Origin of the sequence: Stenotrophomonas sp. GD04054 (genome assembly GCF_029836955.1) — a bacterium.
GTDB classification, from domain to species: domain Bacteria; phylum Pseudomonadota; class Gammaproteobacteria; order Xanthomonadales; family Xanthomonadaceae; genus Stenotrophomonas; species Stenotrophomonas maltophilia_A.
Map to the genome: position 1 here is coordinate 57,672 of NZ_JAOECR010000008.1, position 41,992 is coordinate 99,663.

49 protein-coding genes are annotated in these 41,992 nt (G+C 56.8%); 11 read left to right on the forward strand and 38 right to left on the reverse strand.

Annotation, left to right across the window (positions count from 1 at the left end):
• Nucleotides 1–326: 326 nt before the first annotated feature.
• The gene (locus tag N7573_RS06400; RefSeq protein WP_279912039.1) at nucleotides 327–1,442 is read left to right on the forward strand and encodes a hypothetical protein; all 1,116 of its coding nucleotides are present in this window, start codon (nucleotides 327–329) and stop codon (nucleotides 1,440–1,442) included.
• A gap of 28 nt (nucleotides 1,443–1,470) precedes the next feature.
• On the opposite strand, the gene N7573_RS06405 is transcribed toward N7573_RS06400, so the two are convergent.
• The 6 genes from N7573_RS06405 to N7573_RS06430 all read right to left on the reverse strand — a co-directional run bounded on the left by N7573_RS06405 (nucleotide 1,471) and on the right by N7573_RS06430 (nucleotide 4,948).
• Nucleotides 1,471–2,022, reverse strand: a complete 552-nt coding sequence (locus N7573_RS06405) for a hypothetical protein (RefSeq protein ID WP_279912038.1) — start codon at nucleotides 2,020–2,022, stop codon at nucleotides 1,471–1,473.
• Nucleotides 2,019–2,606 (reverse strand): ParA family protein, encoded by a 588-nt coding sequence (locus N7573_RS06410; protein WP_279912037.1) that lies wholly within the window; start codon nucleotides 2,604–2,606, stop codon nucleotides 2,019–2,021. The genes N7573_RS06405 and N7573_RS06410 overlap by 4 nt, the downstream gene beginning before the upstream one ends.
• A gap of 147 nt (nucleotides 2,607–2,753) precedes the next feature.
• Nucleotides 2,754–3,281 (reverse strand): hypothetical protein, encoded by a 528-nt coding sequence (locus N7573_RS06415; protein ID WP_279912036.1) that lies wholly within the window; start codon nucleotides 3,279–3,281, stop codon nucleotides 2,754–2,756.
• A gap of 441 nt (nucleotides 3,282–3,722) precedes the next feature.
• On the reverse strand, nucleotides 3,723–3,935 hold the full coding sequence (locus N7573_RS06420) for a hypothetical protein (protein ID WP_279912035.1): 213 nt from the start codon (nucleotides 3,933–3,935) through the stop codon (nucleotides 3,723–3,725).
• 10 nt (nucleotides 3,936–3,945) lie between these two features.
• On the reverse strand, nucleotides 3,946–4,119 hold the full coding sequence (locus N7573_RS06425) for a hypothetical protein (protein ID WP_279912034.1): 174 nt from the start codon (nucleotides 4,117–4,119) through the stop codon (nucleotides 3,946–3,948).
• Between the two features lie 178 nt (nucleotides 4,120–4,297).
• On the reverse strand, nucleotides 4,298–4,948 hold the full coding sequence (locus N7573_RS06430) for a hypothetical protein (protein WP_279912033.1): 651 nt from the start codon (nucleotides 4,946–4,948) through the stop codon (nucleotides 4,298–4,300).
• A 176-nt stretch (nucleotides 4,949–5,124) separates the two neighbouring features.
• Between N7573_RS06430 and N7573_RS06435 the strand changes: the two genes are divergently transcribed.
• Nucleotides 5,125–5,403, forward strand: coding sequence for a hypothetical protein (locus N7573_RS06435; protein WP_279912032.1), 279 nt, complete (start codon nucleotides 5,125–5,127; stop codon nucleotides 5,401–5,403).
• A 256-nt stretch (nucleotides 5,404–5,659) separates the two neighbouring features.
• Here N7573_RS06435 and N7573_RS06440 read toward each other — a convergent pair whose 3' ends face one another.
• From N7573_RS06440 to N7573_RS06485, 10 genes are all read right to left on the reverse strand, one after another.
• A complete protein-coding gene (locus N7573_RS06440; protein WP_279912031.1) occupies nucleotides 5,660–6,013 on the reverse strand; it encodes a hypothetical protein in 354 nt (117 codons plus the stop codon).
• A 169-nt stretch (nucleotides 6,014–6,182) separates the two neighbouring features.
• Nucleotides 6,183–6,377, reverse strand: a complete 195-nt coding sequence (locus N7573_RS06445) for a hypothetical protein (protein WP_279912030.1) — start codon at nucleotides 6,375–6,377, stop codon at nucleotides 6,183–6,185.
• Nucleotides 6,378–6,555: 178 nt separating this feature from the next.
• On the reverse strand, nucleotides 6,556–7,065 hold the full coding sequence (locus N7573_RS06450; RefSeq protein WP_279912029.1) for a hypothetical protein: 510 nt from the start codon (nucleotides 7,063–7,065) through the stop codon (nucleotides 6,556–6,558).
• Between the two features lie 60 nt (nucleotides 7,066–7,125).
• Nucleotides 7,126–7,356, reverse strand: a complete 231-nt coding sequence (locus N7573_RS06455) for a hypothetical protein (RefSeq protein ID WP_279912028.1) — start codon at nucleotides 7,354–7,356, stop codon at nucleotides 7,126–7,128.
• A gap of 10 nt (nucleotides 7,357–7,366) precedes the next feature.
• A complete protein-coding gene (locus N7573_RS06460; RefSeq protein WP_279912027.1) occupies nucleotides 7,367–7,504 on the reverse strand; it encodes a hypothetical protein in 138 nt (45 codons plus the stop codon).
• A 151-nt stretch (nucleotides 7,505–7,655) separates the two neighbouring features.
• Entirely contained in the window at nucleotides 7,656–8,171 is a 516-nt protein-coding gene (locus N7573_RS06465) for a hypothetical protein (protein WP_279912026.1), read from the reverse strand.
• Nucleotides 8,172–8,262: 91 nt separating this feature from the next.
• The gene (locus tag N7573_RS06470; RefSeq protein ID WP_279912025.1) at nucleotides 8,263–10,503 is read right to left on the reverse strand and encodes a fimbria/pilus outer membrane usher protein; all 2,241 of its coding nucleotides are present in this window, start codon (nucleotides 10,501–10,503) and stop codon (nucleotides 8,263–8,265) included.
• Between the two features lie 11 nt (nucleotides 10,504–10,514).
• Nucleotides 10,515–11,156, reverse strand: a complete 642-nt coding sequence (locus N7573_RS06475; RefSeq protein ID WP_279912024.1) for a fimbria/pilus periplasmic chaperone — start codon at nucleotides 11,154–11,156, stop codon at nucleotides 10,515–10,517.
• A gap of 112 nt (nucleotides 11,157–11,268) precedes the next feature.
• Nucleotides 11,269–11,610, reverse strand: coding sequence for a hypothetical protein (locus N7573_RS06480; protein WP_143048216.1), 342 nt, complete (start codon nucleotides 11,608–11,610; stop codon nucleotides 11,269–11,271).
• A 129-nt stretch (nucleotides 11,611–11,739) separates the two neighbouring features.
• Nucleotides 11,740–12,420 carry an SPOR domain-containing protein gene (locus N7573_RS06485; protein ID WP_279912023.1) on the reverse strand — a complete coding sequence of 227 codons (681 nt, stop codon included), beginning with the start codon at nucleotides 12,418–12,420 and terminating at the stop codon, nucleotides 11,740–11,742.
• Between the two features lie 181 nt (nucleotides 12,421–12,601).
• On the opposite strand from N7573_RS06485, the gene N7573_RS06490 reads away from it, so the two are divergent.
• Both N7573_RS06490 and N7573_RS06495 read left to right on the forward strand, forming a co-directional pair.
• Entirely contained in the window at nucleotides 12,602–13,018 is a 417-nt protein-coding gene (locus tag N7573_RS06490) for a hypothetical protein (protein ID WP_279943106.1), read from the forward strand.
• 83 nt (nucleotides 13,019–13,101) lie between these two features.
• Nucleotides 13,102–13,431, forward strand: a complete 330-nt coding sequence (locus N7573_RS06495; RefSeq protein ID WP_279912021.1) for a hypothetical protein — start codon at nucleotides 13,102–13,104, stop codon at nucleotides 13,429–13,431.
• A 215-nt stretch (nucleotides 13,432–13,646) separates the two neighbouring features.
• Here N7573_RS06495 and N7573_RS06500 read toward each other — a convergent pair whose 3' ends face one another.
• From N7573_RS06500 to N7573_RS06515, 4 genes are all read right to left on the reverse strand, one after another.
• Nucleotides 13,647–14,999 (reverse strand): hypothetical protein, encoded by a 1,353-nt coding sequence (locus N7573_RS06500; RefSeq protein ID WP_279912020.1) that lies wholly within the window; start codon nucleotides 14,997–14,999, stop codon nucleotides 13,647–13,649.
• Nucleotides 15,000–15,077: 78 nt separating this feature from the next.
• Complete coding sequence (locus tag N7573_RS06505; protein ID WP_279912019.1) at nucleotides 15,078–15,803, reverse strand: hypothetical protein; 726 nt, start codon at nucleotides 15,801–15,803, stop codon at nucleotides 15,078–15,080.
• 72 nt (nucleotides 15,804–15,875) lie between these two features.
• Nucleotides 15,876–16,823, reverse strand: a complete 948-nt coding sequence (locus N7573_RS06510) for an SOS response-associated peptidase family protein (protein WP_279912018.1) — start codon at nucleotides 16,821–16,823, stop codon at nucleotides 15,876–15,878.
• A complete protein-coding gene (locus N7573_RS06515) occupies nucleotides 16,823–17,035 on the reverse strand; it encodes a hypothetical protein (protein WP_279912017.1) in 213 nt (70 codons plus the stop codon). The genes N7573_RS06510 and N7573_RS06515 overlap by 1 nt, the downstream gene beginning before the upstream one ends.
• Nucleotides 17,036–17,229: 194 nt before the next feature.
• Here N7573_RS06515 and umuD point away from each other — a divergent pair, with 194 nt between their 5' ends.
• Nucleotides 17,230–17,616, forward strand: a complete 387-nt coding sequence (umuD, locus tag N7573_RS06520) for a translesion error-prone DNA polymerase V autoproteolytic subunit (protein ID WP_279912016.1) — start codon at nucleotides 17,230–17,232, stop codon at nucleotides 17,614–17,616.
• 1 nt (nucleotide 17,617) lies between these two features.
• Nucleotides 17,618–18,880: a Y-family DNA polymerase gene (locus N7573_RS06525; RefSeq protein ID WP_279912015.1), complete on the forward strand. Its 1,263-nt coding sequence runs from the start codon at nucleotides 17,618–17,620 to the stop codon at nucleotides 18,878–18,880.
• A gap of 51 nt (nucleotides 18,881–18,931) precedes the next feature.
• Here the strand turns inward: N7573_RS06525 and N7573_RS06530 are convergent, their stop codons facing one another.
• The 3 genes from N7573_RS06530 to N7573_RS06540 all read right to left on the reverse strand — a co-directional run bounded on the left by N7573_RS06530 (nucleotide 18,932) and on the right by N7573_RS06540 (nucleotide 20,913).
• Nucleotides 18,932–19,357, reverse strand: coding sequence for an H-NS family nucleoid-associated regulatory protein (locus N7573_RS06530; protein WP_279912014.1), 426 nt, complete (start codon nucleotides 19,355–19,357; stop codon nucleotides 18,932–18,934).
• A 117-nt stretch (nucleotides 19,358–19,474) separates the two neighbouring features.
• Nucleotides 19,475–19,831, reverse strand: coding sequence for a hypothetical protein (locus tag N7573_RS06535; protein ID WP_143048221.1), 357 nt, complete (start codon nucleotides 19,829–19,831; stop codon nucleotides 19,475–19,477).
• A 71-nt stretch (nucleotides 19,832–19,902) separates the two neighbouring features.
• On the reverse strand, nucleotides 19,903–20,913 hold the full coding sequence (locus N7573_RS06540) for a zincin-like metallopeptidase domain-containing protein (protein WP_279912013.1): 1,011 nt from the start codon (nucleotides 20,911–20,913) through the stop codon (nucleotides 19,903–19,905).
• Between the two features lie 782 nt (nucleotides 20,914–21,695).
• On the opposite strand from N7573_RS06540, the gene N7573_RS06545 reads away from it, so the two are divergent.
• A complete protein-coding gene (locus N7573_RS06545) occupies nucleotides 21,696–22,229 on the forward strand; it encodes a type 4 pilus major pilin (RefSeq protein ID WP_279912012.1) in 534 nt (177 codons plus the stop codon).
• On the opposite strand, the gene N7573_RS06550 is transcribed toward N7573_RS06545, so the two are convergent.
• The 3 genes from N7573_RS06550 to N7573_RS06560 form a co-directional block, all read right to left on the reverse strand.
• Entirely contained in the window at nucleotides 22,226–24,085 is a 1,860-nt protein-coding gene (locus tag N7573_RS06550) for a DUF5906 domain-containing protein (protein WP_279912011.1), read from the reverse strand. The genes N7573_RS06545 and N7573_RS06550 overlap by 4 nt on opposite strands.
• 683 nt (nucleotides 24,086–24,768) lie before the next feature.
• The gene (locus N7573_RS06555; protein ID WP_279912010.1) at nucleotides 24,769–25,536 is read right to left on the reverse strand and encodes a hypothetical protein; all 768 of its coding nucleotides are present in this window, start codon (nucleotides 25,534–25,536) and stop codon (nucleotides 24,769–24,771) included.
• On the reverse strand, nucleotides 25,529–27,259 hold the full coding sequence (locus N7573_RS06560; protein ID WP_279912009.1) for a tyrosine-type recombinase/integrase: 1,731 nt from the start codon (nucleotides 27,257–27,259) through the stop codon (nucleotides 25,529–25,531). Before N7573_RS06560 ends, N7573_RS06555 begins: the two co-directional genes overlap by 8 nt.
• A 177-nt stretch (nucleotides 27,260–27,436) precedes the next feature.
• Between N7573_RS06560 and mutS the strand changes: the two genes are divergently transcribed.
• From mutS to N7573_RS06575, 3 genes are all read left to right on the forward strand, one after another.
• The gene (gene mutS, locus N7573_RS06565; protein ID WP_279912008.1) at nucleotides 27,437–30,052 is read left to right on the forward strand and encodes a DNA mismatch repair protein MutS; all 2,616 of its coding nucleotides are present in this window, start codon (nucleotides 27,437–27,439) and stop codon (nucleotides 30,050–30,052) included.
• Between the two features lie 327 nt (nucleotides 30,053–30,379).
• Nucleotides 30,380–31,891, forward strand: a complete 1,512-nt coding sequence (locus tag N7573_RS06570) for a catalase (RefSeq protein WP_182474429.1) — start codon at nucleotides 30,380–30,382, stop codon at nucleotides 31,889–31,891.
• Nucleotides 31,892–31,999: 108 nt separating this feature from the next.
• Complete coding sequence (locus N7573_RS06575; RefSeq protein WP_279912007.1) at nucleotides 32,000–32,608, forward strand: DUF937 domain-containing protein; 609 nt, start codon at nucleotides 32,000–32,002, stop codon at nucleotides 32,606–32,608.
• A 72-nt stretch (nucleotides 32,609–32,680) separates the two neighbouring features.
• Here N7573_RS06575 and N7573_RS06580 read toward each other — a convergent pair whose 3' ends face one another.
• The 3 genes from N7573_RS06580 to N7573_RS06590 all read right to left on the reverse strand — a co-directional run bounded on the left by N7573_RS06580 (nucleotide 32,681) and on the right by N7573_RS06590 (nucleotide 34,638).
• Nucleotides 32,681–33,868 carry a cellulase family glycosylhydrolase gene (locus tag N7573_RS06580; RefSeq protein WP_279912006.1) on the reverse strand — a complete coding sequence of 396 codons (1,188 nt, stop codon included), beginning with the start codon at nucleotides 33,866–33,868 and terminating at the stop codon, nucleotides 32,681–32,683.
• A 113-nt stretch (nucleotides 33,869–33,981) separates the two neighbouring features.
• A complete protein-coding gene (locus N7573_RS06585; RefSeq protein ID WP_004149153.1) occupies nucleotides 33,982–34,389 on the reverse strand; it encodes an RNA-binding S4 domain-containing protein in 408 nt (135 codons plus the stop codon).
• Between the two features lie 9 nt (nucleotides 34,390–34,398).
• Entirely contained in the window at nucleotides 34,399–34,638 is a 240-nt protein-coding gene (locus N7573_RS06590; protein WP_032127550.1) for a hypothetical protein, read from the reverse strand.
• A gap of 62 nt (nucleotides 34,639–34,700) precedes the next feature.
• Between N7573_RS06590 and N7573_RS06595 the strand changes: the two genes are divergently transcribed.
• On the forward strand, nucleotides 34,701–36,161 hold the full coding sequence (locus tag N7573_RS06595) for an MATE family efflux transporter (RefSeq protein WP_279912005.1): 1,461 nt from the start codon (nucleotides 34,701–34,703) through the stop codon (nucleotides 36,159–36,161).
• A gap of 177 nt (nucleotides 36,162–36,338) precedes the next feature.
• On the opposite strand, the gene N7573_RS06600 is transcribed toward N7573_RS06595, so the two are convergent.
• The 9 genes from N7573_RS06600 to N7573_RS06640 form a co-directional block, all read right to left on the reverse strand.
• Complete coding sequence (locus tag N7573_RS06600; protein WP_032127552.1) at nucleotides 36,339–36,749, reverse strand: DUF1801 domain-containing protein; 411 nt, start codon at nucleotides 36,747–36,749, stop codon at nucleotides 36,339–36,341.
• A gap of 38 nt (nucleotides 36,750–36,787) precedes the next feature.
• Entirely contained in the window at nucleotides 36,788–37,222 is a 435-nt protein-coding gene (locus tag N7573_RS06605) for a DUF1801 domain-containing protein (RefSeq protein WP_279913866.1), read from the reverse strand.
• Nucleotides 37,223–37,301: 79 nt separating this feature from the next.
• On the reverse strand, nucleotides 37,302–37,682 hold the full coding sequence (locus N7573_RS06610) for a DUF6404 family protein (RefSeq protein ID WP_121503895.1): 381 nt from the start codon (nucleotides 37,680–37,682) through the stop codon (nucleotides 37,302–37,304).
• A gap of 82 nt (nucleotides 37,683–37,764) precedes the next feature.
• A complete protein-coding gene (gene rplS, locus N7573_RS06615) occupies nucleotides 37,765–38,166 on the reverse strand; it encodes a 50S ribosomal protein L19 (protein WP_005408597.1) in 402 nt (133 codons plus the stop codon).
• Nucleotides 38,167–38,320: 154 nt separating this feature from the next.
• Nucleotides 38,321–39,079 carry a tRNA (guanosine(37)-N1)-methyltransferase TrmD gene (trmD, locus tag N7573_RS06620; protein ID WP_279913865.1) on the reverse strand — a complete coding sequence of 253 codons (759 nt, stop codon included), beginning with the start codon at nucleotides 39,077–39,079 and terminating at the stop codon, nucleotides 38,321–38,323.
• An 8-nt stretch (nucleotides 39,080–39,087) separates the two neighbouring features.
• Nucleotides 39,088–39,600: a ribosome maturation factor RimM gene (gene rimM / locus N7573_RS06625; protein WP_071227727.1), complete on the reverse strand. Its 513-nt coding sequence runs from the start codon at nucleotides 39,598–39,600 to the stop codon at nucleotides 39,088–39,090.
• A 44-nt stretch (nucleotides 39,601–39,644) separates the two neighbouring features.
• Nucleotides 39,645–39,905: a 30S ribosomal protein S16 gene (rpsP, locus tag N7573_RS06630; RefSeq protein ID WP_005415733.1), complete on the reverse strand. Its 261-nt coding sequence runs from the start codon at nucleotides 39,903–39,905 to the stop codon at nucleotides 39,645–39,647.
• 131 nt (nucleotides 39,906–40,036) lie between these two features.
• Nucleotides 40,037–40,819 carry an aminotransferase class IV family protein gene (locus N7573_RS06635; protein WP_279913863.1) on the reverse strand — a complete coding sequence of 261 codons (783 nt, stop codon included), beginning with the start codon at nucleotides 40,817–40,819 and terminating at the stop codon, nucleotides 40,037–40,039.
• Nucleotides 40,816–41,892: a nitronate monooxygenase gene (locus N7573_RS06640; RefSeq protein WP_279913862.1), complete on the reverse strand. Its 1,077-nt coding sequence runs from the start codon at nucleotides 41,890–41,892 to the stop codon at nucleotides 40,816–40,818. The genes N7573_RS06635 and N7573_RS06640 overlap by 4 nt, the downstream gene beginning before the upstream one ends.
• Nucleotides 41,893–41,992 lie beyond the last annotated feature (100 nt).

Here is a 41,992-nt window from a genome sequence, read left to right on the forward strand (position 1 = left end):
GTATTATCAGTTTGCTCTTGGCGACGATTCATCAGACAAGAACACAGGCAAACCAAACGACAACCTCCGGTGGCCCCAAGAAAAACTAAAAGCCATCCTCTTGCGCACATGGGAACCCCTGCTATCAATGAATGTGTAACTCAATTGATAGCTCAGGAGGAACCAAATATGTGCCATGCCATTGCTTACGCCTTCCCCCTTGAGGATGGCTTTCTAAAATCATCATGGGGCGCTTGCAGTTATTTTGTTTGCCATTCAGCGCTCAATGATGAACGCGGCAGAGGATGTTTGGATTCAGCTCATCCTGGAAAGCAGGCGGCTCTTCCATGACCTCCGCAACATCGCTTCAGTCGTCAGTAGCTGAAAATATTTTGAAAGCCGCCGCTCCTTCAAACGTTCAAACCGCTCCTTGGAAGCGCAAACTGGTCAACAGGGATGACGGCCGCGCCTGTCGCTTCTGCCTAGCCGATGGGAAAGCTGAGGGTGTGCGCCTGGTCAACTCGTTCTTGCTCGCCCCGGCTCTCGGCGGGCAAGCTGTTGATGAGAACCGGATCGTCACTTGCCTGAGCTGTGCGAAGTCACGTAGCAACAGAGATGTGCTGTCCTGGGACTCATTCCTCAGGCGAGGAACTGAGGAGTCCAGGGCCTCTGTGCTTCTACAGAGAGACGCTGTGCTCACTGTTGCCCGCAACCATCTGACTGCTACAAGAGCCGGTGCGAGCAAGGCTCAGGTTCTCGCCTGCCTGCGGCAAAGGTGGCAACAACCGCGTGTGAAGCTCTTCGCTCATCACAGCGCAGGTCGTGGCTATGTGGGCTGGACTGTGAGCGGCGGCGAAGATCAGGCCTATGGCGAAGCTGCGGCGATACTTCGCTTTGGCTTCCATGCTCAGCCTGTGGCCAGCAACACAGCCGTAGTTGTGATGGAGCTGTCGGAGCCAATGATCCTTGATGCTGTGTGGGCACTAATCGAGAACGGCGCTCTAGTTGAGCCGCTACCTCTTGATGACGCAGTCCCAGTAGACCCACACAACTGGCAGCATTGGTGGCGCTACAGTTTTCATAATATTGATGACCTCGTGCGCCGAAGGCCCCGCCTCAGCGGCAACAACTCGCGCACCAAGGGAACGCTGGCACACTCACTCGCGCATTTCCGGGATCGTCTCCCTGATGACCTCAAACACCTAAGCGCACGGCGCACGGCCATTGCCGCACCCTCTCCTCCTCGCAAGCTCTCTAACAAGCCTTCTGCGATCAGTGAAAGGCAGGCGTATCGCAAACGTGTTGAACAGGAAAGAGAGCGCCTATGGCGCACTGCACGCGATGATCTTGAGGCTTACAAAGAGAGTGTGGCCATGGGAAACGCGCACCCAGCGACAGCATTAGAGCTACTAGAGATGGAGTTCCACGTCCTAGATCTATTTGATGCGATCAAGCAGTGGTGACATGAAAAGGCCCCGCAAGGGGCCTTCATCATTGCTTCAAGCCTACGCGCCGGATCAGCGTTCTAACTAGCTTTCGCTCTTCAGCCTGTGGATCCTCTGCAGGACTCACAACAAGCATCTTGTCATCTCTCTTGAGTGCCATTGCGCCGTAGTCTGCCAAGGCAATGAGAGCAGTGGTGAATGGGAAGTCTTCGCCATCAGCTGCACCAAAAATTTCTTGAATGCTCTGCCTAAGCATTGGCGGCAGAGTGACCATGCTCCGATGATTTCGCTTTCCTTGACGTGTTCTGTAGTCCGGCAGCGCCGCCCCCCTCTCAAGCACTAGGTGGACCTTCCTTCCAGCTTTCAATCGCGGGGCACTGGAGTCATCAAGACCAAAGAATGTAGATCGTCCAGGCTGATCCCCTGCTGCAAGCAGGAGACTGTCCTCGGCGGCTTCAAGTCTGCTTTGTGTTTCTTCAAGGCTTGTAAGCTCTTGCTGCTTGATGCGTGGCTGGCGCGGAGCGTGAACCTGCTGAGCAACGATGCTCAAGTCACGTGTCCCAGGCCGTGAGCCGGTCTTCTTCAAATAGTTGGTCATGCGGCCACCTTCCATAATTTCAGCCGGTTCTGGACCGCTAGGGCAATGGTCTCTATCTCGCTTCTAGCACCGCCGATGTGACGACCGCTCATATCGAACACCGTTCTTCCCTCGGCATAGTAAGCGGCGAAAGCCGCCCTCTCTCTCATGACAAACGCGCCGCACATGGCGGGGCTGGACAACCGCTCTCTGTGCTCTGCGCGCAGCGGGTTGAACCTATTCGCGATGACCAGGTAAGGCTTCTGGTGCTTCTGTAGCAGAGCAATGGTCCGTAAAAAGACTACGAATGACACGCCATCCAGGAGCGTAGGAACTAGATAGATATCGGCTTCTGGGAGGTGTTCGTTGTCAGGGATTTTGGGGGGCAAGTCCAAAATCTCTACGTCAAATCCCCTACTGCGGCTCCTGCCGACAGTGAACGGCGTTTCATCTGCCAGGGCGGCCCAGGCCAAGGCAGAGCCTTGTGGGTCACAGTCAGACACCAGCACGCGCAGCGCTGGATCTTGAGCGAAGAAACCAGCGAGATTGAGCGTAGTCGTAGTTCTGCCCACGCCTCCCTTCGCATTGAAAACACAAATTCTCATGAAATACTCCTTATATCTGGATAGGTAACTAACAATCCAGATTTAGCATAAGTCTTTATTTGCGCAAGCCTTAAATGAAAAAGCCCCGCATCTGCGGGGCTTTCTCGGTTAGATCTTTCATGATGCCTCGCGCGTCAATGCAAGCAATTAAATATCCTGCTCAATACCGTCAACGAACTTAAACAACCTATCAAGCCTTGATCCTGCGCGAGAAGCGTAAATATCGTGATCTCTATTTAATCGAACATCGCACTTGAGCGCAGCAAACCACGCTGCAAGCGAGGGAGGCAACCTCTTATCGCAGACCTCAGCTACAGTTTTGCCGGGATCATCAGTGACGATGATCCGATTGGGCCCCAGTGTTCCCTTTCGATATTTCTTCCCCATAGCCAAGGCGGGACTCGCTCCATTTGTCAAAAGAATCTGGACCATTTCATTAAACTTTTCAGATCGCACTGGATCTTTGAAATTGATTGAATAGAGCCTTGCAGCAACATGTAAGGCACTGATTCCAGATCCAGGGAGCTGGCCGTTTAGCCAGAGTCCTGGGTATGCTCCGGCAGCGAGGCCAGCCGCCGTGATGCTCTGCACTAGGGTTCTGAATGCGTCCACATCTTCTACTTGAATTGCTGAAATAAGCTTCTCAGTCGTCTGTAAAAGAATATTTTGTGTCATTTTGTTCTCCTTTGTTATTGAATGATAGAAAAGCGCCGGAATTAAAAGCCCCAACGGTCCTGCTGCTTGCGTGCCCTTGCTTCAGCACGCGCTTGCATCTCATCGTGCTTTGCCTGCCTCATCGCCTGCCGCTCCAGGCGGGCTCTACGCTTTGCCTTGGTCGCAAGACAGAGTGACGGATCAAATGATTTAGACGAACCTCTATCTGAATTCTTAAAATTCATAAGCAAGGCGGAATGATCAAATGATTCTGAAATTGAATTTACACGCATATTATTCTCCTGTTTGTTTAAGTTAAAAGGTATTCACTTGTATACCTTTTAATACATGCAAACAGAACGGCAAAACTTGTCAATAGGCAATCAACAATTTATTCGACAATTTATTTCAGACAATAAAAAGCCCCCAATTGCTGGGGGCCTGATATTGTTGAAATACACATTATCTCTGTGCCAACCTCTCTGCCTGCTCACGCCTTTCAGCATCAAGCGCATCTAGGTTCTGAAGCATTGGCGCTTGGCTTGTTACTGACATTTGATTTACGAGCGCCATTTGCTGATCAATGCTCTTTGAGGCTCCCGCAGCAAAGAACACAATTACGCAAACAAATACAAAGACAATTGCTCCATACAAAAACTTTTCAGAAGTATACATAGATAGCTCCTTAGCGCTTACCAATAATCTGCCTTGACTTAGCGGCAAAGGCTTGCGCGTCAAGAATGAATTCCTCCCTGCTCTCTGAATACTGCTTATCAGTGCGGCGCTGATGTAGCCTCGCAAGCTTTGCCGCAACAATGAGAGCAGCCCCAGCCACAATTAGAAAAAGTTCAAATGTCATACGATTCTCCTGTTAGTTAAGTGGGTAGGCTATTACCTATCCATATATTCAAATTAGTCCAATACCCCATATTGTCAAGCCCTTAACATGCAAGTTTTTTAATTTAATTAGATTAGTTTATACCAAGCAACAAAAAAAGGCCCTCATTATAGAGGGCCCCGGCATCACAAATCATTTGTCAATTTATCCGTAGTGAACTGCGCTTTTGCTGATTTTCTTTCAAAGCGAAACTCTCATCATCAGAGCTTTTGGGCACTTGGGCAATTAGTTTACGCTCCCTGCCCATGATCTCCTCATACTCGCCAGGCTGTAGCTTTGCCGATACGCCTGGGAACTCATCTCTATAAATTTCGCCTTCCTCCTCTCTCTCCTCTCTCAACCGCAGATGCGCTTTATCAATAAAACTGTCGTCATAATCACGAACGACGACCCAATCCTCCTCATACCAATTCTTCAACTCCCGCAAGTCACCAACACTTGCCTCGGTGTAGTCCGCTCCATACCCAATTTCAACGTCATACCCAAGCTTTCCTGAATCAAACGCAATTACATTGACTCCTATCTCAACATCCTTAAATGAACCTTCCATATCCTCGTAGTCTTCAATATTCTTATGTTGATCTATGATTGCTGAAATCAGCCCAGCCTCAACTGTGTTGGCGTAACTTACATACCAGTCGTTATCAACATTCACAGCATCCAAGCCCCCCGTCTCGACCAACTGCCCCATAATTGCATCTTTATTACTCCACACGTATTCAAAAACATCACGCGCAGGGTCGTCCATCCTTTCGGTCAAATTCAATACTTTATCTTGTAAATTTTTCATACTTTTCTCCTGATTGGTTGTTTGTGGGTAGCAAATCAGCTATCCATACATTTAAATTAACCCCAAGGCATTAGTTGTCAAGTGTTTCCGTATTATATTTATCATTATTTTCAGCCTATTGATTTATTTCCATAAAAAAGCAATAATGCAGATCCAACACGGACAAGGAGCGTTTTATGCCAGACTTTAAACATGTTGATGCGACTGACTTCTCTGATGTAGAGCGCATTACAAACTCACAGCTCGTTGATAGAGAACTTAAAGAACTCGGAGGAGGCGGATATGCAGGGGCTGGTTTTTTAAATGCAGTTCGTCGCCACTTGGGCTTTAGCAATCATGTTGAAAAAATGGACACAGCAAAAAGCATCAGGGTCTACAATGAAATCGTTGATGCGTTGAATTCAATCTCAAAGCCACGCACTAAAGAAAAGCTGATGAAAAGGCTTGGTATGTGACCGTTCCCAGAGAACAAAAAGGCCCCCTCTCGGGGGCTTTCTTTTTTGGATTTATCCAAAATCTGCTTTTGATCTATCGCTTTAAAGCTTTTGCTTCTCTTCTTCAAGCTGATCTGCAAGCACACTCTCACGCAGCACTTGCCGCACGTAGTGTGAAAGGGGAATGCCTCTAAGCTCGGCCACTCTCTTAAGATCTATGAGGAACCAGTTCTCTACGCGGATCGGCGGAACCTGGCTTGAGAGCACGCGTTGCGGGTCAGAGGGACGCGACATGCTGAAATTCGCTCATGAGATTGAACGCTGCTGAGCTCGCGACAAACACTGTTGCTAATCCGCAGGCAAAGGCCAACGGCGGGCGTCCCGGCATGATCCCTACCATCATCACAACGTGCTTAGCGAGACAGAGTGCGAATGCACATACAGCGAAAGCACAGAACACGTTAAACACATCTCGGCTAGCGAAGTAGATCACCGCTACGGCTAGTGATGCGCTTACTAAAATGTATCGATTTCCGGCATCCAGAACACTTGGATAAAGCTTTACAAGAAGCCAGGCCATGCAGATGCCTGCTAAAACGTAATATGACGCGACTAAGATGCCTTCAAACATATGCCCTCCCCTGGATTGATTGCGATGTATCCAGTAAAAGGCATTTGTTAGTTTACGCAAGGATTCTATTGAAACCACATCACACCCAGTGTGATCAGAACGCCTAACCACCCTATACCCACCCAAGGGTTGTGGGTCGATGCGGCTCTTTCATAGGGGTTTCTTTCCATCACAACCGCGCTGGCGGCGTTGCCCGCCCCATTGCGGGGCCGGTGTTCTTCTCTAACTCTCGTCTTTCTTTGCGCTCATCCCAGCGTCTCTGGATCCATTTTCCCTGCTCCTTGGTCCGCTTTCTATCGTCTTGATAGACGACCCGGGAAGCACCTGGATCCCAAATGTATTGCGGCAGGTCATCCTCATCCATCAGAGCCTCCCAGGACGCCTAGGCGAGCCTTTAGCAGGCGCTGTGTTTTGGCTCAAACGCTGAAGAAGTCGAGCATCCCAACGCTGTTGTATCCGCTCTCTGCGCCCCAATACCTTCATCATGTAGCCGCCGCCATCAAGCGGCACGGTCGTTAAGCGATATTCCTCCCTGGAAGACATTACCCTCTCCTTATCATAAGATTGATTAGGCTTTCATCTAATTGCGCTGGAAGTGTCCCCATGCGGTCAAGCACGAAAGACCCAAGCATTGGCGCGAACCCAAACAAGTCATTTTTAATGATGTAACTACTAAAGAATGGGAAGAGATAGGCACGCAACTCTTCAACGTTTTTGTAGCCCGACCGCTCTGCGCAGCGCTTTTCGGTGCTCATGTGGGGGAATTGAACAAACTCCCACTTGCCCACGTCTTCCACAAAGATATAGTGAGCGCAGGATCCAGGAAGATTCACAAAAGCCATAATTGCCCTACTGCCCCTGTTGTAGCACTGTCCCCTGTCGTAGGGGTAGAACGTAATTTGGCCCTTTGACTTTAAACTCTCATGTTCAGCAAGAGCTGCAGCTTCAATCTCCTCCTTAGTTTTGGGTCGTTCCAATTTGGCTGGAGGCGTAGCAATTGGTTCAATCCAATTTTTACCCACCCATCTCTCTGCTAATTTTTTCATTGACATGGTTTATTTCTCCTATTTTGATTGTGGTTGATTGCACCCCCGTGCTTGATTTTTTTTTAATTAGCCTACTGCCAGCAGCATGCTTCCTGAGATAAAAGCCAGGACAGTAGTTGCCACCATCGCTACTAGTGCAATCAGCCCGCCAATGGCGAAGAAGAAGGCACCAGCAGGGCTACCAGCGTGGGTCCTGCTGAAGCCAGCCTTGCGATAGCAGAAGCGGGCAAACAGGAACAGCAGGGTCAGCTGGGTGAGATAGACTGCGATGAAGACTGCGAGATTGATAACGCTCATGATGAATTCCTCATTTGCCTGTGATTTCGCTGATTGAGTGAGACATGCTTTCTAACGTCACCTGGGCAACTGGAATGAAGCGATTGGCCATTGCCATACCTGCTACCAGGATCGCGACGTTGAAAAATGCTTTAATTGGTCGTGTCATTTAACCCTCCTTTTTTGATGTTTGATAGCAACTTTTAATTGCTATACATCATATTTAGCATGAATCCATCAAGAGTCAATAACCCCACATATGGCATTTGCAAATAAGAAAGGGCCCCAGTTGGGGCCCTTATTACTATCAAACATACATATCAGTAGTTAAAGGTGATTTCCACGTTAGCGCGATAAGCATCTGCTTTAGGAAGGTTCAGGGCTCTACCGTTTGCGTCGACGTTAGGAACAAACACAAACTTGTGCTGATCGAGGCCTCCTGTAGCCACCCCGCTCATAGCTTCGCTATTTGAAAGGGTGGACCATGGCACGCCCCCTTCGAATCGAGTGTCCGTCAATAAGTAGGCAGGAACCTTATCACCTGTAACATCACCTGTTAGCTCGATAAATCCACCTGCTCCTACACCAGCTTCAATTGTATAGGCGGCACCCTGATTACACTCAACGTAAATATAGCCTTCGGGGCCAGAAGTGATAATACTACCGGTTTCACTATTGAAAACCCTACCCTGTAGCACCTTATCATTGAGTTCAAAATGACAGACGGATTCAACATCAAGAACAAGCTCCAGCTGATCATTGAGAGTGGCGGCGCTAGCAGAACCAGCCAAAGCCATTGACACTGACATGGCGGCACCAAATAAAATCTTACGCATATTTATATATCTCCTATATTTGGGAAGGTCGAAAGGCCGAATTAGCCCATCTCCTTTATTAATAACCCCAATTTAGAGTTGCGCAAGGCAATTAGAGGCAAATCAGTTCAATTTTATCTTGAATGCTGGGCAGAACAGCTGGCAGTTGAGCTTGACAGGATCCTCCAGCCGGAAATTCAACTAAAATGCTCTGACCAGGCTTAGGATCCATTAGCACTGCGATGCCCCCATGACCGACAATGACCCTTTCAGTGTTTGTGACGGCTGCAGCAGAAGACAGGACAGGCTTCCCATTCGCCGTAAGCTGTATTTCAACCATGCTCATGCTGGACACATCAAACTTTACCTTTGCTCCGCCATTGCGGCGCGCTGTGTAAGGCATGGAATTCGTCTCTATGCCGACTTCAAATGGAATGGCCGTAGTGTCGATGGACACCCTGGATTGAGTGAGTGGGCGGACGTTTGGTAGGACTGCAATGCCCCGCTTATTAGTGCTGACGTTGAACGCTCCAGAGCCAGCTACTGGAACGCCCTGTTGCCCTGGGACCTCAACGACCGCAAATGAACCTGTTGAGTAGCGTTGTGCTGTGACACCGCCCTCCCCGATCCATAATGATCCTCGTGTGCGCGTGCGGATCTCTGTGCCCCGTTCGTCATCAGTGATGGAACCACGAACGTCCAAGCGCTTTGTTGCTGTAGAAGCCTCAACCTGGCTGCGTGTGCCTCTTTCCCGGTCCTCGACTGAAGCTGACCACCGGACCCGCTGATTTGAGATATCTGTCTGGCCTTGAGCGTTAGCACGCACAGTCAGATCAGGCGACTGCCTCGCGGAGATTGAAGCTGAGGTGTTGCCGAAGTTGTGTCGGAACGACACGTAGACCGCATCTTCTTTGGTTTCAAAGTCCCTTCCCACGCCAAACCCGAATTCGCTCCTATTGCTCCTGTATCGCCCTGCAAGGTCGACTCGTTGACGACTGGCACCAGTGGCGTAGTCAATGCGAGCGGCCGCCAGAGAGAGTGACCAGGGCTTGCCAAGTGGATTCAGCGAAAGGCTTCCCGTTGTCGTTGTAGAAAGCGTGGAACCAGCAGCCTGGTTTGCTTGTGATAGCTGCCAGTAGTTCTCGCTGTAGCGAGTGTGTCCCACTTGAGCCGCCCAGTTGCGAGCCCTGTATTCGTAAGAGACCGATAGCGAGCTTCCATTGCCCTTTGCTGTAGTGCTGGTAGCTGCTTCAACAGCGACAGCGCCCGCAGTGCCCAGGATGATTCGATTTGAAAGGCCAACGTTTGTGTTCGTGCCGTCAGTCTGCAAAGTTGCGCCTGCGGTCCAATAATTGCTTACGCCTTGTTCGATCTTGGCAGTGACAGCAGGCGTCCTGTATGTATCACTATCGACACGCACAAGCCCGGCTGCAATGTCCCATTCTCTCTGGCCCTTGGGCAGGTTTGAGTTCGTCATGTAGAAGCGCTGGCTGACTACTTCTTCTCTTCCGAACTCATCGCGGATGACAACTCGAACATCATTTGATCCTGGCGATACTGGCACACGACCTAGATCCCACGGGCCTGCGGCCACATTGCGGGAGCCCATCTTGTCGTTGTTGACGAATATTTCTGCGGCACTGCGTGTGTCCGCCACACCGCCTATCAGCGGAACAGGCGTGAATTCTTGATCCCTGCGAAGCAATCGGTCTGATCCGACGCGAACGCCCGCAAGATTGACCGTGCCTGTCATAGCAGAGCGAGGAGTGAACACATCGCCCACCTGGACTGCAACTCCTCGCTTCAAATTATCAACGTTCCAAGTGCTGATGCCGCGTCTGTAGTCAGTCAGATTTTTCGTTGTGTTCAACTGCCCCGTTGTGATCAACGTGCCGGGCCCCACGCAAATGCGGGCATCATGAGCACCGCTCACAGCGTAGGATCCAGCGTCATTCGTGCGGGTAGCAATGTCGTAGTTAAGCAGCACGCCGTTGGGCTGCGGGTCTACTTCTGTCACCCTCGCTGGGCGATTTCCTGAGAGGTTCTGACGCGTCATCAAGGATGCTGGCGCGGTGATCTTGAACGCCTGTTCTGCATCATCGAAGGACACTAACAGACCCAGATCACTTGAAGAAATGAGGCCTGTCTTTCCCTGCAATGGAAGCGTCAGGTTGGGTAGTGATCTCCAATCTTCTACGGACAAGTAGATAGAAGAGTTCTTTGCTTTGATCAGTCGCGCAGGTAGAACCTCCCTCCCTGAGAGGATCACTGATGCGAGGATTTCCGCTGTGTCCTGTGGCTCGTTTGCGTTTGCGTAGATGGGAAAGCAAGCAAGAGCCAGGGCGAGGGCCATGGCTCGATACTTCATCTAACCGCCAATTCTTGAGTTACGCCATTGACAACGACACTGATTGAACCAGGCTGAGATTTTGCCTTCAAAGGAACCCTTAGCACTTCCGTTGGCAATACGTAGCCCACAAGCCCGTTTTTATTCTCAGGCCCGGCTGTCAGATTAGTAAGCTGCGCTGTTGCGCTGCCGGTGTTTTGAATAAGCAGACTCCCTCCCTGCCAGCGTGCCGAAAGCTGAGGTTGCGCATCCTTAGGACGCCAAAACCAGGGCGAGTCGATTTTTACGGTCTGATGCAGGCCTGGGAGCTTTGCCACTTCAGGATCTAGTATTTCTTGAACTTGTATTCTGTATGCCTGCTCACTGTCAGCCGGGTTTGTTTTTAGATAGCGAACGATCTGACGCTTACCCGGCTGGATTGTGATAAGGCTAGGGGCAAAGCGGATATCTTCTGTTTCACGCCTCTCCTGCTTACCGTTTTCTACTGTCCAGGCATCTGCAGAGACTTGATAGGTTTTGGGCGTTGAGTCCGTGTTAGTGATCGACAGAACACCAATTTTTTGGCTTGGACTGTAGATAGCAACAACAGGAGACACTTCCACGGCATATGAAGCTAGTGGATTTGCAAGCGCTACAGCCAATAGTAATTGTCGCATCATTCGTATCTCCACTTGTATTCAAAGGTATACCTTTCATACAAACAGAGAATTTGAATTGCGCAAGAGCAAGTCAGTTTAAATGCCAATGAAGGAGAAGCGGCAATCCTTATCTTCAGCGCTTCTCGTCGCGAACTTCGTCAAGTTTACGGCAAACCCTATCCAGACTGCCTTCTACATAATTTCCGCTTGAATCCCTGTATCCAGCAATGAAATTAACTCTCATGATCAGCCCGCGCTCTGGATGGCCCTCAGGACCGTTTAGGGTCTGATTGATAGGAGCTATAGCGTTATCAATCTTCCACGTCGTCCACCACGCAAGGCAAGTGAGTGTTGCCATCATAGACAGAAACATCACAAGGAGTGCACCCGCCCTTGCCTTCTCTATTCCATCTCTAATAACTTCAAGATCCTCGGCAGTTAGCCCGCCCTTTTCCTCTTGATTGTAATCGTTCACCGTGACCCTCCACTTGTATTCAAAGGTATACCTTTATACAAACAGAGAATTGGAATTTCGCAAGCGCCAGCTAATCACACCAACAAAAAAGGGCCCAGCCGGGCCCTTTATGTGGAAATATGAATTCAATTAGAGACTGTAGACAATACAGCCCTTCAGCTGGGGCGTTGACGCTATTGTGCCAGATCCTTCGCACAGCAGTGTAACAACTTGATCCCTATTCAATTGAACCGCCTGCGCAGCTGGAATATCCCGCGCGTAAACATCCTCGAAGCGACCACCCCCAGCGAGAATTACAAGAGGTTGATCCCCGACCCCTGAACGGATTGAACGTATCTGACCGGTCACAAGCATTCTTTTGCGCTTGTATTTCTGATCCGCCCTCACTTCGTTTTCTGAATAGGCCTGAAAGAGTTCAATGGGCGTCGCCCTCATCACTGCTGGCTGAGCCGCTGGGCCGACTGTTGAATCTAGCGTAATGATTTGCGCTTTAACATCACTACGCAGCGTGAGCCCCTTCGCTTTCGCATCCTCTGCTTGCTGCCATGTTGAAAATGGTCCTAAACGCACGCTCCACGCTGACCGACCATTAATGACCGTTGGTTCGCTAAAACTAGGGATTTTGGACCTTTTCACATACGCCATCACTGCGTCAGCGTCCGCTTGATTGGCATAGGAACCATAAGTCACAGCAAAGGCATGAGACGATCCATCCGCAATCCTTGAATTGCTCAAGCCCTGGCCTGCGCTTGCCAGGGGCAAAGCTCCAAGGCACGCAGCAAGCAAAACCCCCTTAAAAATGTGATTCATCTTCAAACCCCAGTCCATTGAGTCGAAGATGATACCGCGCCGGGGCGACCTCGGGCCAGCACAATAATTTTCTATCTATCGACTCTTCTACGTTGAATCAGTGTAGGTTACGACTCGCCAACAACCACACAGCGAGCATGTTATGCGAACCATAATTTGTTTTTGCATTGCAACAGCATTCGTGTCATTTGCCGCTAATGCCAAGCCGAGCCTTGGTTGCCAGGAAGCAATAGGGAAAGCCAAGCACGTGCAAATCGTCTGGAATTCAGCCTCCCAGGATCTGCCGGCGACGGAGCATGTAGAGACCTCTGTTGGCCGATTGGCGCTGGCAGCAGGCAAGGATGGCTTCACTGCCCTGTCCCTCAATGGCAAGCCTGTCCAAGTTCCGTCCAGTGCCGTGGGAACGCTGGCCTATGGGCAGGTCTATGACCTGGGCAAACAGATCCTGGTGGCAGCGTTCGTGGAGCGTCCTGATGACAGCAGTGCGGTCCCCAGCGAAGTGCAGTTGCTGTTGTCAGGCGATGGGAGCGTGTTGAACAGCGCAGTTCACTCAGGGACTGCTCCCAGCAAGGGCTTCTGCTCACGTGCAGATGGCTGAGAGCCGGACAAGGCTGCTGGTCGCCCCTATAATTGCGTAGGGGCCAGCAGGCCACTGTTCCTTAAAGAAGAAAAGGAAGTCTCTTGAACATCGCGAAATTTCTCTTCATGGCTGCTGCGCTAGCTCCGGGCGTTGCAATGGCAAAGCCGAGCTACCTGAAGTGCGAGCTTGTGAGCGCTCCGAAGTATCAGCAGTTCAGTTCGCAGCGCCAAAAAGATGCGTTCTTAGCTGGCATTTTTGAAAAAGGAATAGCAGGCTTCGTTGTCCCTCCTTCTTCGACCTGGAAAATTGACCTCGATGCAGGTCAGGTCGAGGATCTTGAAAACGGCCCACGCTGGGCAGTGAAGGACCTCAAGGTAACGCGGAGGGGTTCATTGAAGGAAAAACACAGTTCGGAAGTGATTTCCTACTGAGCCGCGTTACGGGCCAGCTGTCGTATATCAAATATTCTGGAATAGATAGCTTTGTCCTGGAAGGGATCACCGTCCCCACCTACGGCGTTTGGGTCTATCAATGCAGCGCCACCAGCGAGAGAGTTGTGTAGTGTGATATCCAGATAGAAAAAAGGGGCCTTAGGCCCCTTTTTTTTGCTTGGTGTATGCGCCAACTGTGCGAACAAGCGCTTTCTTTATGACTGCGTCACCACAGCTTGCTCAGTCTCGCTCTCAGCCTCATTCTCAACGCGTGGCTCAATGACCGGCCAATTCTTCAGAGAGTAATCTCGATGTGTTCCCGCATACTTGATTACGTCAAAAACAATGCGCTTGAATGCCTCGTAGCAATGGAAGAACCCATCAAGGTGGGTCTGCGTTGCATCAGTGGTAGGCTCTAGAAGCCCGCCGTGCGCCGCTTTGTTACGAACTTTGTCCCATGCATCAAGCATGTCCTTAGTCAGAATTCCATCCGCAATTAGTCGGCGGAATGAAACCTTCAGCTTGGGCAACTTGCTGTTCTTCAGCGAACTCTTGAGGACACCCAATGCCCTGTCGTCTATCTCAAGATCGCTCGCAGAAATCTTGGCAATAGCGTCTTCAAGAAGGGCTGAAAATTCCTCGTCAATGTCACTTTCGAGATGATAGAACGTGCTGATAAGGCCTTCAATGGATGAAGCGATGACCTGGACACTGTTCTCCATGTCATTTTGATACGTCTTTAAAATGCGATGGAAATAGTGATACAGGACCTCTTGAACATCTCTAGTTGTCGCATCTGACTTAGCCTCGACCCATAGAGTCAGAAACGCGTTCCAATGCCCGCGATAGATCCATTCTCTCGGGATGAACTCAAGCAGTCGACTCCCTTGAGGACGCAGCCCATGGGGCAGAATAGTTACTTCTTCTTTATCACCCTTGATATGCCAGCTGCAGCAAGGAACGGGAGATTGTCCAGCGAGCAGGCTGACACCGGTCAAAAATGAGCGGCTATTTTTTTCAAAGTCAGGCGCGAGCGAATTGAACCGAAGCTCTACATTGCCATGATGGTCTTTGATCGCCCTCCACGTCCAACCTTCCAGCTCACACTCGAAATCATTCTCATGCGGACGAAATGGAAGCATTAGCTCGCCAGTGAAATACCACCCACAGTATTCCTTGCCATTCTTGTTTGCATGAACTGAGCGCGCAGTCTTCAACTCGCTTAGTTTGGCGGAAATTTTTAAGCTATGACCATGGCTTCGGTTGATGAGTTGACCCTCAGAAATCCACTCATGCCCGTTGTGATCTTGGCCCTTGATTGAATACAGCCCATCGTCTCCGATGAGCTTCCCAGAAATGTAATTGTTGAGAAGAGCGTAGCGGTCGTAAGGGCCTTCTATGCTTTGGCACACAAGAACAAACTCAAGCTCTGCATCCTTGTTCTGAGAAACGATGCCAACACCTTTGAAGGTTATCGGATCATTGTCAACGCATTGAGTCACTTGACAGTCAACGAGCTCCACACGAAATTCGCCGGACTGCAATTGGTCTCTAACTTGTTCAAACATGTTGCCCCCTGGTAGTCCTTTATTGTGTAGTTTGATGCCCAGATAGGAAAAAAGGGACCAAGGCCCCTTTTTTCTTCTTCAATCTTTGTGCCATCCTGCCCAGCGGAACGTTTCTGCGATCTTCGATCCACACGCTCCATTGCGCCAAGGATCTTGGGGATTTTTAGTTACGCACTGAACCCTCTTAAGCGCCCCATCATCGATGTTCCAGATGACGCGAAGGCTATACGGGATCTTGTCAGCTGAAGCATCAATAGACGTGTCAAGCTCTGTAATGTAGACAATGTGTCCAGATTCTTCCACCCGCATCGTGCTGGCAGTAACCTTCACGGCGTTAACAGCAGCCTGATCTCCACCAGTTCGCGCAGAGAAATTGTCTTTGATCTGCTGGATGTAATGCCCTTCCATCAGCCTTATGGTCTCGGGCGTCACAGTGGCATCGAGCTTGTCGGGAGGGAGTAGTTCTATTGCTGCGTTGACGATAGGCAAGCGGCCTTCTGCAGCCCCCTGCGAAGACGTGATAGGTGCTGCTCTAGCTTCTACATGCTGTGGCTGAATCACATAGCCCAGGTAGGCTCCGCCCAAGATCATGACAACCCATGCGATGACTCGGCTCTTGATCATGATCAAAGCGGCAAGAAACAAGGGAATGAAACTGTAGCCCAACCAGTGCGCGTAGCTGAGCGTAAGCATGTAGAACCCGGATCCGAGCGGCGTAAACCCATGCGCAATTCCAGCAGCCACGTAAGCAACGAACGGACCAAATATAAGAAGCGCAAGATAGTTCAATGTGCGAACCGGCATGCGCCGCTTCCTTGCCATCGTATCGTCCACGTGTTCCCACCCCTGTTTTATTTTTGGCGTGGTGATCTTACTTCATGCCGCAAGCCGATGCTCATAGTAGGGGTGACGGCGGTCATCGAAGATAGCGAACATTGCCTCCAGGTTGTTGGGATCAGGCGTTAGCCAAGCATCAGCGAATTCCGGCTTGATGTTGATGATTGTTCGATCATGGCCCGCAGCAGCAACCTCGGGCTCAGGTTCGTCTGTGATCGCAGCGAACGAATATAGGTCAGGTTCGACGCCCGTGGGATCGACCCAGTGTGACCACAAGCATGCGATATACATTGTTTCACCTGTGCTGGGATTGAACTGGACCTCATGTGATGTGCCATCAGGTCCCTCAACCATTTCATAGAATTGCTCTGCCAACATGAGTCCATGTGTATGGCCGAATTGCCTACGCCAGAACCGGGTAAGGTTGTCGCGCCGCGCATTGTAGGTGCCGCTTACCTTTCCGTTTTTTGACCTGTCAATTGACGGATCTTGCCCAGCAGGACGGCAGTGATAGCGCATCGGCCTGACAATTTTTTTCCCATTCTCAACGATGAGAACTGGGGCATACCAATCGGGCCAAATGCGGTTGTCTCTTTCAGGATCGAGGGTGGATCGCATTGCGTCAGTGATCCATCTCTTCATCTGTTTGACCTTGTTGCTACCAACGCGCACATCTGTCAGCGCTGCCTTTGTCTCTTTGACAGCTAGCTTTCGCTCAGCGTCAGCCACTCTCTTGGACTGCTTGAACATCTCTTGCTCGCTGGCTGAGATGATCCCTGCGTTATAGCTTCTGATGAGGTCATGGATCTGCTTCTCCTCAGGCGTTTGAGGATCTTTGAAGGAAAGATCCATACCCTTGGGAATTTTCCACTTCACGCCTTCGGCTCGTCGCAAATATAATTGGACGAACGCCGCGATATCGATATCAGCGCCAAAATGGCGCACATAGGTGTGGTAGTCAGCCCACACTTCTGCCGAATAACACATCACTCGCTCCTGAGGTTGTGCCGGGCGAGCATTTCATCAATTCGCCCCGCTACTTCGTCTGAGTGCTGCCCAGCCTCGTCCTCAATCAGATCAGCCAAGCCCGCAAAGGCAGGCCAGAAGTCAGCTGGGTCAGGGTATGCCTGGATCATCCCGGGAAGGGCTTCTTCCAACGCATTCAGCTTTTCTAGCAGTTCAGCTAGTGGGAGGGCCATGGGCGATCCTACCGGGTCGTTAGTGAAATTACTAATTCGGAGCTAGACTGCCGCTCCCGGTGCCCTTTGTCGCAGCCGGTGAGTCAGCGATACGTGAGAGTCCAGCCATGTCTACCAGCCCCTTCCCTGCACCAATGCCTCCAGGCCTCCTGGGCGCTGCGGATGCCTATGCTCCTTCCCTTCCGCTACCTCTCATGCCCGTGCGCGTTACATGCGGGTTCCCGAGCCCTGCAGAAGACTTCTTCGGCACTCATGATCTGTTGGACCTCAACAGCCGTTGTGTAGACAACCCCGTCGCTACCTTCTTCGTAGAGGCCGACACCGGCACGTCCATGATCGAGTTCGGCATCTTCCCAGGTGACACCCTGGTTGTGGATCGCAGCAAGACAGCCCGCCACGGCGATATCGCAATGGTGCTGTGGGAAGGCGGGTTCACTGTGAAGCAGTTGCGCCGCGTTCGTGGTCGCTTTGAACTTCACTCTGGCAACCCGGACAACGCTCCAATTATGGTTCCAGAGGATGTGGAACTTGATGTGTGGGGCGTAGTGACCTGGAGCCTGCGAAAGCAGCTGAGGCGCTGACATGCTAGGCCTTGTGGATGGCAACAACTTCTATGCCAGTTGCGAACGTATCTTCAACCCTTCGTTGCGTGGCAAACCTGTCGTTGTGTTGAGCAACAACGATGGCTGCGCCATTGCACGTAGCAGCGAGGCCAAAGCACTGGGTATCAGGATGGGTCAACCCATACATGAAGTTGAGCCACGACTTCGACGCCAACTCAAAGTTCAGTCTGCCAATTTCGCCCTTTACGGTGACATTAGCGGACGCATCGTGAGCATTCTGCAGGACCTGTTTCCGCAGGTAGAGGTCTACAGTATCGATGAGAGCTTCATATCGCTAGATGGCATTGCGCCGCGTGAAAGAGAGCGCATTGCGAAGGAAGCCAGAGAACGAATAATGAAATGGACTGGCATCCCGTGTTGCGTTGGCATCGGACCTACAAAGACGTTGGCGAAGCTATCGAACAAGCGGGCAAAGAGCACAGTTGATGGTGTGATCACGACACTACCTGGTGCTGCAGCACTCGATGCTTTTGCTGTTGAAGATGTGTGGGGAGTTGGAAGGAAGCTCACGGCCAGGTTGGGAGCGGACGGCATCATGTCTGCAGGAGATCTGGTGCGCGCTGATCCAGAGACTCTGCGCTCGCGCTATGGCGTCACGCTTGCCAGGACACAAAGGGAACTTCAGGGGGTCATGTGTTCTGATCTGCTCGAAGAAGAGCCTGATCGACAGCAGATTGTGGTGAGCAGGTCGTTTGGCAAGGAAGTGATCGAGCTAGCTGATCTACAGCAGGCAGTTGCAACGTTCGCCATCAGAGCGATGGAAAAGCTTCGCAATCGATCACTAAAGGCTGCTGGCGTATGGGTCTGGATGAATACAAATCCCTTCAAGCAAGACGCACCGCAGTATCACCCGAGCAAAGCGTTCAACTTCATCGCGCCCACTTCTGACACGCGTGAGGTGCTGATAGTGGCTCAGGCCTTGGTCAAGGCGATGCATCGCCCTGGCTACCGCTTCAAGAAGGCTGGCGTTGGCTTGCTCGATCTGACGGCCAGTGATCAAGTGCAGGCGGACCTCTTCGCGAGGCCTGATCCCCGCTCAGCAAAGATGATGGAAGTCCTGGACGCTGCCAATCGCAGGTTCGGACGGGGTGCGATGACCTTCGCCTCTGCTGCAAAGATGCGTCGAGGAAGCGAATTGGCGGTGCCGGTTTGGGCTATGAATCAAAAGCACTTGTCACCTGCTTATACGACACGCTGGGACCAGCTTCTTAAAGTCAAATAATAAAAAAAGCCCGCCAGTGGCGGGCTCTAAGTGAAGCAAACTGGCTAGATATTAGGCAGCAGGCCACTTCTGGCCGGGATTGGCATCACGCCACTTCTTGGCCTCATCCGACTTTTCCCACTCCGCAAAGGTCGTGGGGGTGCGGCCACGGCCGCTCCAGGTGTCACCGCTGGGCAGCTTGAACTTTGCCGCGACAGGCCCACGGGTGCCAGCAGAGGCATTGGAAGAACCAGCCTTGCGGCCCGGACGTGAGGCACCGCCAACGAAACGGGCAATTTCGTTCTTCTGGCGAGCATCGAAGTAATCAGCGAAGTCAGACAGCAGGCTCACGATGTTTGCGTGTGCGCTTTCAGCTTCCGCCTGAAGCTCCTGCTTTTCCTGAGCTTCAATCTTCTGGAGTTCTTCCAGCAACTTCTTCTTTTGAGCAGCCAGGCTATCCAGCTTCTTGCCCTGAGCTTCAGACTTCTGTGAAGACATTGAATTACCCCTTGAGGAATTAATTACGATTAAACCACACTTGAATCGTAAAAGGTTACAAATGGGAAATCAATAGGCCAAGGACTGTTTTTTGCCAGGAAGGATGAAATTTAACGATCAATTCAGGCGAAGGGTTTCAAGAGAACGCCTTTCGTCCTCGCCCACCAGCTCTAGCGCTAGAAGATAGAGGCCCGCTGGCTGAATTTTGATGACGGGCGATCCAGGCATACAGAAGATAAGATCCGCATCATTGGCCGCTTCCACAGCGGCGGCGCACTGCTCCTCCTCGTGACCTGTTTCCTCCATTAGGTATCCCAGCAGGGTCCGTGGAGGTGGAGAACGACGCATCAAATAGTCGAACTTGCGCCACTCTGTGATTGTCTTATGACAAGCACGCAAAACCGCACCTGGACTGATCGAGGGAAGGCCCTCAAGACCATTACCCTCGAAATCGAATGAAAGCTGACGAACCATATTACCTCCCTGGATAACCGTATTTAAACGTATACCATCAGGCTAGTATGGATTAGCGTCTTGTCAACCTGTCAGATGACCAGCTCAACACCCCTGCTCTTAGATCTTTGCTTGGCGACCAAGGCTGGCGGACTGTCTATTTCAGCTGTTTTCTCAAGCGGTTTTGTAGGCTCGTGCTCATATTTTGCAACACCCAGGTGACTGGCTATGCCTTCAGCGTCTTTTGCGGCCAGTAGTATTTCGCGTGGATGTTCCTTCAGGATCTTGATCCAGGACGCTATGTAAGCGACATGTTGGCCTGGATCGTGACCTATACCAAGACGCTCGCCGATCATCATTGACGCCATTTCCGCGCGCAGTTCTTCTTTTGCGTAGCTCTCGCTTCCAAACGCCCCTGTCAAATCGCGATCAAGTCTTGATTTGTGGCCTGTCCAATGCCCCAGCTCATGCAGTGCGGTCGCGTAGAAGTTGTCAGTTGACTTGAAGGCCTCTCTATGTGGCAAATGAATGCTATCGCGATGCGGCGAATAGAAAGCCCTATCGCCACCATCGTGACGAATTATTGCGCTGGAGTCCCTTAGGAGCTCATCGCACTGAGCGTGGCGCTCGGCTTCTTTGGGAATTTGACGGACAGGTGCTACGGGCATTCCCTCAACTTGATTTCCATTAAAGACGGAGAAAAGTATGGGGATCATTCGCTTTTTCTGATGAGGATCAACCTCCTCCTCTTTTTCAAGGGCTTCAACCCACTTGACGCAGGTTGTTGACTTCTCCCCTTTGCGGACATGACAACCCAGATCTGCAGCTTGCTTGAATGTGAGCCACCGGTCATCTGTGTATCCATTAGCGCCCTGCATCATCAGCAACATCATGGCATTTGCGCCTGAGTATCCTTTGCCGGTGATGGCGTTGTAAGGCATACCCTCACCGAGTGGCCGTGACACCCCAGCCTTCCACGGTCTAAGCCACGGGGCAGTTCCTTCCTGAAGTGCCGCAATGACGCGATCAGCATAAAGCTGAGCGTAGTCATCATATTTCGTCGCCGTGCTGCCTCGCGCATTTGATTTCTTCTTAGCAGCCATGCTGATCTTCCACCGCGATCAAGACACCGCTACTAATCAACTCCTGAATATCATGGAGAGATACGAGGCTAACGCCTTTCGCTTGACCCGTATATATGGACGCGGTGTATCCAAATGCTGCGGGACGCAGCAAATAACATTCGCTTGCAGCTAGCGCATCAGCCAAGCCTACTGCATCTTCATCATATGCCTCTTGATCCAATTTCATTCAACACCCAACTTCTAATATCTACAAATAACTATGAAGCGTTTTTGGGAGTTGGCAATAGGGGCTTGACAAATCAATCAAGTTGATCATATTGAACTTAGTTACTTCAATTTTTTTTATTTAATCAAGTAAATTGAAGAGACTTTGTGATCACTTGATCTTCTTATGCTTTTTTGAAGGAACTTTAGGTTGTCCCCTAAACTTCCAAACAAACCGCACAAAGCCCCTCCCAGGAGGGGCTCATCTTCTTATTTGACGAACTCCAATGTTGCAGCTATTTGTAATATATGGACATATCAAATATTTATGAAGCTCTCATTTATGGAATAGCCTTTGGGCTACTTCATTTCTCGCTCGTGTGGTTCTTCATAAGGTCACTCGATGACAAGCGCCTGCTTGTATTCACGGCCACTGTGTCAGTCATTAGCGCCGTTGCGGGGGTTGCCGCCTGGTTGGTGAGACCACTGGCATTTAGCGACTCGCTACTAGACACGCACATAGTGACGTGGTTTTCAGTCTTAGGTATCTGCGTGCTTACTGCAACGATAAGTCGCTACAAACAGCTGAGCGCGAGATGAAACAATCAGGAAACTCACTGATTGAATTCTTGCTTGTAACAAGCGTGATTCTAGTAGTGACAGCGAGCATTTTGGCTCTAGCAGGTCAAACAGACAAAAGGCGGGTCAATGAGGAGCTAAGTGACTTAGCTTCTTTGACTGCCAGTGCAGAGCGATCCTTGGGAATGCCACAAGGTCACTATGAGGGGCTTCCTGGCAAACTGATTGAGGAAAAGCTTGTGCCAGCAAACATGGTTGACTCGACAGGTCACTTGCAGAGCAGATGGGGGCCTGTGGACCTTGTTCCTATCGATGTAGGCGCGAAGCGCCTCGCGGGCTACAGCATCACTTACCAGAACGTTCCATCGCCTGCCTGCCCGCTACTTGCCAAAGGTGGACCAAAGGACAAACGCTCGATCAGGGTTGATGACGTTGAAGTGGGAAGGTTTGGAAACATCAATGCGACTGCGCTTGCGCAAGCCTGTTCCAAGGAAACTGTCAATATCACGTTTGAGCATCATCTCAATGAGCCGGGCAAGCGACCCCTCTAGGTCCATTGCCCGGCCTCTGCGTCTGTGAGCTTTTCATACTGCTTTGAGCCCAGGATTTCTAGCGCACATTTTTCCGCATCGGAAGCACCTGACGGTTGACAGCAGATCATTCCAGATTGAACCATCGCTTCCCAGAATGCCGATTTATTCAGCACTTCTGACGGCTTCATGAGCGATAGCTCCACCCTCTTCTGACTCCACGCCTGATATGAAGAGAAGACCACGCCGCGCTCAACTTCTGCCTTGTCACTAGAAGAGACTTGCTCTGTCGTTGCCCACTCTCTGATCTGCTCAGTAGCACGTCCACAGATCATCACTTCATAGAAGTCCGCCTGCTTGCCTCCAACCCTGCGATTTGATTTGTGAGCTGGGTTGACCAGCCCAGCTTCTGACATACCGCGCCAAAACTGACGTGGTGTAAGGATTTCACCTGATTGATAACCCTGCAGTCCGCACCAGGCTTCATAGCCTGCGTAGATTTCTGTTAGCTGCACCCAGTGTCCAGGCTCAGAGACAACACGCATTTCGTCTGCCCAGGCACGGATACTGTCAGAGCCGTTGCGAGCCCTCTTCTTAGCGGCTCTAGCAGCTTCAGGTAGCTCCTGATCAGACAGTGGACGGCCGCGAGCTACAACGCGCCTTGCACCTTCAAGCATCCAGTCCAACACCAGCTTGCCTTCAGTCTCAAGGATGGTCTTCTGGAAGTCAGGGATGCGCTCACTCTCGGGGATGACAACATTCCATTGCACGACTGTAAGACGACGCCACACACCATCGGATTTGTCGCGAACAAAAGGAGCACTGTTGCTTGTGATCAACCACTTCGCTTTAGAGTGATAGCTAGCGAGGGCCTTTTCGTTTTTACGATCAATGCCTATGCCATTGCCTGAAACAAGCGTTTTGAAGCGCCCTTCTGCCCATCGTTCGCACTCAACCTCATCAACAAGGATCAGGCTTGCGCCCACGAGCGGTTCAAGGCTGAAGCGATCACCCAACGCTTCTAGACTCAAGCGAACAGACTGCCGGTGCATCGCTTCAACGAGCTCTGCCAGCGTAGATTTTCCTGACCCGGCTGCGCCATACCACCAAGCAGCTTTCGAATAATTTCCTGGCAACAGCGTCATTCCGCATTGTTCCTGGACTAATGCGCGAACTTCCGGATCCGGCAACGCGCGTTCCAGGAACTGTGCAAACTTTGACGTTTGAGGCAGCGCAGTGGTGCTGTAGGGGCGGTGTCCTGAAGCGCCACATTTGATGCGCACTGCATGTGTCATTCCCAGCGCAGGATCAGGCTTCAGCGCCTGAAATCCGGTGGGCAGGACTTCTATGTAGTAGTCAGCACAAGGAACAATGGCGCGCTTATCGCTCTGGACGGGCAAGGGATTGAGGCTTCTCAAGTCCACAATTGCATGTTCCCAGCAGGATACTGCCCTCTTCTGGCTCACAGCGTGTTTTGCATTGCTTTTAAGCCACTCTGAGGCCACTCCAACACCTACGTCAGTGCTGACAGCCTTCCAGAATGTTCCGTCCCATTTGTGAATGACAGCCCCTGACGCTTCAGACGCTTGGCATGCCCACTTGCCAATTTTTCCTGATGTGATTTGGCCTCCGAAAATATATTCAAGTGAAGGCGGCTTGACCTTACCTCGTGAATCGACTTCATGCGCAGCAACCCACTCTTTTTCGATCTTTGCCCTTTGCTTTGCTCTCGCCTCCTCCAATGAGGCTGTGTTTTCGTTTTCTATGACAACGGCCGCAGCTGGCGCGCCGCGCACACGTGAATAACGCCTAGTTGGCTCAAAGTGTCCTGAGGTGTTGACAGAACTCCCAACCGATGGAATATTATCTATACGCATGTTTTCTCCTTAAATCCTTCGCCCTGCCAGGCGGGGGATTTTTTATTGGTTGTTTGGTAAGGCGGCGTCTAATATGCGCCTAATTTTGTCGCTTGTAGATATTGTTGACCGCTGGGCCTCGGCCTGGAGTCGCAACGCCAACGCACGTTCCAGGCGCAGATTGATATGAACATCCTTTCGAACCGGGACCTTTGCCCTTTCAGTAGAGCTCTGATTATTGTTATCCACAAAATCTCCTGTATTACAGTTGGAATACATCCAATAAAACATAAGTTTTGGTTTCGTCAAGGGCCGTTATCAGCGACAAATGCCTGCTGGTCTTCTATGCCCGAAAACAGAAGACCAGCAGAAGACCAGCAACAAAGACCAGCAGCTGAAACCGTTGGTATATAAGGGTTTTGAAACAAATATCATCCTCTGCTGGCCTGCTGGTCTTAGAAATGCATATTTCTCACTGCGCATATTTGTTCTATATGCATGCACATAGAAAAAGTTGAAACAAAGGCCAGCAGGCCAGCAAGGCCAGCAGCGACCTCGCAAACCTTTATGGGGCAAGGCTTTCGGCCTGCTGGTCTTCCTGCTGGTCTTCTGCTGGTCTTCGTTTTGCCAGTGAGAAGACCAGCAGGGAGCAACAACGAAAAAGCCCCCATTTAGGGGGCTTTGTATAATTCAAACATGAAACATTAAATCCTGTCAGGCCTTTTAATACCAATGGATTTGGGGGTATTAACATCCAAAATCCGCTCTTCATCCATGGCTCTTTGAACCCTTCCTCCCGCCTCAATCGCGGCGATGAGGGATTTCAACTCAAAATGAGCAACTTCAGCGTAGGGCTCCCTATGCGCATCGCTCACCCAGGGAAGAGCAAGAGCGTCAATCAGTGAAACTTCAATTGTGTCTTCAAGATCATTCTGAATCACCTGCTCTTCTGGGAGTGACCAAAGATGACCTGCTATCCGCCCCTCGATAACGAGCCAAGGGTGGATATCTGAAACTCCTTCCAGACCATTGAAAGAAAGGACGCCAAGCCTTCTTGCCTTTTCCCTAGCCTTTGCAAGAGCATCCTCAGCAATTTTTAATTCAATCGTCGCTTGGATGCGATCAACATCACGCAAGACGGATTCAACCTCGCTCCTTTTCCCTCTTGTCACCGAGGATCCTTCTCGCGATTTCAAGAAGCGATCAAGGGACTGCAGGGTAAAGCCCATGTGCTGATTTACAGCCGTGGTGCCAGGGCGCGAGGGATTTTTAACTGGCTCAGGCCCTTCCCCCGCCCTCACCCATGCCCTTAGGGTGGTGTAATGGACACCCAAATAAAAGGCGGCAGCTTTTGTGCTGACCTTTGCTCTAACCCCGCTTTTAGCTTCTTCTATTTCCTCTTGCCACTGCGCCTTGTCAGGCGGGGGTGATACGGATACGGGATCACGCGACAGTGGAAATACATTACTCATCCGCTCCACCCTTTTCCTTCTCAGGCAGCAAAGGCCAGTCAACTGGCTTCAACTGATTGTAGAAGGTAGGTGCACTTGAAGCCATTAGCTGCTCAACACGAGACAGAGCCTCTTGCAGCTCATACCACTCCGGCTCCTGATAGCGAATAGTGGAAGCCGATCCGGCGTCAGGGTCCGTTGGATCTTTTGGAGCAAGGTGATTAAAGAGCCTGCTGACGATGCGATCAGGGATCTGAAGCTTACCTGCGTAGCGGCCTAGCGTCCTGCGTAAATCGTGGGGCGTTGGCCCGAATTCAACAGACAGCTTCTCGCCCAGCCCTTTCATAATGGCCTTGCTGTCCTTGTAATGCCCCTCTGCGGCCCGCGCACTACGCGCCGGATACACCCACCGGGCCCGAGGATCATCCGCCTCCAATCGCCTCTCAAAGCGGTGACGCATGAGGGCCGTGGAGAACGGGCCCAACGGCATGTTGTGATCGCGCCGGTTTTTAGTCTGAGCAAAGAATACTTGCGCCCCTTCTTTCCCGGTCATGGGATTGATGGACGTGCGCCCTTCTTTGCGGGCTTTGGGATCCATGGCATCAAGCCACACCCATGAAGTCGTTTCACGCTCACTCTCTGGCACGCGGTCGAACCATGCCAATTCTGCGGTTTCATTTCTGCGAGCGCCTAAGAAGAGCGTTGAAAGCAGGTAATAGACTCCGCTCTCATTCTGGCCTCGCTGAGCCAGACGCCTGCTCCAGAGGTATTCAATGGCTGCGCCAAGTGTTCCATCGGCCTCACCCAGGGGATTACGAACGCGGGCTTTAACGTAGTAGCTGTGAAGAGCCCTAGCATCGCGCATTCGTCCCTCTTCCCAGAGGACCTGGAAATCATTTCCAAAAATGATTGGATTGCGCCCTGCTTTTTTAGCCTGCCGCTTTTCCTTATCGATCACATAGCGCACAGCGCGCGATGCTGCGGCAAAGGTTTGTTCTGCGGCACTTACGCCTGCGGCTTTAATTCGAACCCGCATGGCTTCGCTAGCGACCCCGAGCTTATCCAACTCTTCCTTTGTCAGATTCACCCGCCCCACCTTCTCCATGCAGGCTTTGATTTCAGGCGTCAGCCGATTTGAGTGAAGCGCGGCAGAAAGCCAGGTTGCATTGAATGCCTTTAAAACATCTTCCTCGGTGATGTGCCTTATTTGCTTGCTGCCAAAATTGACCTCATCACGATCCAGGCGTGCGATTGTATTGTTAAGCATCTTGATAGTGCCCTCCGCCGCAGGTGGCGTGCGCCTGATAAGCATGTCGCGATAGAGAGTTATCGCCCCATTGACAGTCAATTGCCTCATTTCTTCAATGGTAGTCTCGGCGCGCTCATTGACCTTGGGATGAGCACCCGTTTCCTTCGACTCCTGGAACTTGTGGCGGGCCAGCCTATGGGCTTCTTCAAGGGACAGATCCCGAGTGTCTCCCACCGTGAAGCGCATCACCTTGCCATTGATCTTGCGCTGAACCTCGTAGCTGGCCTTTGTCTTTCCTACATAGACGCCAAAGCCCGTGGGAGCCTCCTTGCTCGCGTCGAGGAACCTCCAGGCCTTCCCCTCAGGGTTGGGCTCAAGGACAGCGTAGCCGCCTCTGGCGGAGACTACTGGACTGCCGCTCTTGTCTAGCGCTGGACGCATAGTGCTGCGAAGCTGTCGCAGCTGCTCTTCATTGAACTTCAAGCGAAGTGCCATCTAGTGTTCCTCCTGGATCTGGCTACCGCTGGTGCCCCGCACGGCCCCGGTAGCCAAATTCTGCCACCTTTTTGTGCCCTGCAGTGATTTGGCTACCCTGTGGCTACCTTCTGCGCTTCCAGAGCCATCTACAGCCTTCCACTCACTCGCACATCCGCATCTGCAGAACCGCTATAAATGACTGATATTGCTACAAAACCTAAGAAATCGAAGCCGTCAGACGACCATACACCTTTGATGAAGCAGTTCTTCGCGGCCAAGTCCGATTACCCGGACCTGCTGCTGTTCTTCCGCATGGGTGACTTCTACGAACTGTTCTACGACGACGCCCGCAAGGCGGCGCGCCTGCTCGACATCACCCTGACCCAGCGCGGCAGCTCCGGCGGCGCACCGATCCCGATGGCCGGCGTGCCGGTACATGCCTATGAAGGCTACCTGGCACGGCTGGTGGCGCTGGGCGAGTCGGTGGCGATCTGCGAGCAGATCGGCGACCCGGCGCTGGCCAAGGGCCTGGTCGAGCGCAAGGTGGTGCGCATCGTCACCCCCGGCACGGTCACCGACGAGGCGCTGCTGGATGAACGCCGCGACACCCTGCTGATGGCCCTGTCGCGCAGCAAGCAGGGCTACGGCCTGGCCTGGGCCGACCTGGCCGGCGGCCGCTTCCTGGTCAACGAGGTGGAAACCGACGACGCGCTGGAAGCCGAACTGGCACGGCTGGAACCGGCCGAGCTGCTGGTGCCCGATGAAGAGAACTGGCCGGAGTTCCTGCGCCAGCGCACCGGCGTACGTCGCCGCGCGCCGTGGCTGTTCGATGCCGACAGCGGCCGCCGCCAGCTGCTGAATTTCTTCAAGCTGCATGACCTGAGCGGCTTCGGCATCGACGACAAGCCGCGCGCCACCGCTGCGGCCGGTGCCCTGCTTGGCTATGTCGAGGAAACCCAGAAGCAGCGCCTGCCGCACCTGACCTCGATCGCGATGGAAACCGCCGGCGAGGCGATCGCGATGAACGCCGCCACCCGCCGCCACCTGGAACTGGATACGCGCGTCGACGGCGACACCCGCAATACCCTGCTGGGCGTGCTCGACAGCACGGTGACGCCGATGGGCGGGCGCCTGCTGCGGCGCTGGCTGCACCGCCCGCTGCGCCTGCGCGAGGTGCTGGTACAGCGCCACCATGCGGTGGAAACCCTGATCGACCGCGGCAGCGACGCCGACATCCGCGAACAGTTCCGCCGTCTCGGTGACCTGGAACGCATTCTCACCCGCGTCGCGCTGCGTTCGGCGCGGCCGCGCGATTTCTCCACCCTGCGCGACGGCCTGGGCCTGCTGCCGGCGGTGCGCGAGGTGCTGGCACCACTGGATTCGCCGCGCCTACAGACGCTGCATGCGGCGCTGGGCGAACACGACGAGTGCGCGCAGCTGCTGGCCAGCGCCATCGCCGAAATGCCGCCGCTGAAACTGAGCGACGGCGGCGTGCTGGCCGATGGCTTCGATGAAGAGCTGGACGAACTGCGCCGCCTGTCCACCCACGCCGACCAGTTCCTGGTCGACCTGGAACAGCGCGAGCGCGAAAGCAGCGGCATTCCCACCCTGAAGGTGGGCTACAACCGCGTGCACGGCTACTACATCGAAATCAGCAAGGGCCAGTCCGACCGCGCGCCGGTGCACTACACCCGCCGCCAGACGCTGACCAATGCCGAGCGCTACATCACCGAGGAACTGAAGGCGTTCGAGGACAAGGTGCTGTCCGCGCGCGACCGTTCGCTGTCGCGCGAGAAGTACCTGTACGAGCAGCTGCTGGACACCCTCGGCGGCCAACTGGAACCGCTGAAGCAATGCGCCGCCGCGCTGAGCGAACTGGACGTACTGGCGGCCTTCGCCGAACGCGCGCAGGCGCTGGACTGGGCGCGCCCGGAGCTGCAGGCCGAGCCGTGCCTGAAGATCGAGCGTGGCCGCCACCCGGTGGTCGAGGCGGTGCGCGAGCAGCCGTTCGAACCCAATGATCTGGATCTGCATCCGGACCGTCGCATGCTGGTCATCACCGGCCCGAACATGGGCGGTAAATCGACCTACATGCGGCAGAACGCGCTGATCGTACTGCTGGCCCACATCGGCAGCTTCGTGCCGGCCAGCCGTGCGCTGATCGGCCCGATCGATCGCATCCTGACCCGCATCGGCGCCGGCGACGACCTTGCCCGCGGGCAGTCGACCTTCATGGTCGAGATGGCCGAAACCAGCTACATCCTGCATCACGCCACCGCCCATTCGCTGGTGCTGATGGACGAGATCGGCCGTGGCACGTCCACCTACGATGGCCTGGCGCTGGCCGACGCGGTGGCCCGTCACCTGGCCTACCAGAACCGCTGCTACACGCTGTTCGCCACCCACTACTTCGAGCTGACCGCGCTGGCCGACGAGCAGCACGAGGGCGGCCGCAGCGGCATCGCCAACGTGCACCTGGACGCGGTCGAGCACGGAGAGGCGCTGGTGTTCATGCACGCGGTAAAGGATGGCCCGGCGAACCGCAGCTTCGGCCTGCAGGTGGCGGCACTGGCCGGCCTGCCGCGCGCCACCGTGGCACAGGCACGACGTCGCCTGGCCGAGCTGGAACAGCGCGGTGGTGAAAGCCATGCCGCCGAGTTGGCGCCGCAGGCGTTGGATGCACCGCAGCAGTTCGGCCTGTTCGCGGCACCGTCGAGCAAGGCGCAGGACGCGCTGGCGGCAATCGACCCGGACGAACTGACGCCGAAGCAGGCGCTGGAAGCCCTGTACCGGTTGAAGGCACTGCTGTAGCCGCGGCGCACGCCCATGGCCTCCCGCTCGCCTTGCGGGAGGCCTGTTGAAAGACCGTGCAAATCCGATTCTGCGTTTCAATTGACAGAATCTATCAACCTGAACGAATCATTCGATTATTCATTTCATCTGGCCATAGCTAAAGTCGAGTGAAGATGTTTCTCCCACGTCTTCACCGCCACCAGGAGCCAGCCGATGAGCCAGTCCGACAACAACAACGCCAAGTGCCCGTATCACACCGCCCCGTCGCCGGAGCAGGGCGCCGAGCAGCAGCGCGAGCTCAGCACCACGCCCAAGCAGAAGCATGGCGATGATCCGGTCACGCCGATGACCACGGCCTTCGGCGCACCGGTGGTGGACAACCAGAACAGCAAGACCGCCGGCCCGCGTGGCCCGCTGCTGATGGAAGACGTCTGGCTGCTGGAAAAGCTGGCCAACCTCAACCGCGAAATCATTCCCGAGCGCCGCATGCACGCGAAGGGCTCGGGCGCGTTCGGCACCTTCACCGTCACCCATGACATCAGCAAGTACACCCGCGCCAAGCTGTTCGAGAAGGTCGGCAAGCAGACCGAGATGTTCGCCCGCTTTACCACGGTGGCCGGCGAGCGTGGCGCCGCCGACGCCGAGCGTGACATCCGCGGCTTCGCGCTGAAGTTCTACACCGAAGAAGGCAACTGGGACCTGGTCGGCAACAACACCCCGGTGTTCTTCCTGCGCGACCCGCGCAAGTTTGCCGACCTCAACAAGGCGGTCAAGCGCGACCCGCACACCAACCTGCGCAGCGCGCGCAACAACTGGGACTTCTGGACGCTGCTGCCCGAAGCCCTGCTGCAGGTGACCGTGGTGATGAGCGACCGCGGCATTCCGCGCAGCTTCCGCCACATGCACGGTTTCGGCTCGCACACCTACAGCTTCACCAACGCCGACAGCGAACGCTTCTGGGTCAAGTTCCACTTCGTCAGCCAGCAGGGCATCGAATCGCTGACCGACGCGCAGGCGCAGATCCTGGTCGGCCATGACCGCGAAAGCCACGGCCGCGACCTGTTCGCCGCGATCGAGAAGGGCGACTTCCCGAAGTGGAAGCTGTTCATCCAGGTCATGCCGGAGCTGGACGCGGAAACCTACCGCGTGCATCCGTTCGACCTGACCAAGGTGTGGCCGAAGAGCGACTACCCGCTGATCGAAGTGGGCCAGTTCGAACTGAACCGCAACCCGGTCAACTGGTACCAGGACGTGGAGCAGTCGGCGTTCGCACCGAGCAACCTGGTGCCGGGCATCGGCCCGTCGCCGGACAAGATGCTGCAGGCGCGCCTGTTCGCCTATTCCGATGCGCAGCGCTACCGCCTGGGCGTGAACCATCACCAGATTCCGGTGAACGCCGCGCGCTGCCCGGTGCACAGCAACCACCGCGATGGTGCGATGCGCGTGGACGGCAACTACGGCGGCCTGCCGCACTACGAGCCGAACAGCTACGGCCAGTGGCAGGAGCAGCCACAGTACCGCGAGCCGCCGATGAAGATCCGGGGCGACGCCGACTTCTGGAATTTCCGCGAGGACGACGCCGACTATTTCAGCCAGCCCGGTGCGCTGTTCCGCAGCTACAACCAGGCGCAGAAGGACCGCCTGTTCGCCAACACCGCCCGCGCCCTGGGCGATGCGCCGGACTTCATCAAGCAGCGCCACATCGACAACTGCAGCAAGGCCGACCCGGCCTACGGTGCCGGTGTTGCCGCGGCGCTGAAGGCGCTGGCCAGCCAGCCGTCGGATCCGTTCAAGCCGGCGCAGCCGGAAGCGGACTTCCCCACCGCCACCCCGGGCGCCGAAGACATCGAGCTCTGATCGCCCTGCCCCGTGTACGGCACGCCGCCTCCCAGTGAGGCGGCGTCGCCGTTTTAACGGTCCGCGTCGTACCTTCTGCACGCCCAACCCCAATCAAGGATTCCGCAGATGAGCCTGACCGATGAACTTCTCGCCAAATTGCAGGGCGCCCCGCTGCAGCAGGTGTCGCAGCAGCTCGGCATCAGCGATACCCAGGCTTCCGGCGCGATCAGTGCCGCGCTGCCGGTACTGATGGGCGCGCTGGGCAACAACGCCGCGCAGCCACAGGGCGCGCAGGCACTGCTCGGCGCCTTGCAGAACAACCACAGCGGCCTGGACCTGGGCGGCGTGCTCGGTTCGGTGCTGGGCGGCGGTGGCGCCAGCGGTGGCGCTGCCAGCGACGGTGCCGGCATCCTCGGCCACATCTTCGGCGGCAGCCAGCAGAAGGTGGAAACCGGCCTGGCCCAGGCCACCCAACTCGACAGCGGCCGCACCAGCCAGCTACTGCAGATCCTCGCGCCGATCGTGATGGCCTTCCTCGCCCAGCGCCTGGGTGGCGGCCAGGCCGATGCCAGCTCGCTCAGCCAGGCCCTCGGCCAGGAAAAGCAGCAGGTGCAGCAGCAGGGTGGCCTGGCCGGTGGCCTGCTAGGCAGCCTGCTGGACCAGGATGGTGATGGTCAGCTGGGCGTGGGCGATCTGCTCAAGCTGGGCGGCAATCTGCTCGGCGGCAAGCGCTGAAGGAAAGCCTGGCCGGACATGGGCGGGCGCTACCGGCATCGCCATGGGTAGCGCCGGGCCAGGCCCGGCGGCTTACCGGTTGCCCGCCTTCAAACGCTGCAGGATCGGTGCGAACAGGGGCGCCTGCATCGAACGCGGCGGCTCGACATGGCCGCCCTTTTCCTGCGCCTGCCAGTACGACCACGGCAGCGGCTTGTCGCCCAGTTCGTAGTCCATGCCGTCCCAGCCATCCTCGCGGAAGGCGTAGAAGGCCCAGTGCACCTTGTCCTGCTCCAGCACCTGCAGCACATCCTGCAGGTAGCGGCTGCAGTCCGGCCACCGCCGCATGCAGCCGAATTCGGCCACCACCATGCGGTTGGCACCGACGCCATGCGAGGCGGCCCACGTCATCGGCTGCTGCAGGTAACGGCGTACACGCGCCGCATCCCAACGCTCGCTGCCTGCACCGAACGGCACCTGCGCCGGATAGCGCCAGGGTTTGGCACGCGTCTGGTTCGGTGCACTGGTTGCCGCGTACGGCTCGTACATGTGCACGCTGTACAGCAGCTTCGAATCCGCCAGCGGTGCCGGCCAGTAGTTGAAACCGTCGGCGGCGGCATACCAGCCCGCATCCAGCATCAGCGGCATCGCGGTGTCGACCTCGCGGATGCTGGCGATCAGCTCCGAGTAGAAGCGGCGCAGATCGCGTGGGCCGTCCTGCACACCGGCATACCACCGCTGCATCGCCTCAGTGGACGCATGCTCGGCCAGGCCTGCACCGTACTCGGGCACCGGCTCATTGATGAGGTTGTAGGCGGCCAAGGCAGGATGACCCTTCAGCGCCGTGGCCAGGTCATGCCAGAAGCGACGGGCCGGCACATGGTTGTCGAAGGACTGCCACAGGCGCTGGTCGACCACATCGCCGTTGTGCTGCTTCCAGCGCAGCAACGGCAGCGACAGCGGCGTCAGCACCACTTTCAGCCCGGCCGCATCGGCGTCATCCAGCACCCGTCGCAGCGTGGCCAGGTCGGCCGGAACCAGTCCGCGATAGTCATCGGCGTTGCCGATCAGGAAGTCACGATCGCCCTGCCCCTTCCACTTGTCCGGCACCAGCCGCACCCAGGTCGCACCGGTCGCACGCAGCGCCTCGAAGTATTTCCGGTCCGGAGGCGACATGTTCATGCTGTTGCCACCGCGTTGCGGAACGTCCCAGAAGGTGATGTCGGCAGCGTGCAGTGGCGCCGCAGCAAGCAGGGACAGGCATAACAGCAGACGACGCATGGGCAGGCCTCCGATAGGTGAAAAACCAGCCTGCCCAGCGCAATCCGAACGCACCGTGACCGGCGCTTTGTTTCGCACCGCGATAGGAACAATCCGTTGGAATCAGGATTTCGCTAGAGCGCGTCGATGTCACCCAAGGCCCGGATCAAACGCCGCGCGCGCTTGTCCGGCTTGTGTTCCGGCGGCTGGAAACCATCGCGTGCGGCAATGCGCAGTGCACGCTGTTCGGCACGGCGCGCCTTCGAAGCCTCGCTCTCGGCGTACAGCTGCTGTGCCGTTGGCGCCGGCCCGCGCTGGTCGCTCAGGCCCAGCACCTGGATCTCGAAATGCTCCTCGCCGCGGTCGACCTGCAGCTGCTCACCCACGCGCACCGCGCGCGAGGACTTCGGGCGCTGCCCGGCCACGCTGACCTTGCCGGTCTCGATGGCCTGCTTGGCCAGGCTGCGGGTCTTGAAGAAACGGGCCGCCCACAACCAGATGTCCAGGCGGACACTGGGCGACAACGGGGAAAGCTCAGGCATCGGTGCGGACTACTCCGGTGGCTTGTTCAGAGGACGCGGATGGTCGGGGTCGGTGCGGCAGCCGCTGCCCCCAATCAACGTGGGTACACCAGCGGACAGGTCCTGGCGCTGGCTGCCGACCAGGCACTCGGGTCGGTCGGTCGGCCGCACCTGGGTATCGCCCAGCCGGTCACCTGTCGAACATGCGGCCAGTGCGGTGCCGATCAAGGCCATCGCCAGGCTCCATTTCACCTGCAGTCGTTGATGCATTGCCACATCCTGCAAACCGGCTTGGTGCTAGTGTGCGCCTCCCGGGAATCGATCACCACTCCATGGCCAAAGCGCCGCTTGACCTGACCTCCGGCCCGATCGGCCGCAACCTTCTGCTGTTCTCCCTGCCGATCCTGGCGGGCAACATCGCGCAGTCGCTGAACGGTTCGGTGAATGCGGTCTGGGTCGGGCGCTTCCTCGGCGAGGCGGCACTGACCGCCACCGCGAACGCCAACAACATCATGTTCTTCCTGATCGGCTCGGTGTTCGGCTTCGGCATGGCCTCGACCATCCTGATCGGCCAGGCGATCGGCGCGCGCGACATCGCGCAGGCACGGCGCGTGGTCGGCACCAGCGCTACCTTCTTCATCGGCCTGTCGGTGATCATCGCCATCGCCGGCTGGTTCATGGCCCATCCGCTGCTGGCGGCGATGGGCACACCGGCCGCCTCGCTGCCGTTGGCCGAAGCCTATCTGCAGATCATCTTCCTGGCGATGCCGACGCTGTACGCGTTCGCCTTCCTCACCGCTGCACTGCGCGGTGCCGGTGACTCGCGCACGCCGTTCCGTTTCCTGATGGTGTCGGTGGCACTGGACATCGTGCTGAACCCGGTACTGATCTTCGGCATGGGGCCGTTCCCGGCGCTGGGCATTGCCGGTTCGGCCTGGGCCACGCTGGTCGCGCAGACGCTGTCGCTGGCCGGCCTGCTGCTGTACATGCGGCACAAGCGCCACACCCTGTGGCTGGCCCGCGCCGACATGCGCCTGTTCAAGCTCGACCTGACCATCCTCAAGGCGCTGGTCATCAAGGGCGTGCCGATGGGCCTGCAGATGGTGCTGATCTCGCTGTCGGTGATCCTGCTGATGACCATGGTCAACCAGTACGGCACCGACACCGGCGCCGGTTACGGCGCTGCCCTGCAGCTGTGGAACTACCTGCAGATGCCGGCGATGGCGATCGGTGCGGCCTGCTCGTCGATGGCCGCGCAGAACGTCGGTGCGCAGCGCTGGGATCGTGTGCGCGGCACTGCGCGCCAGGGCGTGCTGTTCAACTTCCTGCTGACCGGCGCGCTGATCCTGCCGCTGGTGCTGTTCGACCGCCAGCTGCTGGCGCTGTTCCTGCCACCGGCCAGCCAGGCGCTGGACATCGCCCGCCACCTCAACCACGTGGTGATCGGCTCGTTCCTGTTCTTCGGCGTCAGCTTCGTGATCTCCGGCGTGGTGCGCTCCACCGGCGCAGTGATTCCGCCGCTGCTGATCCTGGCCGGTTCGCTGTGGGGCGTACGCGTGCCGTTCGCCGAACTGCTGCAGCCGTACTGGGGCGCCGATGCGATCTGGTGGAGCTTCCCGGTCAGCTCGCTGGTGTCGATGCTGCTGTCGCTGGCGTATTACCGCTGGGGCGGCTGGCGCAAGGCGAAGATGATGGGCAAGCCCTCGCACGCCGAAGAACTGGCCACGCCGTCGGAGATTCCGGCCTGCCCGCCGTCGCCGGTGGCCGACCCGGATGCCGCGCCACTGCGGTAGTGCCGGCCGCTGGCCGGCACCTTCAAACCTCTCCGGAAACATCGTGCAACAGCCGGCCAGCGGCCGGCTCTACCGCTTCTTCTTCGCCGCCGGTCATTACCACGGTAGTGCCGGCCGCTGGCCGGCAACCTCAAGCCCCTCCGGAAGCATCGTGCAACAGCCGGCCAGCGGCCGGCTCTACCGCTTCTTCTTTTTGGCAGCGTTGAACGTGGCCGCCGCGCGCAGCAGTGCCTTCAACGCCGCGGCATCCGGCATCGCGCCTTCATGGATGTCGATCGCACGTCGCGTGTTGCCGTCCAGGCTGGCGTTGAACAGGCCCTTCGGATCGGCCAACGCCGCACCGTTGGCAAAGGTCAGCTTCACCGCCTGCTTGTAGGTCTCGCCGGTGCACAGGATGCCGTTGTGCTCCCACACCGGTGTACCGCGCCACTTCCAGGTTTCCTGCACGTCCGGCAGCGCCTCATGGATCAAGGCACGCACGCGTGCCAGCGCCTCGCCACGCCAGTCGCCCAGCTCGGCGATGCGTGCATCGATCAGTTCAGCGGCCGGGGTTCCGGCATCGGCAGGGTTCGGTGCATGCGTGGCCATCAGCGGTTCTCGTCGGCAGGGAGATCGGAACGATGCACTTACATGCGCTCGCCGGGCAATGCCGCGGCCTGGCGCACCCAGTCGAGGAACTGCGCCTCATCCAACGCACCCTCCTGCTGGATGTGCAGGTAGCGCGTATCAGCACTCTTCGACGGCTCCGGCGGCACCGGCTTCAGCGCAGCGCCGCGGAAGAACGCCACCTTGATGTAGCGGGTGAAGCAGTGGAAGCTGAGAAACCAGCCTTCGCCCGGCGCAACCGCATACATCGGCGAATTCCACTTCACTGCCTTGTGCACACCGGGTACAGCCTGTTCGATCAGCGCGTCCAGCTGTGCTCCGATCGGCCGCTTCCAGTCCGGCATCGCCGCGATATAGGCCTGCACCGGCGCATCGCCTTCGCCCTTGGCGATCTGCGGGTTGCCGCCGGACAGCAGTTTAGGGGCAGCGGAGGGTGCGGTTCGCTGGGCAGGCATCGCACGGCACGTCCATCAGGATGAGATTGCAGCCTAGCGCGGCCCATCGCTGGCGGTCACGGCGCAGTGCGCCATCGGCTCAGTCCGCTTGCCGCGCCCGGAACTGCTGCCAGTCCGGCAGCTTGCGGTGGCGGCGCAGCGAGCGCATCAAGGCCGCCATCACCACGCCGAACAGCGCACCGGCCAACAGTCCGGCCGCCAGCAGCAGGGCCAGCGGGCGCTCACTGCCCTGCCACAGCATCAGCCACATCAGCGCGGTCCAGAACAGCCCGAACAGCAGGCCCTGCACCAGCGCATTGGTGCCGAAGCCGGCCAGGATCGGCGGTGGCAGTGCGATGCCCATGCGCCACAGCACACGATGCAGCAGCGGTGCCGACTGCACGCGCGCCAGCCCTTTTCCGTCGAGGAAGCGCAGCGCCGACTGGATCACGGCGGGGTAGCGCGGGTTGATGTCGTTCATCCCCTGATCGTGGCCGAAGCGATGCCGGAAACGCAAACGGCCACCCGAAGGTGGCCGTCGCGGCAACAACCGAAGTTGTTTATCAGGCCTTTTCGGCCAGACGGGCAGCCTTGGCGGCAGCAGCGGCAGCCAGGTCTTCCTTGATGCGGGCAGCCTTGCCTTCCAGGCCACGCAGGTAGTACAGCTTGCCGGCGCGGACCTTACCACGACGCTTCACTTCGACCGAGTCGATGATCGCGCTGTGGGTCTGGAAAACGCGCTCGACGCCGTAGCCGTGCGAGATCTTGCGGACGGTGAACGAGGAGTTCAGGCCGGCGTTCTTGGTGGCGATGACAACGCCTTCGTAGGCCTGCACGCGCTCGCGGCTGCCTTCCTTCACCTTCACGTTGACGACAACGGTGTCGCCCTGGCTGAACTTCGGCAGTTCACGGGTGATCTGGGCGGATTCGAATTCCGCGACGATGGACTTGTTCAGCTTGCTCATGGGTTACACCGATTCTTGTTCGGGTGGGCGTGTCGTATCGACAACGTAGGCTCATGCAGTCACCGGACTATGCTGCACGTTTGTTTTGGGTACTGCGCACGCCGGCCGGGGCCGACGGGAATTGGCCATGATAGCCGATAACGCCAGCCCTGCGCTAGGGGCTGGCCTTGTGTTTCTGGGCCTGACGGGCCTGCTCCAGCAGCTTGCGGTCGGCCTTGCCCAGCGCCTGTTCATCCAGCAGGTCCGGGCGCCGCTGGGCGGTACGGACCAGCGACTGCTGGCGGCGCCAGGCCGCGATGGCCGCGTGGTTGCCCGAACGCAGCACGTCCGGCACGTCACCCAGCGGGTGCTGGGCCGGCTGGCTGTAATGCGGGCAGTCGAGCAGGCCGAGGTCGCCCTCGAAGCTGTCCTGCGCCGCCGATTCCGCGTCGTTCAGGGCACCGTCCTGCAGGCGGGCCACGGCGTCGATGATCACCGCCGCGCCCAGCTCGCCACCGGACAGCACGTAGTCGCCGAGGGAAATCTCCTCGTCGACATTGGCCTCCAGGAAACGCTCGTCGATGCCCTCGTAGCGGCCACAGAGCAGGACCATGCGCGGCAGTGCCGCCAGTTCCCGCACCTTGGCCTGGGTCAACGGCGCCCCCTGCGGGCTGAGATGGATCACCCGCGCCGGGATCGGATCAGCATCACGGATCGCCTGCAGGCAGGCCTGCAGCGGCTCGATCAGCATCACCATGCCGGGGCCACCGCCGAACGGACGGTCGTCCACCCGGCGGTAGTTGCCTTCGGCGTAATCACGGGGGTTCCAGCCATGCAGGCTGAACAGGCCCTTCTCCTGCGCGCGCCCGACCACGCCCAGTCCAGCGGACTGGGCGAGGAACTCAGGGAACAGGGTGATGACGTCGAAACGCATGCTCACACTCAGAACTCGGGATCCCAGTCGACCACGACCAGGTTGGCCTCGAAGTCGACCGACTTGACGAAGTCCGGCTGCACGAACGGAATCATCCGTTCGCGGTCACCACGGACCACCACCACGTCGTTGGCGCCGGTGCTGAACAGGTGCGAGACCTGGCCCAGGGCAACGCCCTCGGTGGTCTTCACGTCCAGGCCTTCCAGGTCCACCCAGTAATACTCGTCGGGCTTCGGCGGCGGCAATGCACTGCGGGCCACGTAGATCTCGGTGCCGTGCATCGCTTCAACGGTATCGCGGTCCTCGATGCCGGGGAAACGGGCGACCAGGTGCTTGCCGCTGTCGCGGCCGCGTACACCTTCAATCGTGGTTTCCACGCCGGACGGGCTGCGCACGATCCACGGCTGGTAACGGAAAATGGCGGAACGTGGCTCGGTCCAGGACTCGAGCTTGATCTCGCCGCGCACACCAAAAGCGCCGACAACCCTGCCCAGCAGGATGCGGCGCTCGATATCTTTCATCTGCTTCAACCAAGAGGGCCACGCCGAAGCGTGGCCCGTCAGGATCAGGCCGCAGCGGCCTGGGACTTGGTCGCTTCCTTGATCAGGTTGCGGACCTTGTCGGTCGGCTGGGCGCCGTTCTTGACCCAATGGTCAACGCGGGCCAGGTCCAGCTCGATGCGCTTCTCGGCGCCCTGGGCGACCGGGTTGTAGAAGCCAACGCGCTCGATGTTGCGGCCGTCGCGCGCGCTGCGCACGTCGGTGACGATGATGTGGTAGAACGGACGCTTCTTGGCGCCGCCGCGGGTCAGTCGAATCTTGACCATGGTGTTTTCCCTATTGCCCAGTCGCCAGGATGGCGAGGTAAGCGGGCGATTATAGCGGCAGAGCCCGGCCGAGCCAACCCCGGGGTGAATCCGCCGTCACGGCAGCGCCGGGCCATGCCCGGCGGGGGTTTTCACCCCAATCTGTCCCAAGCCACCGCCGCCAGCACTGCCCTGCCCTGTTCAGCCAGTGCCTGCGAACCCGGCAGGACATGCCCGTCGATGGCGTCCAGCGCCCATAGGCCGCTGGCGTTGCAGGCAAAAGCGGCCTTCACGCTATCCAGTTCAGCCAGTGCCAACGGCCGCGTCAGCTGTGCCCCCGGCCAATGCTGCTTCAACAACGTCTCGGCAGTACCGCGCAGGGCCGGCGCCTGTGGCCAGAGCAGGCGCTCACCATCGTGCACGGCCAGGTTCCAGGTGCTGCCTTCACTCATCACGCCATCGGCGGTCACGAACAGCACATCGTCGAACCCTTCCGCCATCGCCGCACGGCGCTCGGCAAACAGGCCGAAGGTGCCGACGTGCTTGATCTGCGGCAGCTCGCGCTGCCACACCACGCTGCGCACCCGCTTCGGTGCGGTCAGCGCCACCGGCGCGGACACCGCCACCAGCACGTCCACCGGTACGGCCGCCAGCGGATTGCGGAAATCGAAGCGGCGCGAGTACACCGTCACCCGCAGCGAGGCATCGGCCAGGCCGGCCTGCTGCAGCGCCTGCGCCATCCAGCCCCGCACCTGCGCCGCGTCCAGTTCGCTGCCGAACAGTTCGCGCGTGGCCTGCGACAGCCGCGCCAGATGCAGGTCCAGTCCCTGCACGGCGTGACCGCGCACCTGCAGCGAGGTGAAGTGGCCATAGTTGACCAGCGCAGGCAGCAGATCCTCCACCTGCACCGGTTGGCCGTTGCAGGTCACGGTCATCGCAGCAGCGCCTGCGCCTGTTCCCACATGCCGCGCAATACGTCGGCGGCCGGCTGTGCCGGGGCCATCCACGCCGACTGCCCGGCCCAGGCCTGCATCGCCGCCAGACGATTTTCCTGCACGGCCTGCCTGCGCATCGGCGCGGTCAGGCCGCGCTGCACCGGGTACGGGCGTGGCGCCGGTGCGCCTTCCGCAGCGGCGGCGCGCACATAGGGGGTCGCCAGGCCACGGCCCAGGCGGCCGCTGAAGGCGCGGGTCGGCCAGGTATCTTCGGGTTCGCTGGCCGCCAATCCATCGGCCCACGCTGAAGCGATCGCCGCTTCGGGCGTGCGCAGGAAGGCAGTGCCGATCTGCACGGCACTGGCCCCCAGGGTGAGTGCGGCAGCAATGCCACGGCCATCGGCGATGCCACCGGCGGCGATCACCGGAATCTGCAGGTGATCGGCCAGGCGCGGCAACAACGCAAACAAGCCGACCAGCTGGCGCTCGGCCATCGCCGGATCGAACGCGCCGCGATGGCCACCGGCTTCCACGCCCTGTGCCACCACCGCGTCGGCACCGGCGTCCTGTGCCGCACGCGCTTCGGACAAGGTGGTCGCACAGGCGATCCAGGCAATGCCGGCATCCTTCAACTGCTGTACGTGGCGCGGCAGCAGCACGCCCATGATGGTCGAGGCCACCGCCGGGCGCGCCGCCAGCAGTGCGGCGAACTGTTCTTCGAAGTCGGCGGGCGTGGCATCGGCGGCGCTGGCCGGCACGTCCGGACCCCACTGCGCGAGGAAGGCGCGGCTGGCGGCTTCAGCGGCGACATCACGGGTCGGTGCCGGGTCCGGCACCCACAGGTTCACCTGTGCGGGGCCCGTCGAGGCAGCGCGGAAGTCATCCATCCAGTGGCCGATATCGACCGATGACGACAGCACTGCGCCCATCGCCCCCATGCTGCCGGCATTGGCCAGCGCAGCCGACAACGGCACCGGGCAGGCGCCGGCCATCGGGGCCAGCAGGATCGGAACGGATACGCCAAAGCGCCGGCAGAACGCCTCGACGCGGGAAGATACAGCGGAACTCTGCATGACGGCCCATCGTTTCGGACAGGCCCCCATGGTGCGCGCAGGATGGGGGTGGCGTCGAGCTTGCTCGACTCTACCTCGACCGGGGCACCGGCAGAAAAGC

What these genes read in the sequence shown, in the direction of transcription:
- N7573_RS06460 (WP_279912027.1), bottom strand. Translation starts at nt 7,504, where the DNA reads ATGACACGACCAATTAAAGCATTTTTCAACGTCGCGATCCTGGTAGCA.
- N7573_RS06405 (WP_279912038.1), bottom strand. Translation starts at nt 2,022, where the DNA reads ATGACCAACTATTTGAAGAAGACCGGCTCACGGCCTGGGACACGTGAC.
- N7573_RS06610 (WP_121503895.1), bottom strand. Translation starts at nt 37,682, where the DNA reads ATGAACGACATCAACCCGCGCTACCCCGCCGTGATCCAGTCGGCGCTG.
- N7573_RS06435 (WP_279912032.1), top strand. Translation starts at nt 5,125, where the DNA reads ATGCCAGACTTTAAACATGTTGATGCGACTGACTTCTCTGATGTAGAG.
- N7573_RS06475 (WP_279912024.1), bottom strand. Translation starts at nt 11,156, where the DNA reads ATGATGCGACAATTACTATTGGCTGTAGCGCTTGCAAATCCACTAGCT.
- N7573_RS06605 (WP_279913866.1), bottom strand. Translation starts at nt 37,222, where the DNA reads ATGCCTGCCCAGCGAACCGCACCCTCCGCTGCCCCTAAACTGCTGTCC.
- N7573_RS06470 (WP_279912025.1), bottom strand. Translation starts at nt 10,503, where the DNA reads ATGGCCCTCGCCCTGGCTCTTGCTTGCTTTCCCATCTACGCAAACGCA.
- rplS (WP_005408597.1), bottom strand. Translation starts at nt 38,166, where the DNA reads ATGAGCAAGCTGAACAAGTCCATCGTCGCGGAATTCGAATCCGCCCAG.
- N7573_RS06600 (WP_032127552.1), bottom strand. Translation starts at nt 36,749, where the DNA reads ATGGCCACGCATGCACCGAACCCTGCCGATGCCGGAACCCCGGCCGCT.
- N7573_RS06585 (WP_004149153.1), bottom strand. Translation starts at nt 34,389, where the DNA reads ATGCCTGAGCTTTCCCCGTTGTCGCCCAGTGTCCGCCTGGACATCTGG.
- mutS (WP_279912008.1), top strand. Translation starts at nt 27,437, where the DNA reads ATGACTGATATTGCTACAAAACCTAAGAAATCGAAGCCGTCAGACGAC.
- N7573_RS06485 (WP_279912023.1), bottom strand. Translation starts at nt 12,420, where the DNA reads ATGAATCACATTTTTAAGGGGGTTTTGCTTGCTGCGTGCCTTGGAGCT.
- rimM (WP_071227727.1), bottom strand. Translation starts at nt 39,600, where the DNA reads ATGAAAGATATCGAGCGCCGCATCCTGCTGGGCAGGGTTGTCGGCGCT.
- N7573_RS06575 (WP_279912007.1), top strand. Translation starts at nt 32,000, where the DNA reads ATGAGCCTGACCGATGAACTTCTCGCCAAATTGCAGGGCGCCCCGCTG.
- rpsP (WP_005415733.1), bottom strand. Translation starts at nt 39,905, where the DNA reads ATGGTCAAGATTCGACTGACCCGCGGCGGCGCCAAGAAGCGTCCGTTC.
- N7573_RS06560 (WP_279912009.1), bottom strand. Translation starts at nt 27,259, where the DNA reads ATGGCACTTCGCTTGAAGTTCAATGAAGAGCAGCTGCGACAGCTTCGC.
- N7573_RS06580 (WP_279912006.1), bottom strand. Translation starts at nt 33,868, where the DNA reads ATGCGTCGTCTGCTGTTATGCCTGTCCCTGCTTGCTGCGGCGCCACTG.
- N7573_RS06640 (WP_279913862.1), bottom strand. Translation starts at nt 41,892, where the DNA reads ATGCAGAGTTCCGCTGTATCTTCCCGCGTCGAGGCGTTCTGCCGGCGC.
- N7573_RS06440 (WP_279912031.1), bottom strand. Translation starts at nt 6,013, where the DNA reads ATGTTTGAAGGCATCTTAGTCGCGTCATATTACGTTTTAGCAGGCATC.
- N7573_RS06570 (WP_182474429.1), top strand. Translation starts at nt 30,380, where the DNA reads ATGACCACGGCCTTCGGCGCACCGGTGGTGGACAACCAGAACAGCAAG.
- N7573_RS06530 (WP_279912014.1), bottom strand. Translation starts at nt 19,357, where the DNA reads ATGTCTTCACAGAAGTCTGAAGCTCAGGGCAAGAAGCTGGATAGCCTG.
- N7573_RS06425 (WP_279912034.1), bottom strand. Translation starts at nt 4,119, where the DNA reads ATGACATTTGAACTTTTTCTAATTGTGGCTGGGGCTGCTCTCATTGTT.
- trmD (WP_279913865.1), bottom strand. Translation starts at nt 39,079, where the DNA reads ATGCGTTTCGACGTCATCACCCTGTTCCCTGAGTTCCTCGCCCAGTCC.
- N7573_RS06635 (WP_279913863.1), bottom strand. Translation starts at nt 40,819, where the DNA reads ATGACCGTGACCTGCAACGGCCAACCGGTGCAGGTGGAGGATCTGCTG.
- N7573_RS06500 (WP_279912020.1), bottom strand. Translation starts at nt 14,999, where the DNA reads ATGTTTGAACAAGTTAGAGACCAATTGCAGTCCGGCGAATTTCGTGTG.
- N7573_RS06420 (WP_279912035.1), bottom strand. Translation starts at nt 3,935, where the DNA reads ATGTATACTTCTGAAAAGTTTTTGTATGGAGCAATTGTCTTTGTATTT.
- N7573_RS06590 (WP_032127550.1), bottom strand. Translation starts at nt 34,638, where the DNA reads ATGCATCAACGACTGCAGGTGAAATGGAGCCTGGCGATGGCCTTGATC.
- N7573_RS06505 (WP_279912019.1), bottom strand. Translation starts at nt 15,803, where the DNA reads ATGCCGGTTCGCACATTGAACTATCTTGCGCTTCTTATATTTGGTCCG.
- umuD (WP_279912016.1), top strand. Translation starts at nt 17,230, where the DNA reads ATGCCCGTGCGCGTTACATGCGGGTTCCCGAGCCCTGCAGAAGACTTC.
- N7573_RS06555 (WP_279912010.1), bottom strand. Translation starts at nt 25,536, where the DNA reads ATGAGTAATGTATTTCCACTGTCGCGTGATCCCGTATCCGTATCACCC.
- N7573_RS06450 (WP_279912029.1), bottom strand. Translation starts at nt 7,065, where the DNA reads ATGTCAATGAAAAAATTAGCAGAGAGATGGGTGGGTAAAAATTGGATT.
- N7573_RS06410 (WP_279912037.1), bottom strand. Translation starts at nt 2,606, where the DNA reads ATGAGAATTTGTGTTTTCAATGCGAAGGGAGGCGTGGGCAGAACTACG.
- N7573_RS06415 (WP_279912036.1), bottom strand. Translation starts at nt 3,281, where the DNA reads ATGACACAAAATATTCTTTTACAGACGACTGAGAAGCTTATTTCAGCA.
- N7573_RS06535 (WP_143048221.1), bottom strand. Translation starts at nt 19,831, where the DNA reads ATGGTTCGTCAGCTTTCATTCGATTTCGAGGGTAATGGTCTTGAGGGC.
- N7573_RS06455 (WP_279912028.1), bottom strand. Translation starts at nt 7,356, where the DNA reads ATGAGCGTTATCAATCTCGCAGTCTTCATCGCAGTCTATCTCACCCAG.
- N7573_RS06510 (WP_279912018.1), bottom strand. Translation starts at nt 16,823, where the DNA reads ATGTGTTATTCGGCAGAAGTGTGGGCTGACTACCACACCTATGTGCGC.
- N7573_RS06465 (WP_279912026.1), bottom strand. Translation starts at nt 8,171, where the DNA reads ATGCGTAAGATTTTATTTGGTGCCGCCATGTCAGTGTCAATGGCTTTG.
- N7573_RS06445 (WP_279912030.1), bottom strand. Translation starts at nt 6,377, where the DNA reads ATGGATGAGGATGACCTGCCGCAATACATTTGGGATCCAGGTGCTTCC.
- N7573_RS06545 (WP_279912012.1), top strand. Translation starts at nt 21,696, where the DNA reads ATGAAACAATCAGGAAACTCACTGATTGAATTCTTGCTTGTAACAAGC.
- N7573_RS06430 (WP_279912033.1), bottom strand. Translation starts at nt 4,948, where the DNA reads ATGAAAAATTTACAAGATAAAGTATTGAATTTGACCGAAAGGATGGAC.
- N7573_RS06540 (WP_279912013.1), bottom strand. Translation starts at nt 20,913, where the DNA reads ATGGCTGCTAAGAAGAAATCAAATGCGCGAGGCAGCACGGCGACGAAA.
- N7573_RS06550 (WP_279912011.1), bottom strand. Translation starts at nt 24,085, where the DNA reads ATGCGTATAGATAATATTCCATCGGTTGGGAGTTCTGTCAACACCTCA.
- N7573_RS06400 (WP_279912039.1), top strand. Translation starts at nt 327, where the DNA reads ATGACCTCCGCAACATCGCTTCAGTCGTCAGTAGCTGAAAATATTTTG.
- N7573_RS06515 (WP_279912017.1), bottom strand. Translation starts at nt 17,035, where the DNA reads ATGGCCCTCCCACTAGCTGAACTGCTAGAAAAGCTGAATGCGTTGGAA.
- N7573_RS06595 (WP_279912005.1), top strand. Translation starts at nt 34,701, where the DNA reads ATGGCCAAAGCGCCGCTTGACCTGACCTCCGGCCCGATCGGCCGCAAC.
- N7573_RS06525 (WP_279912015.1), top strand. Translation starts at nt 17,618, where the DNA reads ATGCTAGGCCTTGTGGATGGCAACAACTTCTATGCCAGTTGCGAACGT.